This window comes from Streptomyces fulvoviolaceus, assembly GCF_000718165.1.
Lineage (GTDB): Bacteria > Actinomycetota > Actinomycetes > Streptomycetales > Streptomycetaceae > Streptomyces > Streptomyces fulvoviolaceus.
Genome location: NZ_JOEY01000086.1, coordinates 1 through 57,671 on the forward strand (window position 1 = coordinate 1; position 57,671 = coordinate 57,671).

The following is a 57,671-nucleotide window of genomic DNA, read 5'->3' on the forward strand; positions in this document are numbered from 1 at the left end:
GTCGCCGCCCCGGGGTTGAGAACGCCGGGGACCAGTGCGCCCAAGACCGTTCGGGGCGCGCGGCTGAGCGGGCCCTCATGCTCAGTCCACAGGAACGGTGTGGGGAATCTGGTGTGGTGGCCTCAGAGCCTGTAGTTCTTGCTGAAGACCTCAGCGGCTTCAGGGTTGACGTCCAGGAAACCGTTGATGGCGCGTACGGACTCGTATCCGTGGGCTGTGAGGTCGAGGCCGTCCACGTCAGCGAGGAGGTCTTCGATGCGGGCGAAGGTTGTGCGGAACTCTGCGACCAGGTCGGTCAGGTCGCTGACGAACCCACCGCCCTTGCCGGCGGACCCCTCCGAGGTGGGGTCGACCACGGCACTCTGGACCTCTTCGGCCAGGCTGATGTCGTCCACCACCACGCCGGTGGTCTTCACGTGCCGAGTTCGCGCCAGAGGTAGAAGACATGCCGGGGGTGCCGCTGCAGGGCAATCAGGTCGATGAGGCCGTCGGCCTCGTCATCCCGATCCGTGTCGCGTAGCCCGGCGAGCGCCTGGACGTCGCCCTCGGGGGTGACCGCGGGTCCACTCGCCCTCGGGGGCCCGCTTGGCCAGTGTCGCGTTGTCCCCTCCTCCTGCTGCTTCGGTGCAGCTGGAAGGGTGCCGTGGCCGTCTTCCCAACGCTCCAGTTCGTCGGCTGTCGCCTCGGCCATCTGCGCCGCGTGCCGGATGTCTCCTTGCTGGAGCCGCAAGATGGCTCCGGTCTGGGTGACCTGGTCTTCCAGCTCGGCAACCCTGCGCAGCGCACTGTCGCGCTCCGCCTCCAGGCGCCGCACCCGCTCGTCACGGTCGGCCGCGTCGGTCTGCCGGAGCCACTCGATCTCCCGCTCGACCTGCTGCCGGCGGTCCCGCTCGCGTTCCAGCTCGTCCCGCAGCTCGGCCAGGGCCTGGTCGGTCTCCGTCTGCTGCTCGCCCAGCTTCTCCTGGAGCGCGGCTACCTCGCACGCGCGAGCCGACAGCGGCCCCTTGGACTCGGCCGCGGCATACAGCAGCGCTCGGCTTTCTCGCGCCGCTTCCCAGACGGAGGACTCCGCACCTGGTCCAGCCAGCAGCCGGTGCAGATCCGTGAGGAGGGTCGGGGGCGGCAGGCTCTGCCCGGACAGGTAGCGCGAGAGCCGGGTGGCGTCCACCGCGAGTGCCGCGGCCAGGTCGGCGGAGGTCATCCCGGTTTGGTCGCGCAGAGAACGGAGGTGCTCGGCGAAGGCCTTCTCCTTGGTCCCGAGTCCGTCGTCGAGGGGGCCAGCCCGCGGCGCCACGGCCCGCTCCGGTTGCTGCTCAGTCACAGATCCTTCCCCCTGATTGCACGCCTGCAAGATGCCCGGAACGCCGCAAGTTGGTCTTGCTCTCTTGGGCAACAGGTCTGCGGCGCGGTGGAGTTGACCTTAGCCGGACGGCCCGGCGGGAAGGAGATCACGATGTCCACCACTCCCTCGTCGCAGTACCCCCGGCGGTTCGTCGAGCCGGAGCCGCGCCGGCAGCCCCCGCGCGGACGGCGATACCGGCGCCGGCGAAGACGCTGGCCTGGCGTGCAGCGCTCGGTGCCGCATCCGCTATTGGCGCGGGCGTGGTCACGATCGCGGTGCACTGGATTGTGACCACGGTCTGAGTGAGCGTTACAGCACGCCGTGCAGGGCGTTCTCGCGGAAGCCGTCGTCTTCCTCGCGGTAGCGGCGCATCACCTTGGAGCCCTTGGCCCATCCGCCCTGCTTCTCCGCCACGGCGTCCGGGTTGCCGGCGCGGGAGGACTCGGTCACCAGTCCGCGGCGCGGGCTGTGGCCGGTGGGCCGGATGTCGAGTCCGGCGCGGGTGCCCAACCTGGTGAGGACGTCGCCGATCGACTCGTCGTCGAGACCGGACTCCATGACGGTGTGCCAGCGGTTGTGCAGGCGCCGGAAGGCGAAGTTGTCCGGGTCGGCGTCGAGGCCGGCCACCTCCTTCCAGCGGCGTCAGGCGAGCGTCGTCATAGCATCCTCGTCCGGATGCCAGAGCACGATGGTGTCCCGTCGAACAGCCCGGGCCTCTCTGACATGCCCGCGTGGCCGTCGGTGCGGGAGGCCCCCGGCTGGACGGGGGGAGAGGCCAGCCGGGGCGGTGGGTGGTGGTCTGCGGAGGGCGGTCGAGTCTGCCATCCTGGCGGGCTGAGCAGCCATACGGCTTACGGCGCCAGTTGTTGGAAGGCCATGGCGAACGGGGTCAGCCGGGTGGACTCACGGACCAGGTCGCGCAGGAAGACCAGGTGGGTGCGGCGGCGGAAGAGCCGGGAGAGCCATGGTTCGACAGTGGGGATATGGGCGATGGTCTCCGCAGAGACGATCGGGATGCCAAGCTTGACGACCACCTCCTGCCGCTCTCGGCGGGTAAGATCTAGTTCCCGTTCGAGCTCGCGGACGAGAGTGTGCAGCTCCTCCTGCGCGGTGCGGATGGAGACGAGGTCGTTCTGATTGCGGAGCTTGTCATCTATGTCGTAGATCCAATTGCGGAAAGCGGTCGCCTTCGCCGTAGGCCGTATTTCAACTTCGAGCTTCCCCGCAGCTCGCCCCGCAGGGCCGGCTGGACTTCTACCGCTGGCCAACTCATCAGGTCCGTCAGGGTGTTGTCGGTTTCCTGACCTACCATGGCTGCATGAGTGAGCTGACCAGGATCTCCGCCCCCGACGGTGTCGTCCCCGCCAAACAGTTCAGCCACGTGGTGGTGGCCACTGGCCGTTTCGTAGCTGTGGCCGGCCAGCTTGCCCTGGACGAGACCGGGAAGCTAGTCGGCGGGGGAGACCCCGAGGCGCAGGCCCGTCAGGTGTTCGAGAACCTGAGGCGCTGCCTAGCCGCCACCGGGGCAACCTTCGACGACGTCGTTAAACTTACCTATTTCGTCACAGACATGGCCCACATGGCGGCCATCCGCGCCGCACGCTCCGAGTTCATATCCGATCAGCGACCGGCATCGACAGTGGTCCAGGTCGCCGCACTGGCGGGACCGGAGTTCCTCATGGAGATCGATGCGTTCGCAGTGGTGAGCGAGTCGAATTAAGTACTGGCTCGTCAGCAAGGTAGCTCAATGGGCCCTGCTTCACAGAAGACGTCGAGGGGCACGGGCCTGGTTCGCGCAGAGGTAGATCCCTGCCTCAGAAAGATGACCGTCTGAGTTGGAGGTTTCGGTGGCGAAGCCCGTCGCCGAGGGGGCTTTTGCCTACCGCTCAGTGAGGGTGGGGAGGAAGTCGCTCGTCAATGCTGCAGCGGATGGCGGCGTACGCTTCCCATGCCCATCGCGGGAGTTTGCCTTACAGGGGGGGCCGAGGCGATGGGCATGGCGCTTTGACAGCGGGGCTCACATGCCGTGCAGCAGGAAGTCGTACACCGCCTGGCGGCCCAGATCGCTGGTGGCGTGGGTCTGCACTGAATGGGCCGCCCCCGGGACGACCACGACCCGGCCGAGAGGCGCCATCGCCGCCTCTCGGTAGAGCCACTCCACCGGAGTAGACAGGTCTCGATCACCACCCAGCAACAAGACCGGCACGTGGGGAAGTTTCCGGTGTTCCGGTGGAGAGGGCGGAACCTCTTCCTGAGGCCAGGACAGGCAGGCGAGCAAGCTGCCCAGCTGGGTGGCGGTCGCCGGGTCGTACGGCCAGGTCTGATCGCCCGTCAGCTGCTGACGGGCGCGCTCCAGCGCCTCCGCCCGGCCCTGGACCGGTGTGTCGGCGGTGCCCCATGGAAAGTGGCCGTCGGCGCACAGGGTGCTGGCGTGCAGCCCTTGGCTGAGCTGGTCGGCAGGGACCGCGTCGAGCTGATGGGTGCTGTCCATGTAACTCTGCAGCCGCTCGGGGTCACCGGCTGCGGCTTGGTGCAGGGCCTCGGGGATCCCGCCGTAGTCGGGGTCCAGAAACTCATATGTGGTCAGCATGTCCAGCACGGCAGGGCCGTTGTGATACCTGCGCACGGTCTCGGCCAGGTCGGCAGCCGGATCGGTTGTGCAGCCTGTGGCCTTGCAGCCCGCGGTCAGCACCCGAGCGCTGGCCGGCAGAGCAGCGAGGTCGAGCGGGTCGTAACCCTGCTGTGGCACCACCGAGTCCAGCACCAACCTGGCCACGTGTGACGGATGGGCCAGCGCGTACCGCTCGGCCACGAAGGTGCCGTAGGAGACGCCGTCCAAGGTGAGGCGGTACAGGCCCAGAGCCCGCCGCAGCTCATCGAGGTCGGCCACGGTGTCCGCCGTGCTGTAGAAGCGCCGGTTCGGGCCGAGGGCAGTCGCGCAGTCGGCGACTGCCTGCGAAGTGGGCGCCGCCAGGTCCGAGGCGCCCATCTGCTCCTGCAGTTCGGCGCACTGAAGCGCACCTCCGCCGGTGCCCCGCTGGTCGATCATCACCAGCCGGTACTGCTTGAAGAGCGGTGCGAGCTTCGCCACGACATGGTTCACCAGTGGTACGCCCGGCTGCCCGGGCCCACCGGTGAGGAAGACCAGATCGCCCTTGGGCGCGTCAGCGTTATCCGACACCGCGACCTTCAGGTTCAGGGTGCCCGCGGTGGCCCCACTGTGGTCGAGCGGAACGGTGAGGGTGGCGCAGGTGAACCCGTCCAGGCCGGTACAGGACACCTGTCCGGTCAGCGCCCCGGGCGTGCCCGGGCGGCCCTTTGCGGCTGAGGCCGCGTGGGCAGGTCCGGCCGCCGCGGCACCCGCGAACATCGCCAGGGCAGCGAGCAGGGCGCCGAAGCGGCTATGCGTATTCATCATGTTCCTTCTTTCGTCTCTGGCGATCACGTTTGGCCCATCACTGGACGGTGAGGTCAGGCGTCGGCTTCAGCGAGCTCAGATTGGAATGTCGAGCCGTCCGCGCGCACCGAACGAGTCACGCGAGGGTTTGCCAGAGGTCGGAGGCGACACGGGCCTCGTAGCGGGCCCCGGCGGGAAGTGAGACACGGGTCTCGGCCAGCTTCACGGCATTGTGCTCGACGGCCTGCTCCGGCTCCCAGGGCCGGGCACCCAGGGCGAGCGCCCACAAAGGGGTGATGTGGGCACCGCGCAGTACCTTCGCCTCGTAGGCCGAGGTGCCCAGATGGAGGCGACGCAGCCCGGAGCGGTAGGCGTGTTCGATCGGGGCGTAGTAGCCGAGCGTGAAGTATTCGGCGCCGTCGCGGAGTCGCTCGTAGTCGAACCCGACGGCCCTGCCGTAGATCGTGTCGCCGGCTTCGTAGGCCAGGCAGAAACCGACCGTCTCCTCCCCGTCGGCGCAGGCGTACACGAAGCCGGTATTTCCGGTGGCCTCGCTCTGGACCTTCAGCAGGTTGGCCATCGACTGCGGTGTGACCTCGAAGCCGTACCGGTTCTGCGTCTTGCTGAGCAGGTCCCCGGTGATGGAGAGCAGTTCGCTCAGAGGGCGGCGCCGGACCGTGTATCCGGTGCGGTCGAACCGCCGGCGGTCGCGCAGGATCTGCCGTCGTCGTCCGGTGGCTTCGAGGTAGTCGTCGAACGAGTCGCCGGGCAGGTCGATGGCGCAGTCGCCGCGCAGCACCCGGGGAAGGGTCGACGCCCACGGGCGCAGCAACTCCATGTCCGCATCGGCGAAGTAGAGCCACCATGACACGCCGCCGGCATCCTGCTCGGCCATGGTCTGCACCTGTTCGACGAGCAGCCCCATCGCGAGCCTGCGCTGCTGCGCGTCCAGTGTGTCGTCCAGGAGGATGCGGCCCTGGTAGCCCCTGGTGCCGCCGACGAGCAGCACCTGGCTGCCGTCGGGGACGGCACCGGGAAACATCTCGGCCACGTTGTAGTGCTTGTTGGCCGGCCGGGGGGTCAGGAAGGTCGGGACACCCGCGACAAGCCGGTCGTCTTTCCAGAGGGTGATGAACCGGCAGCGTTGTTCCGGGTTCATCTTCTCCTGGAAGCGCAACCACCCTGTCGCCATGTAGAAGGACTTGTGGGAGGCCAGCGCGTCCCAGGCCTGCGCGTCGAGGCTGTCCACGCTCTCATATACATGTATGCGCATCATCGTGCTCCCGAACTGGGCCGCTCGTTGAGTTCGTCCACCGTGGTGGCCAGCGTCGGCCGGATGAACGCCATGGCCCGCACGTCCGAGTGCCACCAGCCAACGTCATTCCGCCCAAGGCCCGGCCGATGTGCTCCAGGGTGTTCTCGGCCTGCTCGCTCACGGCCAGCTTGGCCAGGCGTGCCATTTGTCCGAAGTCCTCGGCGGACTCACCGGTCTCCGTGGCACGGAGGACGCCCTCGAAGGCCTGGTCGACCAGCCAGCCCGCTGCCTGCGCCCATTCCACCGACTCCAGGCTGGACCGCGTTCCGCCCCGGGTTCGCAGGCGTTCGGCGGCGGCGGCCACGGCGGCCCGTACGATGCCGACGAACGGTGCAAGACGGCAGCCGATGGTCGGGCCGGACGACATGCGGTTGAGCAGGTCCTGGCGTCCGGGCCAGGCCACTCGCCGCACGGGGGCACCGTTCAGCACGACGGCGTGGCTTCCCGACGCCGTCATGCCGTGGCCGTCCCAGGTGCGGCTGACGGAGACGCCCGGCAGGTTCTGCCGGTCACGCAGATCGAGGACGAACAGGTCCGGCCGGTCCTCGCCTTCCGGGACGGCGTTGGTCAGCATGAAGGCGACATGGTCCCAACCGCTTCCCGAGGACTTCTCCCTCGAGATCGACCAGTCGCCGTCCGGGCTCTGCTTAGCGCTGTTGCGAATCGCACCGTCCGCTCCGAGAGCAGGACCCCCCACGCGCCGGCGCCGGACGCGAGCAGGCCGACGAACTCCTGACGCTGACACAAGCACGTCGGGTCGGCCTCGTCCGCGTGGAAGTCGGCGAGCCAGCCAGTGACGAACATCGCGACCGGCTCCATGGAAAGGATCAGCGCGAGCGAGCTGGCACCGGCGGCGATCAGGCTGATGGCATGCGCGACCGCCCGGGTCGACCGCGCGGTGGATGCCCACAGCCCGCCCATCGACTCGGGAACCAGCAGCTGGTGGAAGCCGGTCGCGGCCACCGCGGCGAAGTGGTCTGCCGACAGTTCCCTGGCTCCGAAACGCCGCTCCGAAGCCAGGCGGTGCGCCAGGGTCTCGACGTTCTCGAGCACACCGTTGGTGGACAAAGTCATGAGGCCTCCTCGGCCAGGACGAAAGGGAACCGCATCAGGCCAGGCACCAGTCGAGTACGGCCATCGCGCTCGCCAGCTTCATCTGCGCCTGCGCCCACGCGATCGACCGCGGCCCGTCGAGTACGGCGTCAGTGACCTCCTCACCGCGGCGGGCCGGCAGATCGTGCATGAACACGGCCTCGGGCCACCTGGCCATGAGGCGCTCGTCGACGGCGAAAGGCTGGAAGGCCGTGCGCCAGTCCGGGTCGCTCTTGGTGGTGCCGGTGGTCTGCCACTGGGTGGTGTAGACGACGTCCACGCCGTCGCGGATGTCATCGACGTCGTGCACCTCGACGACGTTCCCGCCTGCCTGCTCCGCCGTCTTCCGGGCACGCGCGAGGGCCGTGGGATCCAGCCCGTAGCCGGTGGGCGTGGCCAGGGTCATGGAGGCTCCGGGTATCAGCGCCAGGCCGTACGCCAGGGCCGCGGCCGTGTTGTTGCCCTCCCCGACGTAGGCGAGATGGAGTCCCTGCAGCGACCCGAAGTGGCGGGCGAGCATGGAGATGTCGCTGATGCCCTGGGTGGGGTGTTCCTCGCGTGCCATCGCGTTGACGACCGGGATGGACGCCGACCAGGCGAACTCCCTCAGGTCGTCCTCGCCTACAGCACTCCGCACCACGAGGGCGTCCAGCATGCCGCCCAGAATGCGGCCGGTGTCCGACAGGAGCTCGCCCGTGGCCAATTGGAGGTCGTTCGGGCCGAAGGCGATGACCGTCGCGCCGAGACGTGCGGCGCCACTGGTGAACGCGGTGCGGGTGCGGGTCGAAGTGTGGGTGAACAGTGTGCCCACGACGCGGTCACGCAAGGGCCGCTCCTGGGGCCGCCGGTCCTCGTACCAGGCACACGAACGGCGGACCAGGCCGAGCAGTTCGTCCGTGCTCAAGTCGTACAGGGAGATGAGGCTGCGCGGAGAACGCGTTCTGGGGTCCGGCCGCACCGGCATCGGTTCTGTCATGGTTCCGTCTTCACCTTCCTCGGTGTGCGTCATGTGCCCCGCCGTGCTCACGCGTGGGCCCGGGCGGGGTCGCCCAGGAGGTCGACGACGACCCCGAGGCCGGCCTCGGCTGCCTGGACCGCCACCTCCTGGCAGATCGCCACATCGAGAATCGCCATTCCGAAGGGATTACTCACCACGAATCCGTCCCGTGGCCGGAACGCCTCCGCCCGGCCGAGCAGAACGTCCCCGTACCGCCTGGCCAGGGCGCGTCCCTCGGCGGCCGCGGTTTCGGGGTCGGCCACCACGTCGCCCGCCTGCATCACCGCTCCGAGGATGCGGCGCGGGTTGTCGCGGACGAGGTCGACGTCGTCCACGTAGATCGCCTCCGCCTCGCGGAAGACGGCGGGGAGCACATCGTCGAGCGAGACGTGTGCGACGAAGGCGCCGGACGCAAGCCAGCGCGACGGGATGTACGGCTCCGATGAGACCGTCAGAGTGACGACCACGGGTGACGCCTTCACACAGGACTCCAGGTCCTGGTGCTCCGTCGCCTTCAGTTCCGGGCACTCGGCGCGGATCTGCCGGGCCAGGGCCGCCGTCCGGTTCGGATCGATGTCGAACAGGTGGATCTCGCGGACCGCTGGAAAGTACTGGCGCAGGAGCCTCGCGTGCATGGCCGCGAGGGTTCCGCACCCGATGATGCTCACCGTATCGAAGTGCGCCGGGCCGAGGTTGCGCAGGGTCGACATGGTGTAGGCGGCGGTGCGCAGCGCGCTGACGTGACCGGCTTCGACCAGGGTGACCGGGCGTGCGGTCTCCGGATCGAACAGCACGCTGAAGCCGCCCGCGCGCTCGATGCCCAGGGACGGGTTGGTGACCGAGGCGTTGATCAGCTTCATGCCGTAGGCCGTGCCAGGCCCGTGTCGCACCGCGCCGAGCATGGCGACCGAACGGGTATAGGCACCGGCCGAGTTCTCCCACGCCATGTAACCCTCGGCGGGCAGTTCGGAGTGCCCCTGGGTGTGCGCGCACACAGCGGACTCGACCACCGTGACAGGATCGATCTCGTCCAGGCAGCGCATCACGGTGGCGCGGTCGAGGATCCTGATCTGGTCTGGCTTCACTTGAGCTGTTCCCCTCGCAGGTGTGGGACGGGCAGTGGTGCGCCGACGGCATCCGGCTGCGGGAGGACCGCGTTCAGGAAGGTCAGGCGATCGGCGATCTCGTTGTCCAGCTGGCTCTTGGTCGACCCCACACCGTGGCCGGCGTGCTCCTCCACGCGAAGGAGCACCGGATGAGCCGAGGTCGAGGCGTACCGCAGATGGGCGACGAGCTTCGCCGGCTGGAACGTGGTCACCCGGGGGTCGTGCAGGCCCATGGTGACCAGCACCGGCGGATACGGAGCCGTCGTGACACGGCGGCACACGTCGGACACCAGGAGGGCCGCCAGACCCTCGGGAGTAGTCACGGTTCCGTACTCGGGGATGTTCGGCGGCCCGTTCTCGTGCATCTCGAGCCGCAGCGTGGTGGTGACCGGCACCCGCAGCACCACGGCGGCGAACCGGTCCGGGGAGCGCACCATGGCGCCCGCGGCGGTCAGCCCGCCGGCGCTCGTGCCCTCAGCAGCCAGCCGGTCGGCAGACGTCCAGCCCGCCTCGACGAGATGGTCGGCGCAGTCCAAGAAATCCGCGATGCTGCGCTCCTGCCCGGTTCCGTGACCGGCCCGCGCCCACCGCTCGCCCCCCTCTCCACCGCCGCGGACGTGGGCCACCGCCCACACCCGGCCCGCCGCGACCCACTCGACCACCGCCGGGTTGAACGCCGCCCGGAGTGTGATGCCGAAGAACCCGTAGGCGCTCAACAGAGCGGGCGCCGTGCCGTCCGGCAACTGGTCCACGCGGTGGACCACGGTCATGGGCACCTCGACCCCGTCCGACGCGACGACCGTCACGGTGCTCGTCATCACGTCCTGCCGTTCGACGCCGGAAGGCGGAATCCAGCCCGTGTCTGTGCAGTCCGTCGAGTCGGCGGTCACCCGTAGCAGACGCAGTGACCTCGTCCACGACGAGAGACCGATCAGGCATTCCCCGGTCGCGGGGTCGTGCGCCCATTCGGTGACGCTGCCGAGGTGCGGCAGGCAGACGGTTTCGCGGTCGCCAAGAGGGCGCCGCACCCGGACGACCGTGGAGGAACCCCCTTCGAGACAGCGCAGCAGCAGTGCTCCGTCCACCGCGTAGAAGTCCTCCACGACGGGGCCCTTGTCGAAGACGACGGTGAGCGGTGCGTCGTCGTCGGTCAGGGAACGGGCGACGATGCGTCCCCGGCCGTCCTCGCCCGGATCCAGCACGTAGGCCTCGTCGCCTGCCACGTGCCAGGCGAGGGCCGCGTCGGACACCTGCTGCCACGGTGCCCCGGGCGCGTCCACCGGGCGCACGTGAACCGAGCATGTGCGCTCGCATCCGGGACGTATCCCCACCACGAGCCGCCGGCCGTCGTCGGAGAACGTCACCACGGGGGTGTCGTCGGGACCGGTGGTGAGGTCGCCGATGTCGTCCAGCGGGCGGGTGGTGGCCTTGCCGTTCGCGCTGTCGATCTCACACATCTCGGTCCGCACGTTCTGGTACTTCGCGGTGCCCGAGTCGGCGCCGAGACGCTGGTAGACGAACCGGCGTGAGTCCGGGTGCCAGGAGATGCCGGGATGGCGCAGCCTGGTCATCCGGCCAGGGGCGGCACCCGGCACGGACACGGGGAGCCACGTTCCTCGCACCACGTCGACGACGTACAGCGTGGAGAGTTCGGAGCCGTTGGCGGAGACGCCGTAAGCCACGAAGCGACCGTCCGGGGACGCGCTGTACCAGTCGATCGAGACATGGTGGGCCCCGTCCTCGGCGTGCCGCACGGCGGGATCGACCACGACGCGCTCCTCACCGTCCGGGCGGACCCGGGCGACGAGCCGGTGTGTCGGTGCATCCACGTCGCGCCGGAGCAGGAACACCTGCCCACCGCCGTACTGCACGTTGACGACATGGGCATCCGCCGCGCTGAGACGAGCGCACAGCTGCCTGGCCTCCGCCTGCCCGGGCTGCGCCTTCAGGAAGTGCTCGAAGTGGCGGGACTGTTCCTCCAGCCAGGAGCCGAGTGCGTCGCCGTCCGTCTCCATCCACCGGTAGGGATCCACCACCGTGATCCCGTGATAGGTGTCGGTGACCGGATCCCGGCGCGCGGCCGGCAGCCGGGGAATGTCGGGGCGAAGAAGACCAGTCACCGCTGCACCTCGACCCGGGCGCCGAGCCGCTCGCCGAGCGCGGCGGCGAGGGTCGGCAGATGTTCCGGAGCCCACATGCTGTAGTGATCGCCCGGCACGGTGTCCACGGTCACGTCCAGGCCGGCGCGGAGCCAGGTCAGATGAGAGCTGCCGGCGCCCTCCGGCTGCGTTGCCGCCTGGATGAGCCGCACGGGACCGTCGTACGGGCCACCCCGATAGCGCGCGATGGCGCGGAGGTTGGCGCCGTACAGCGCGCGCAGCCGCTCCCAGCTCTCGAACGAGATTTCCTCGGGAAGGACCCCCCGACGCCGGAGCTCGGTCAGTACCGAGGCGGCGTCCAGGAGCGGTGCGCCGACTTCCGGCTGCCCGGGCTGCCCTGTGAGGTCTCGTATGATCCCGGCCAGTACCTCACGGTCGGAGAGTTCCCTTCCAGCGGTTGCCGGATCAGGCAACTCCGCGTCGATCAAGACCAGTTGGGCGACCTCGGCACCCTGGTCCGCAAGCTGGCGTGCCATCTCGAAGGCGATCAGTCCGCCCATGGACCAACCCCCCAGCAGATAGGGGCCTTCGGGCCGGATCGCCCGCACGGCGGCCAGATAAGTTCGCGCCATGTCCTCGATCGTCCGGAGCGGCTCCTCCCCGTGTCCCAGACCGACGGCCTCGATCCCGTGGAACGGCGTCGACTCCGGCAGCAGGTGGGCGAGTTCGGCGTAACACATGGCGGTTCCGCCCACCGGATGCACGCAGAAGAAGGGCGCGTCGGTGCCGGACTCCTTGATCGTCACCACGGGGGAACGGTGTGTCCGCTCGGTGCCGCCGGCCTCGATCAGCGCGGCCAGGCCACCCGGTGTCGGCCGGGCGAAGAACGACGACAGCGATACCTCGACGCCGAACCGCCGCGAGAGTGCAGTCGTCAGCCGGATGGCCAGGAACGAGTTGCCACCGCACTGGAAGAAGTCGTCGTCCGCCGTGACATCGGTCCGATCGAGCAAGCCCGCGAACAGGGCGCCGATCTCGACCTCCACGCCCGGACGCAGGGACCTGCGTGGCTTCGCCCCGGCCGCCGCGGGTGCCGCCTCGGCTGTGGCCAGCGCCTTGCGGTCGACCTTGCCGTTGTAGGTCAGCGGCAGTGCGGGAACGGTGTGGATCACCGTGGGGACCATGTAAGGCGGAAGAGCCGACTCAAGGCTGCGCCGCAGCGCCTCCAGGTCGATCTCCTCGTGGGCCGGCACCACATGGGCGATGAGCGACTTGCCGCCCGCGCCCGCCGACCGCACGGACGCCACGGCGTCCCGGACCGACGGGTCCTTGCTGAGTGCCGCGTCGATCTCACCCAGTTCGATCCGGAAGCCGTTGATCTTCACTTGGAAGTCGTCCCGGCCGAGGAACTCGATCGTGCTGTCCGGCAGGACGCGGCCTTGGTCACCCGTCAGGTAGAGCCGCTCCCCGGTGGCGGCGTCACGCACGAACCGCTCGGCGGTGCGCTCGGGGTCCCGCCAGTACCCGCGGGCGAGGCCCACTCCGCCGATGGCGATCTCGCCGGTGGCCCAGTGCGGGCGCGGCGCCCCCAGGTGGTCCAGGACGTACATGCGCTGGTTGGTCATCGCCCGGCCATAGGGGATGCTGCGCCATTCCGGGGACACTTCGCCCACGCGGTGCATCACCGACCAGATCGACGCCTCGGTGGCGCCTCCCATACTGATGACGGCCGCGTCCGGCCAGATCCGCCGGATGCGGTCGGGTAGCGTCACCGGAATCCAGTCACCGCTCATCATCACGGCATGCAGCGGAATCTGGGCGGCGGCCGGCGTCAGCTCGGCGTGATCGACGAGGATCTCCATCAGGGCGGGCACGCTGTTCCAGACGGTGACGCCTTCGGACAGTGCCGTCTGCGCCCAGCGAGCAGGATCACGCGACGAGCGGCGGTCGGGCAGCACGAGGGCCGCACCGGCGGAGAGGACCCCGAAGACGTCGTACACGGAGAGGTCGAAGCTCAGGGACGACACACCGAGAACCCGGTCCCCGGGGCCCAGCCCGATCAGATCCGACACATCGCGCACGGTGTTGACCGCGCCCCGGTGGTCCACCTCCACACCCTTCGGCAGGCCCGTGGACCCGGAAGTGAAGATCACGTAGGCGGTGTCCCGAGGGGTCTGCCGCGGCTCGGCCGACGCCGCCACCGCGGTCGGTTCGACTCGGTCCACCAGCAGCTGTGTCACGCCGTCCCAGACGCTCTCCTCGACCCCGGCCCACGACTGGGTGAGGGCCACCTCCTTCGTCGCCTGGCTAAGCAGGTGGCGGATGCGCTGCGCGGGCAGTCCCGCGTCGATGGGAAGGTATGCGGCACCGGCTCGGAGGATGCCGAGCACCGCCGCGATCTGCTCCCACCCCTGGCGGGCGACGACGGGGACGAGGTCGCCCGGGCCGGCCCCGCGTCCGATCAGCCAGTTCGCGATCGTCTCGGCGCGTTCGGCCAGTTGGCCGTAGGTCAGCCGCGTGGGACCGTCGACGAGGGCCGTGCGGTGGGGCGCTTCCGCTGCGCGCGAGAAGAACGGAGTGTGGAGCAGACAGTTCGCGTCCAACGTGAGGCAGGACCGGGCCGCCTCGATCCGCGCGCTGCGCGGCAGGAGGGCTGACGAGGCGAGGGAGGTCTCCCACGACGTCTCCTCGGCCAGCGATTCGAGCAGGCGGTTAAACACGTCGAACGCGGTCCCCAGGAACCCCTCGGGGAAGGCGGCGTCCACGGTGTCCCAGTTGGCGACGAGTGCCCCGCCGTACTCGTACACCTGGTGGTCCAGGTAGACCTGCGGAGTCTGCAGACCGCTGTCGATGACGCGTGCGTCGAAGGGCAGGTCGTCCAGGAAGGACGTGTCTACATCAAGCACACTCGCGAAGACGACCGGGAACACGGCGCGCTGGGACCAGCCCTGAACACGTGCGGCCTCGCGTGCCACGCGTACACCGTCCACATCACCGTGCTGCAGATCCTGCAGCAGGCGGGCTTGGACGGTTCGACAGCGATCGGCGAAGGCCGCCGCGCCCCGGCAGTCCACCTCGAGCGGCAGCGTGCTGCTCAGGTTGCCGACCACGCGCTCGGCACCGGGGACCTCCGGGAGCCGCCAGGACGACAGGACGTTCAGGGTGAACCAGGGCGTCTTGGCCCAGTGCGCCAGAACTTCGGCGAATACGGTGAGCAGGGCGGCGCTGGGCGTCACCCCTGCCTTGGCCGCATGCCGCTTGAACGCGGCCCACTGTGCGGGCTCGAGCCTCGCCACACGGCGGGTGAAACGCCCCGCCCGTGCCGGTATCCGGTTGCTGACAGGTAGTTCGGGAGCCGACGGCAGCTCGCGCAGGCGCTCCTTCCAGTACTCCCAGGAAGCCCGCGCGGACCCCACGCGTCCTTCGAGTATCGCCGTGACGTAGTCGCGGTACGTGAGCTCGCCCTGCTCCGGGGCGGCGGCGGGGTCGCGGTACAGCGCCAGCCAGTCGTCGAGCAGGGCGTGCTCCGAATACCCGTCCGCTGCGAGCAGCCCGAGAGAGAGGTGTACGCGGTGCACCTCGTCGTCCAGCACATGGACCACGACCTCCAGCTGCGGGGCGCGCTCGGGCGACGGGCCCTCGGCGGCCATGCGCCGCGACACCGCCTCGGTGATCCGGTCGATCTCCTCGGCTCCGCGACCGCGCAGGTCCTCGACCGCCAGCGCGGTCCGCCCCGTGGGCAGCACCTTCTGTCGCCCGTCGTTCTCGATCACGAGGCGAAGGACGTCATGACGTTCGATGAGCCGCCGCAACGCCTCCTCGGCTCGGTCCAGATCGAGGCCGGCGCACTCGACCGCGAGGTAGATGTGAGCCCGCACCCCGCCCAGTTCGAACCCGTCGGTGCGCCCCACCCAGTAGGCCTGCTGCAGGGGGGTCAGCTCGAACGCGTCGTTCCGTTCCGCCGTATTCCCGCGTGGCGTGTGCTCCTCGATCCGGACCGGCTCGGCCCGCGCGGCCTGCTCGACGAACTCGGCCAGCCGCCGCACCGTGGGGTGGCGGAACAGGTCGGCCAGTGACACCCGCACGCCGAGACGCCGTTGGACCGCCACGACCAGGCGGGCCGCCAGGACGGAGTGCCCGCCCAGCTCCATGAAAGTCCGCTGCAGAGGGACCCGGGAGAGGCCGAGGTTATCGGCCCAGAGTTCGGCGAGCACGGTTTCCAGTTCGGTCTCGGGCGTCTCGTCGGCGTCACCGCCCACGAGGTCCCGTTCGGTGACCGGCGGCAGGGCCTTGCGGTCGACCTTTCCGCTCGCGCCGACGGGAAGCGCGTCAAGGACCACATAGGCGGTGGGCCTCATGTGCTTTGGAAGACGGGCCTCGGTGTGGTCGCGCAGCGCGCCGAATTCCACCGCGCGGCCGTTGTGGAGCGAGGTGTACGCGGCCAGACGCCTGTCGGTGACGTCGCCGGCATGCGCGTACGCGACGACGACGCAGTCGTGGACATCCGGATGTTCGCGGACGATCCGCTCGATCTCGTCGACCTCAACCCTCAGGCCCCTGACCTTGACGGTCAGGTCGATACGGCCCAGGAACTCCAGCAAGCCGTCCGGACGCCAGCGGACCTTGTCCCCGGTGCGGTACATCGACGCCCCCGCCGTACCGGCCAAGGGGTCCGGCACGAACTTCGCGGCCGTCAGGTCCGGCCGCCCCAGATAGCCCCGCCCGACTCCGATACCGCCGATGTGCAGCTCGCCGGGCACACCCACCGGCATGACCTCGCCGTGCTCGTCGAGGACGTACGCCGAGGTGCCGGGGACGGGACGTCCTATCGGCACGATCGCGGGCAGGTCGGGAGACCACTTGCGGACGACGAGATGGCACTGGTCGTCGCTGCACTCCGTGGATCCGTACGTGTTGAGGATCGGCACGTCGGGGCAGATCTCGAACCAGAGCCGGACCAGGTCCTCGGGCAGGGCGTCTCCGGTCGGAACCATCCAGCGCAGGGCGGGCAGCGGCGCCTCCGCGGCACGGTCTGAGCCCGGCAGGACCGCGACCAGGGACCGCAGCATGGCCGGGACCAACTGGACGACGGTGATGCCGAGACGGTCCAGCGCGTCGACGAGGCCGAGTGGGTCCGTCGCCTCCTCGTCGTCGACGACCTGGACCCGGGCACCCCGCAGCAGCGGGGCGAGACACTGCCACACCACGATGTCGAAACAGGGCGGAGCGGTCTGTGCCACGACGTCGTCGCACCCGATGGCCAAGTCGTTGAGCTTGGCCTCCATGTGCGCGACCATGCCCTGGTTCTCGACCATGGCGCCCTTCGGCTTCCCCGTCGACCCCGAGGTGAACATGAGGTAGGCCAGCGCGTCGCGCGAGCAGCAGGGGCCGGCATGAGCGGCCGTCGGGGAGTCCGTCTCGTCGACGGCCGACGACCGGGCGTCTATCACGGCCGGTGAACCGTCGAGCCGGTTCAGAACGTCGTCGAGGACTGGGGCATGGCGGTCGCAGGAGATCACGGCCACACATCCGGCCTCGCGCATCACCCGCGCGTGGTGCTCGCTCGGCCGAGCGGGATCGAGCAGCACGAAGGCGGCGCCCGCGCGCAGCACGCTCAGCATGGCGACGACGAAGTCGGCACCTCTGTCGAGCAGGACGGCCACGGTACGGTCCCGTCCGGCGCCCGCGGCTCGCAGGGCCGTCGCGATCCGCATCGAACGCGCCTGCACCTGCGCGTAGTCCAGGGTTCCGGTGCGGTCCGTGACCGCCGGGCTGTGAGGTGTGCCGCGCACCTGCTGGTCGAACAGCCGCGTGAAGCACTCCTGCCGGGGCTCCACTCCGCTGCCGAGGCTCCACGTGCGCAGCAGGCGCCCGCGCTGGTCGCCGGTGAGCAACGGGAGGCGGCCGGCGGCCAGACTCGGATCAGCGACGGCGGCCGTCAGCATCACCGTCAGCTCGTCCGCGAGTCCGCGAGCGGTGGCCGACCCCAGGGCGTTCACCACCAGGTCGAGTCGGCACTCGATCGCAGCTCCGTCGGTGAGCACCTCCAGGACGGCCGAGGCGCAGTCGCCGTTCCCTCCGACGGGCCCGGAGTCGCCGTCGCTGTTCCAGCGGAACGCGACCCGTACGCCGTCCGACTGCTCCCGGTCCCCGGCGCTCGTCGTCGCTTCGGCGTCCACTGCGCGCACCAACTCCGCGAACGGGGCGTGCGGCGAGTACGTCGTGCACACGACACGCGCGTTCGTCCCGGTGGTCTCGTCCCGGGTTGTCACGTGCGTGAACACGTCGGGCGCCTCTAGATGGCGGGCGACGAGCGTCGCCCACGCGGCCTGCAGGACGGAACCGGGCCGCGTACCGAGCCGCAGAGCGGTCTCGGACAACGCCTGCACCGTCGACGGTTCCAGGACGAAATGATGACGGTCGCGATCGGTACAACTGGTCATGCGTACTCCCCTGTCATCGGCCGGGCCTGCGGCCGTCCTCCCCGTGTGACCACCTGCAGCGTGTCCGCGCGCCTCTCGTGCACGGCAGGCAGCCGAGCGTCGGGCAGGGACGCGATCGACTGAAGGACCAACGACTGCTCGGTGGATGTGTCCATCGCGGTGTGGGCCGCCCCGCTCGCCATACCTGTGAGTACGAGGACACTGCGGGCGCCGCAGTGTTCGGCCGCGAGAACATCGCTCGTGCTGTCTCCGACGACCACCAGCGAGTGGGGTTCGACGCCGAGCCGACGAGCGGCCAGCACGAGCATGAAGGGATCCGGCTTGCCGATCACGAGAGCCCTTGCACCGGTGGACCGTTCGAGCGCGGCCACTATGGCCCCGGCTCCGGGAGCGGTCTCCTCGTCAGAGGCCGGATAGGCGCTGTCGGCGTTGGTGGCGAGCAGTCGGGCTCCTTGCCGAACGGCGGTGTGGGCCGCCCGCAGCCGGCCGTACGACAGCTCGCGGTCGAGGCCCACGACGACGACGTCGGCCCGCGCGCCCGGCTCGGGTTCGACCACGTCCAGGCCGGGACAGGCCCGGCGCAGCTCCGCTGTGATCGCCTGCGGGCCGAGCACCATGGCCGCCTTCGGCGTATCCGGCTCCATGGCCACCCGGGCAGCGACGGCGAAGGCCGACGTGATCACCTCGTCCTCGCGCGCCGCGAAGCCCATCGAGGACAGTACGGCCGCCCGCTCCGCCCTGGTCAGGGTTGCGTCGTTCGTCACGAAGACGACGCGGTGGCTCTCGGCCCGCAGCCGCGCGACAGCCTCGACGGCCCCGTCGATCGGAACGGACTCGTAGTAGAGCGTGCCGTCCAGGTCCAGCACGAAGTCGGTCACTGGGCCATCTCCGGCACAGAGTCGGCGGCCGAGAGCACCGCCGTGTCCTCCGGTGCCGCCGCCGATCGTGCGTGGCGGGCCCTGAGCTCCTGCTGGTTGTCGAGTGCCAGACGCACCACGGCAGGTCCCAGACGGCGCTGGATCGCCTCGGTCAGTTCCTCGCGTCCGCCCTGGAAACCGGGGTTGAGGTGGTCGAGGGACGACCACTGCGGGTCGATCCCGGCCGCGTGGAGCCGCTCTTCGACGGCTCTGTCCGAAAGCCCTGGGTCGAACGCGGTCAGGAGCGCCCCCGCGCTGGCGACGATCTCGGCGTGCTTGGGGTACGCGTACGTGTGCTCCCAGCCGAGACAGCCGAAGGCGATGCGTACGGTGCAGTCGGTGAAACCGTTCGAGACCCCGGGTGACAGGCAGACCCGCGCCGTGTTGAGGAAGTGCCTGGTCACGTCGGTGCTGTCGGTGATCTCCCGGCCGTCCGGGGTGAGCAGACCGGCCATGCCGTTACCACTCACCAGGACCGAGTGGGCCGCCTTCGGGTGGTGGGCCACCGTCAGGAGCGGCTCGGCGGGAGTGAACCCCAGCGCCGACGCGACGTTCTCGTTGATCTCGTCGAGCAGGCGGGCGACCAGTTCTGCACGGGCCGCGCACTCGGCGATGTTCCCCTCGAGGTATTCCGCCGGAGCTCGCAGCGCCGCCAGGGCCATGGCCTTGGCGATGTGCGGGACGGTGATCGAGGTGGCCATCGTGTAGTAGTTCATGCGTTCGATCAGATAGTGAGGACCGCACCCCCAGCCGATCCGGATGTTGGCCAGCCCATACGCCTTGGAACCGCCGTTGATGGTCACCACGCGCTGACTCATGTTCGGCATGCCGGCGAGATGGGCGGAGCTGCGCCCCGTGAATTCAGTGCCCCGGAATATCGCATCTTCGAGGACCACCAGATCGCGCTGCTCCACGAACTCCGCTATTTCAGCGAGCTCGCTTTCCTCATATACCGCACCTGTGTAACTCGGACTGAAGAGGATGAGCCCCTTCGGGCGGCGCACCTCTCCCGTATCAACGCGCCGGCGGTAGAACTCCTCCAGGTCCCCGCGGGTGAACTTGTAGTCGTTGGACCGCCGCGTCTCGACCGTTTCGAGATATACGGAACTGATGTCCGCCCACATGTTCACGGCCTGGTAGTAACCCTGCGGCACCAGGAATACGTCGCCGGGATCGCCGACCGCGTGGAAGAAGGCGAGGAACAGCCTGGTGTTGCCGCTGTCGATGCACAGGTTCGACGCAGCGTCGTCCGGGATGCCGGCAGCCTGGAAGGTGGCCGTCAGCTCCTCCTCGAAAGCGGGGAAACGCCGCAGGTAGAGGTAGTTGTCCAGCGATGACTCGGTCGTGTCGAGCAGGGCGCGGACACCAGCCGCCACCACGGAGTGGTGCGGCCTGCGCACTCCCTCCCCGTGAGCGAGCGAGATGACGTCGGGATTCATCCACCCGCCGCCGTCCTCCTGGTCGTCGGCGGCGCTGATAGCGTCCCGAGCTCGAATGAAGGAATTGATGGCACGGTGGGACCGGTCCTGCTTTGCCAGCAGGTGCTCTTTAGCAGACGTCGTCACTCGGATCGACTCCTTGAAAATTTGGTACGGAAAGTCGGTCTCGGATCTGCCGCCGCTCTTGACCCTACATGCGGCGCGGTTTTTCGTTCAAGCCTTGTAGAAGGCACTTCGATGCAAATATGGTGGGCGACGCTTTCCGCAGAAAGCACGTACGTGTACCACGCACTCGAAGGGGAACGCGATGACTTCAGCACACAAATGGGAATGCTGGCGGTGTGGGGGTTTTTTCGCCGCGGACGAGGTCCGCTACCTCTGTCCGGCATGCCCGAACGGATCGCCGGTCACCATGGTTCCCGACTACGACGCGGTAGGGCGCGGCCGACCGGTCGGCGAACTCATCGGCGCCGAGTTCTCGATGTGGCGTTACAGGTTTCTCCTGCCCATACCGGATGGCCGGCCGGTGCACCCGCTCGAGAGCGGGTACGGCGTCGGAGGCACTCCCCTGGTCGATGCCCCGCGACTCGCCGCGGAGTTCGGCGTGGGCCGGCTGTGGGTCAAGGACGAGGGGCGCAATCCCACCGCGTCGTTGAAGGACCGGGCCAGTGCGCTGGTGGTCGCGGCCGCCGCGCGCGCCGGCCAGGAGGTGGTGTGCACCGCGTCCTCGGGCAACGCCGCCGCCGCTCTCGCCGGCTGTTGCGCTGCGGCCGGTATCCGGTGCGTGGTGTTCGTCCCCGGTGACACGGCACCGGCCAAGATACGGCAGCTCCTTGCCTATGGCGCACAGGTCTTCGCCGTCCGGGACGGGTACGAGGCGGCCGTTCGGCTGAGCTACCAGGCAGCGGACCACTTCGGCTGGCTGTGCCGCAGCACGGCGTACAACCCGCTGACCGCCGAGGGAAAGAAGACGGCGGCGCTGGAGATCGTCGAACAGCTCGGGTTCCGCGCTCCGTCCGTGGTGCTCGTGCCCGCCGGGGACGGGAACATCCTCACCGGGCTGTACCGCGGATTCGTCGACGCGATGCGTCTGGGCTGGACCCAGGCCGTGCCCCGGTTGGTGGCCGTGCAGTCGGCGCAGTCGCCCGCGCTGCATCGAGCTTGGCGGCTCGGCCTCGACGACGTGGAGCCCCATGACGCCATGAGTATCGCGGAAAGCATCAACGTCGCGGTGCCGCAGGACGGTTTCCGCGCGCTGCGCGTGGTGCGGGAGACCGGCGGAGACGTGCTCAGCGTGCCGGACAGCGCCCTCGGAACCGCCGTACGGCGACTCGCCCAGGGCTCGGGGGTCTTCGCGGAACCTTCGGCGGCCATCACCCTGGCAGGGCTCGGGGAGTTGCGGGAGCGCCGCACGCTGACGGGCGACGACGAGGTCGTGCTCGTCAGTACGGGAAGCGGACTGAAGCACGCCGCTCCCGGAGCACCCGACGACCCGAAAGTGATCATGGTCGACGCGGACCTGGTGGCGGTCGAAAGAGCCATGCGGGTGACAGAGGCCGGCCGCTGAGGTCCATTTCCGTGAGGCGGCGCACCGCAGGGCGGCGGTCACGCGACACCGACCGTGTTGGTGCGTTTGCCCACCTCGGAGGAGAGAGAAGGAAAGAGGCGGTGCGTTACTGACAGGTGGAACTCGCCGCCCAGGCTGAGCCCTGCCGCATTGGCGATCACCCGCATGGGGCCCTCCGGGCCAGGGCCCAGGGCGCTGAGAACGGCTGCGGCCCCGGGGAAGTCCGCGCTGGACGGACATCGGGTCGGGGTCACCACGCAGGTCATCCCCGCCCGCAGCGCCGCCTTCAGACCGACGGCACTGTCCTCAATCACCAGGCAGCAGGAGGGATCGGACCTGACGAGCGCCGCGGCCTGCAGATAGACATCCGGGGCCGGCTTCTTGGCTTCGACGCTGTCTCCGGCCACGATGACGGTCGCGGCCGCCAGTTCGTCGCCGAGCGTGTGCCGGACCACCGATCGGACCGAACGCACCGATCCCGAGGAGGCGACCGCCAGTGCCCAGCCGGACTCGACGGCCTCCTGGGCGAGCCGGCGCACACCGACACGTACGTCCAGTTCTCCGCGCTCGACCATCCCCAGATAGATGTCCGTTTTGAGCGCGTGCCAGGTCCGGACGAGGGCCTGCCACGCACTGTCGCTGGAGGGAAGGTCGACGGCCGCTCGGAAGACGGCGTCGTGCCGCAGGCTGGCCAGACGTTCCTTCCCCCCGGAGATGGCCAGTTTCCTGGCGTAGTCCTCCGGCGTCCACTGCCAGGGAACATCCAGCCGGCGCCACATCGCATTGAACGCCCGCAGATGGCCGGTCTGTTCGGCATCGACCAGGACACCGTCGCAGTCCAGGATCAATGCTCTACGCACGACCGCCCCTTACTGCCGAGCGCCTCGACGAAATCGGCGACAACCGCTTCCGCCTCTTTGGAGAACTGCTGCAGGAGGTCAAGGGGCTCCGCGCCCGGCGCCGGCTCGGCCGCGCCCAGGGAACTACGGAAGGCGGCCTTCAGCGCACTGGAGACGTTGACCTTCGCGATGCCGCAGTCGACGGCCCGCCGCAGCGTCCTGTCGTCGAGCCCACTGCCACCGTGCAGGACCAGGGGGAGCCCGGTGCGCTCCGCGAGCGCGGCGATCCCCTCGAAGTCCAGGGCCACGGGCGCAGCGGAAAGACCGTGCAGTGTGCCCGCCGACGGGCTGAAGCAGCAGACTCCTGTGCGTTCCAGGAAGTCCACCGAGCGGCTGACGTCGACCACTGCAGGCCGGCTGCCGGCGTCCCGCACGGATCCGATCGGATCAATCTCGCCCTCGATGTCGAAGCCATGGTCGGCTCCCCGCGCCACCAGCCGGCGCGTCAGCCGCACAGCAGTCTCGAAGTCCATGGACGACGCGTCGAACAAAGCGGAGTCCCACCCCGCCTCCATGCAGGAGGTGATGAGGTCGGGATCGGTGCAGTGGTCCAGGTGGAGCACCGCCTGAACATGCCGCTGTGCCACCAGGGCCGCGAAGAGCTGCCGCAGCCGGTGCGACCCCCAAGCACGCAGGGTGCGCGTCGAAACCTGCACCACCACGGGCGACGAGAGCCGCTCGCCGGCAGCGAGAACAGCATCCATTCCCACAGCATCGAAAACGTTGCAAGCCGGTACTGCGTAGCCGCCGAGTTTTGCCGAACGTAAAACGGAACCCAACACTAATCTGGACATGCGACCCGAATCCCCCAAAAGCCGAAAGCGGGTACAGGAATATTCAGGGAAGTCGCACCCCAGCGTGCGACACATCCCGGGCAATCCACTGATAGCAATTCCAGAGTTTGCACTGGAGAGTCGTCGCAAATCCACCGACGGAGGGTGTGACGATCATCACACTCACTATCGTATCCCAGGTACGGTAGTGATGCTAATTTGATCGCCACGGGCGGCTGAACTGCAATGTTCCGTGTGACCTCCGCGCCACCCATGGGAACTTCTTGATCATTTTTGACATTCTTTTAATTATTCTTTGGTTTATCACAAGCCTAGAATTTGCTACCGCGATGACCTATATTTGCGTACGCGAATCTATAGATGGGGGAAATCGGATGAAGACAGTCTTCTTCATCGAGAGCAACATGACGGGCTATGGTCCTGAAGGTGTACGACTCACCAGAGAAAAGGGATGTCGAGCCCATTTTGTCGCCCGTGACCCCAGGGCGATTGCAAAGTCTGATGATCTTGGGTCGGTGCTGGTCAGCTGAGTCCGAGGAGGTTCAGTGGCCGCTCGAAGGGACGGAGGGACATCTCGCGGAGGAGTGGCCATGTTCTCCGGTCCGTGTCGCGGACCTTGGAGACGTCCTCGCGAAAGGCGGTGTCCCGCACGAAGTGGAGCCGGTTTTCGATCACCCACTGCGACCTCGCGATCTGCGCGATCCGCTCGGGGGATGCCTGCCTGCTGGTCAGGTCGGTGATGACGTAGACAGTCTCGCGGGTGCGTTTGCCGGTTTTGGCCGACGTGCGGTGCCGCACGATCTTCGCGACTTGTGCGGCGTGCGGGAAGTCGACGCCGAGGTCGGTGACGGTCAGGGCCTGCACCACGCGGGTCTCCAGGCCTCTGTGTCCGGTGGACCGGCAGGGCGGTTGCAAGTTCCGAGGTCGTGCGGCTGGTCGGGGTGTGACCGGTTGGGGCGCATAGCAGAGCAGGCACGGACTTCGTGATCATTGTGGTGTCTAAGCCAGATGATCATGAGGTGGCCCGTGCCTGCTGCTGCATCTTCTCCCATCCCTGCCGTGCTGGTGAAGCTGGGTCCGCTGGATGCCGGCCGGATCGCCGACCTGCGCCCCTACTTCGACTCGGTGCCCGATCCGCGCTCCCGGCGGGGCCGATGGTACTGAGCGTTTTCAGCGTTGCCGCTCAAGGGTGAGGACGGCTGCGGCGATTGACGACATTCGATTCGGTCTGCATCGGGCTTACGGAAGATCCGCCAGGACTTGAGCCGTGCGACGCCGCGCTCGACCGGTGCCCGGGCTGCGGACAGCGCGCGGTTGACGGTTTGCTGGGTTGGTGTGAGGTCGCGGCCTGGCGGACGTCTGAGGGGTGTGGTCACCCATGGGCCGGCTCCCATGTAGGGGCGGTCGGCGAGGACGGGGATGCCCTGGCGTTCACAGATTCGGATGATCCGGTGGGTGCGGGCCGCGGTCAGGTCGTGCGCACGGCCGGGCAGGGCGGGCGAGATCCACAGCAGTCGTCCTGCTGGATCGGTCACCACTGGACGTTCACCCCGTGGCGTCGGTGTTTTTGGGAGAAGTCGGCCCGGCTGTCGCCGATCCGGTCGCACTCTGCGAGGGTGCCGTCCAGCAGGACGTAGTCGGGGTCGGCTTCGCGCAGGGTCCGCAGGAGCCCGGGTGCGCGGTCGGCGAGCAGGTCGATGACGGCTGTCACGTAGGCGTGGGCGGTGCCGACGGAAATACCGAAGCCCGCCGCGAGTTGGGCGAGGGTGTCGTGCCGGCGCAGGTACACCGGGCCGACGAGGGCACGCTGGTGCGGTGGGAGCTTGCAACGGCGGTCACCCTCACGGGTGACGATGAGCATCGTGACCCACTCGACCAAGGCATGAGGCAGGTCGAGTGCGGCAGGATAGACACCTCAGGTGCTCAACGTGTCAAGCTGCGGCGGCGAGTTCGGTCGGGAAGGCAGTGCGTTCGTCGAACGATGCGCGGTGCTGGAGGCAGTGGTAGAGCTGGCCGAGCATGCGATTGAAGAGGTTCCTTTGAGCGGCTGCGTGCCAGTCTCCGTGGCCGTCGCGGCGCCTGCGGTAGTGGGCCTTGGCGCCTGGTGAGGCGGTGATGGCGGAAAAGGCCCAGAGGTAGCCGGCGTGGTTGAGGCGGTCGTTCTTCACCCACCGCCGGGTGATGCTCGACTTCTTGCCGGAGGCTCTGGTGATGGGTGAGGCCCCGGCATACGCCTTCAGGCCGCGGGCGTCGGCGAACCGGTTCCGGTCGTCTCCGATCTCGGCGAGCACCCGGGCACCGAGCTGGATGCCGAGTCCGGGGAAGCTGAGGATGATCTCAGCGTCCGGGTGCTGAGGGAAAGCCTCCTCCACCGCCTCAGCCAGATTGTCGGCGGCGGTGCAGGCTGCCTACAACTGCACCAGGAGCGCGAGCATCTGTTTGCCGAGCGCGCCCTCCACCAGCGATGGTTGCTGCGCCCAGTCGGCGGAAGGTTTCCCGGAGCCGGTCAGCCTCGGCTTCGATGCCCCGTTGGCGGCCGGCGCGCTTGAGTGCGGCCTGCAGCTGCGTGCGCGTCAGCCGCGCGGCCCGCGTTGGTGTCGGAGCCGCCCTGAGGAGTTCGTGCGCCTCCCGGCGGCACAGACCGTTCTTCCAGGACTCGAAGGCCGCCAGCGCGGACGGGTAGTACTCCCGCAGCAGGGAGCGGAGCTGGTTGGAGATCTGCTGCCGGTTCCACGTCGCGTCCTGCTGAGCCCTTGCAAGAACGGCGACCGCGCGGGCCAGGTCGCTGTCCTGCGGCAGCGGCCGGTGGGCGTGCATGTCCGTGCGCAGGATGTTGGCCAGGACCAGGGCGTCTCCGGGGTCGGACTTCTTGCGGGAGACGCAGTGCCGATCGCGGTAGCGGGCGGCGGCCATCGGGTTGATTGCGAATACCTGCCTCTTGCCCGTCCGCAGCACGGCGACAACCAGGCCGCGGGAGGTTTCGATCGCGACCGGGATCGGGTTCTCCTCGGTGTCGCCGTATTCGGCGAGCAGGTCCAGCAGGATCTTGTAGCCGACCGCGTCGTCGGTGATGTGCCGCTTGGCCAGTAACTGACCGCTGTCGTCGACCAGGGCGACGTCGTGCGTGCGTTCGGCCCAGTCGATGCCGCAGTGGATCACGTCTTTCCCCTCCACCGTATGTTTCTGCTGGTCACGAGCTCATCCGGGCCACGCAGCGACCTAATCCCAGGACTCAGACCTTCTGGCCGGTCCGCCACCTCAGCAGCAGTTCGTGGCACCAGCTCGTCCCACAGGCCTCGGTCTCTGCGGGAGCTCGGACGGCTCGGGCTTCACAAAGAGGTCACCATGGAGCGGGCTCGCACCACCAACACCAACGAGCGATCTATCGATGGGTGTTGACGCCCGGGGCACTGGACGGCGACAGGTGCGTGGGCGCCGGCGCCACCGATCTATCCTTGGGCGTTGAGGCCGGGGAACCAATAGGCGTCCGTCCGACGCCCGCGCAGCTGCCGCAACCATGAATACGAGAACGCGCGCCGCTCTATGCGGAGGTCTCAGCGGACCCGGTTCGCCGTAGGCATCGCAGCCCTCTACTCGAACATCCCCAGAAGCTTCCGCTCCATCGGGATGCCGTTAACTACGGATTAGGGAACCAACAAGGCTCCTGTGCCCATGAGTTGAGACGTCGAACACCTCTCCCAACGGCATAGGAGCCTTGTCCGTTGCGGACGCCGACGTCGTCACCCGATCAGTGGCCACGCTGAAAGAGCTCACTCACGGCGATCCTGCTGGTGTGCGCCTGCGCGGCCGTCTCGGGAGCGAGGAGCATCGATGAACTCGCCGAGTGGGGCCAGCGTGCCACGACCGCACTCCTGACAGTGATCGGGATCCGCCGCCATCTGCTCAGATGGCGGCGCACTCCGGCGCCAGCCACGATCGGCCGTGTGCTGGGGGCTGTTGACGGTGACGCCCTGGACCGGACGGTGGACGCCTACCTGGCCGACCGCCACCGCGCCCTCGGCAAACCCGCCCAGGCGCCGTCACCCTCCGCGTCCGAGCGCTCGCGCGTGATCGCTGTCGACGGCAAAGCACTCAAGGGATCAGCCCGTCTCACCGCGACGCGCCGGCATCTGCTCTCCGCGGTCACGCACGGCACCGTCGTGCCCCTCGCCCCACGTGGAGGTCGGCGCGAAGACGAACGAAACCACACACTTCCGCCTGCCGCTGGCACTACCGGACCTGACCGGCACCGGCGTCGCCTTCGACGCCCTGCACTCGGTCAAGGCGAACATCTCCTGGCTGGTCGAGACCAAGAAGGCCCACTACATCGCCGTGATCAAAACCAACCAGCCCACCGCCCACACCCAACTCGCCGCTCTGCCCTGGCAGTCCATCGCAGTCCAGCACACCGCCTCCGGGACCGGACACGGACGCCGCGAGTCCCGCTCGATCAAGACCTGCGATATCGCCGACGAACTCGTCAGAATCGCCTTTCCCCACGCCCGCCTGGCCATCCGCGTCCACCGCCGCCGCAAGCAGACCGACCGACGTGAGACCCGTGAGAGTGTCTACGCCGTCACCAGCCTCGACGCCTACCAGGCCGGCCCCGCCGACCTGGCCGCCGCGATCCGCGGGCACTGGGCAGTGGAAAGCTCCTCGCACCACATCAGGGACGTCACCTTCGCCGAGGACGCCTCCACCGTCCACACCGGGACCGCACCACGGGCCATGGCGACCCTCGCGTTGTTTCAGCATTACCCCCTGTGATCGCCCCAAATCAGTACTTGGCACTTCTCCTTCAATAGAGATCGCCGGAAAGGCGCTCCGGATACTGTTGGCGGCACTTGGGATCATACGGTCGCTTTTCGCGGACAATTCATCTGGCACATATCTGCCGCGCTACCTGAATTACCCCGGAAATCTCCAAAACCTCATTTAGTATGCACTTGCTTGCCGGTGAACGGCTGGCCGGCCACCAGGTCGGACTCGCGTCCGTCGGGACCGACCGGGATGTCGCCGATGACCGTCACCCGATGCAGCCTGCGCTGCACGTCGAGGTGCTGAAAGTCGGTCGGGGCCAGGTGCGCGGTGGCGCGGTTGTCCCAAATGGCCACCGAGCCCGGCTCCCACCGGAACCGCACGATGTACTCCGGCCGAGTGATCTCGGCGTAGAGCAGGTCCAGGATCGCCTTCGATTCGCGCGTGGACATGTCCACGATGTGGCTGGTCAACCCTGGGTTGACGAACAGCCCCTTCTTGCCGGTAACTGGGTGCACCCGGACGACCGGGTGCACCGCGACCAGCCGGTTCTCATCGATCTGCTTGCCCTCCGTGGAGTAGCCGCTGCCTCCGCCGCCGTACCGGTGCTCGGCGCGCAACCCATCCGCGAACGTCTGCAACGCGGGTGATAGTCCCTCGTAGGCAGCCTGCAGGTTGGTCCACTGGGTGTCGCCGCCGATCTGGGGCACCACCTCGGCGCGCAAGATCGCGATGGCCGGCGGGTTCACCGCCGCGGTCACGTCGGTGTGCCAGCCGCTGAAGTAGCTAGACCTCCGGAGGACGGTCTTGTGGTAATCGATGCCGTACCGTTGCTTGTGCAGACGCAGGTCGACGGTGAAGATCTCCGCATACCCTTCCGGCGGTGCCTCGTCGAGCGGGTGCGCGTAGGTCAGCGCGCCGAACTGCCGCCCGAAGGCGATGTGCGAAGCGTGATCTAGATTCTGATCGCGGAAGAAGATGACCTTGTACTCGTGCAGCGCGTCGCGGATCCGCCCGAACACTTCCGGCGATAGCGGCTGCGAGATGTCGACACCGGAGATATCCGCGCCGGTATACCCCGCAACAGGCCGGACGGTGATGGTTGTAGCTTCGTTCAGTGCTGCCATGACATCCATTCCCGTGGTTAGTAAATGGTATTTGAACGTAACATAGCGACCATTGCGTCCGCTAGCGTTCGCATTGACTCGGCAAAGATGTATTCCTGGCATGGATCGCCGGTCGTTGCCGTGAATTGCGGATCCAAGGTCTACGGCTTGGCTACTATCAGGATTGGCTGGGCGTGCGGACCGGGGGCGAGCCGACACTTCGCCCAGATCTCGGAGAGATTATCTACAGCGCCCGGACTATGTTCGACCGGGTGGAGTTGACCACGAACCGTGCACGGCTTAATAGGATTTCTGACGTCGGCGTTCCTTGTGAGGCACTTACAGCGTTGTTGATCGCTGTGCCTGCAGCTGGCGTGCCTATCGGTCTTCCGAAATACCGGCGGAAGCAAAACGAAGCCTGGCGCTACCCCTGCATTACGGTTTCAGTCGCAGATGTCGCGATCAGTCATCGTCGGGACCCTGTGTGATTGGCCGAGCTCGGCCATAGCGGCGACACACGGACCGTCGAGCGGAATGTCTTGCACATGAATAGGTTCGGTTGGCCATCCATTGGCTGCGACGGTAATCCGTGCCGTCCCGTCATCGAGGTACATGGTCACTCTCCGCAGCTCCGCGCTGCCGGCCACACCAACATCGCCGCCGGACTCCGCGAGATGTCCCTCCGTCCCTTCGAGCGGCCACTGAACCTCCTCGGACTCAGCTGAAGCGCGGTAGGCATTAACCGGGTGAACCGCCCGGCATGGAACACCAGTGGGCCTGTCTGTCCCCTTAGCGCACCGGCGGTTACCTCGGCGATCACCAGGTCATGATCCCCCGCCGCGTGGACCTGGGAGATCCGACAGTCCAGCCAAGCCAGCCCATCGTCCGCGAGGGGATGGCCGGAGTGGCTGAGCGCCCAGTCCTGGCCGGAAAACCGGTCGGCGGCGCGTACCGAGAACGTGTGGCACAGCTCCGCCTGCCGCTCGCCGAGGATCGTCACAGCGAAGCCTCCCGAAGCTCGGATGGCGGGCCATGTGGTTGAGGTGTGCGCAGCGCATAGCGCGACCAACGGCGGGTTGAGCGACACGGAGGTGAAGGAGTTGACGGCAAGACCGACGGGACCTTTTGGGGTCTGCGCGGTTATCAGTGCCACTCCCGTGGCGAAATGACCCAGAATGTTTCGGAACGCGCGCTGCTCCAGCATCTGTCGCCCTTCCGTTCTGTTCTTCTGTCTGCATGCGGATGCGACCCGCTCTACGGCTCGCCGCGCGAGAGAGAGGCGAACTCGCGCCAGAGAGTGGACGTGACCCGGTTCTCGTAACGGGGGCCATCAGGGAGTAATGCACTAATCTCAGCCAGTTTTGCGGCATTGTGCTCGATGGCCCCTTCCGACGACCAGGGACGGGCGCCCAGGGCGAGCGCCCACAGAGGAGTGATCGCAGCGCCGCGCAGAATCTTCGCTTCATAGGCGGAAGTACCTAGATGCAGGCGTCGCATACCGCTTCGGTAAGCGTGCTCGATGGGGGCGTAGTAGCCAAGCGTGAAGTATTCGGCGCCGTCACGGAGCCGGTCGTAGTCGAATCCGACGGCTCTGCCGTAGACTGTGTCGCCAGCTTCGTAGGCCAGACAGAAGCCGAGTGTCTCGTCGCCGTCGGCGCACTCGTAGACGACACCAGTATTGCCGGTGGCCTCATTCTGTACCGTCAGCACATTGGTCATCGACTGCGGCGAGACGTCGAAACCGTATCGGTTCTGGGTCTTGCTGAGCAGGTCTCCGGCTACGGAGAGCAGCTCGCTCAGCGGGCGGCGCCGCACGGTGTAGCCAGTCCGGTCGAAGCGTCGACGGTCCCGCATGATCTGCCGGCGTCGGCCGGTGGCCGCGAGATAGTCCTCAAACGAGTGGCCGTGGAGGTCGATGGCGCAGTCACCGCGCAGCACCCTCGGAATGGTTTGCGCCCAGGGCCGCAGCAGTTCCACGTCCTCGTCGGAAAAGTAGAGCCACCACGAGACGCCGTCGGCGTCCTGGTCGGCCATGGCCTGCACCTGGTCGACCAGCAGTCCCACAGCGATGCCACGGTGCTCCGGGGACAATGCGTCGTCATCCAGCAGGATGCGGCTCTGGTAGCCCCGAGTGCCGCCGACCAGCAGGACGTAGGTGTCCTCACTGACCGCCTCGGGAAACATGGCGGCCACGTTGTAGTGCTTGTTGGCCGGACGGGGGGTCAGGAACGTGGGGAGAGCGGCGATGAGCCGGCCGCCATCCGAGACGGTGATGAACCGGCAGCGTTGCTCGGGGTTCATCTTCTCCTGGAAGCGCAGCCAACCCGTTCCCATGTAGAAGGACTTGTGGGCCGCCAGCGTGTCCCAGGCCTGCGTGTCAAGGGAATTCACGCTCTCGTGCACATCAACGCGCATCGTCGTGTTTTCTCGCGAGAGGGGGGACTCGGGCGCGTCTGCGCCGCGGCTGAGTCTCCCCGGCTGGAATGTGTCAGGAGACAAGTCGGCCGCCCAGATGGTCCACAGTCTCGGCGAGGGTCGGCCGGATGAACGCCATGGCCCGCACATCCGTGTGCCACCAGCCGAAAGGCGAACTCTGCGAGTAGGTCAACCCGCCCAGCGCCCCGCTGATGTGCTGCAAGGTGTGCTCGGCCTGCTCACCCACGGCCAGCTTCGCCATGTTCGCCATTCGCACGAAGTCCTTGGAGGACGCACCTACCTCCGTTGTGCGGAGCACGCCCTCGAAAGCCTGCTCCACCAGCCAGCCGGAGGCCTGCGCACGTGCCCACTCCACCGACGCGAGGCTGGACCGGGTGCCTCCCCGAGCCTGCACATGTTCCGTGGCCTCGGCCACGGCAGCCCGGACGATGCCCACGAACGGTGCGAGGCGGGACCCGATGGTCGGGCTGGACGACATCCGGTTGATCAGGCCCTGGCGCCCGGGCCACGCCACACGGTGCGCCAGCGCGTTGTCCAGCACGACTGCGTGGCTTCCCGAAGCCGTCATGCCATGGCCGTCCCAGACACGGTTGACGGTGACCCCGGGCAGCTTCGTCCGATTCTGCAGGTCGAGCACGAACAGCTCCGGCCGGTCCTCTCCCTCCGGAATCGCGTTGGTCAGCATGAACGACACGTGGTCCCAGCCGCTTCCCGAAGATTTCACCCCGGAGATCGACCACTCTCCGTTGGAGTCCTGCTTCGCGGTACTGCGGACTACACCGTCCCGCTCGGAGAGCATGACGCCCCAGGCTCCGGTGCCGGACCCCAAGAGGCCGAGAAACTTCTGGCGCTGACGCAACCACGTCGCATCGGCCTCCTCCTCGCGGAAGTCGGCGAGCCAGCCTGTGACGAACATCGCGACCGGCTCCATGGAAAGGATCAGCGCGAGCGAACTGTCGCCGGCGGCGAGGGAACTGATGGCCTCGGCCACGGCGCGCGTCGACAGGGCGGTGGACGACCACAGTCCACCCATCGACTCCGGGACCAAAAGCTGATGGAAGCCGGTCTCGGCCACTGCGGCGAAGTCGTCGGTCGCCAGCTCCCTGGCCCCGGACCGCTGCCGACGATGAGAGGCGAAGCGTTGCGCGAGACTCTCGACGTCGTGGAGAACACCACTGACGGACAAACTCATAAGACCTCCTCGGCCGAGGGTTTGAGGAACGGGATTTCAGGCTGTCGCTGTGCCACCAGGGCCGCGAAGAGCTGCCGCAGCCGGTACGGCCCCCAAGCACGCAGGGTGCGCGTCGAAACCTGCACCACCACGGGCGACGAGAGTCGCTCGCCGGCAGCGAGAACAGCATCCATTCCCACAGCGTCGAAAACGTTGCAAGCCGGTACTGCGTAGCCGCCAAGTTTTGCCGAATTTAAAACGGAACCCAGCATTAATCTGGACATGCGACCCGAATCCCCCAAAAGCCGAAAGCGGGCACAGGGATACCCAGGGAAGTCGTACCCGAACGTGCGACGCATCCCAGGAAATCCACTGATAGCAATTCCAGAGTTTGCACTGGAGAGTCGTCGCAAATCCACCAACGGAGGGTGTGACGATCATCACACTCACTGTCGTATCCCCGGTACGGTAGTGATGCTAATTTGATCACTACAAGCGGCTGAACTGCGATGCCCCATGCGCTCCCTGCGTCACCCGCAAGGTCTTCTTGATCATTTTTAACATTCCTTTGATTATTCTTTGGTTTATTGCAAGCCTAGTATTTGCTATCGTGACGATCTATTTTCGCGTGCGCAAATCTCCAGATGGGGGAAATCGGATGAAGACAGCCTTCTTCATCGAGAGCAACATGACGGGCTATGGTCCTGAAGGTGTACGACTCACCAGGGAAAAGGGATATCGAGCCCATTTTGTCGCCCGTGACCCATCGGAGTACGAAAAGGTGCATCCGAATCCGGTCACTCTGGCTGATTCCCACAGCGTGGTCGACACATACGACCTGGTGAAACTCATGCACTTCTTCAGCGACCAGGCGCCGGACGCCGTCATCGCGTTCGACGACTACCGGCTGGTGCAGGCCGCCGTGATCGCGGAGCGGCTCGGCCTTCCGCACGCCTCGGCGGACGGCTTGCTGAACTGCCACTTCAAGGACCGCGCACGCAGTCTCACCAAGGGGATCGGGTACTCGGTGGCAGCCGTGCGTGTGCCCCTGGACGATCCGGGGGAGACCTCGGGCGTCGGCTACCCGTGCGTGGTGAAGCCCGTGGACGACAGCGGAAGCACCGGTGTCCGGGTTTGCTGGAACGACGAGGATTACCTCGCGGCACTGCACAGGGTGACCGCACATCCAGTCAACCTCCGCAGCTACCGGTGCGCTCCGTACGCCCTGGTCGAGGAGTTCGTCGACGGTCCGGAGTTCACGGCCGAGCTCATCTGGGACGACGGTGCCGACGGCTGGCGGTTGCTCGGCTTCACCAAGAAGCTCATGGCAGAGCTGCCTTTCCGGGTCGAACTCGGGGCGATGTTCCCGTACCACTTCAACTCGGTGGCGGACGACGAGGGCATCGCGCGCGTCGTAGTCCAGTGGCTCAACGCGGTGGGGCACCGACATGGCGCGGCACACGTGGAGTTCAAGCTCGTCGAGGGTGTTCCGGCGCTGATCGAGATCAATCCACGCCTGGGCGGTGACCAGATCCGGGAGCTGATGCGACTCACCATCGGCCAGGACTCGATCGACCTCTACACGCGCCTCTACCTCGGGCTCCCGCCGGCAGCGGCGTCTCCCGACGCGCGGGGTGGATACGCCACGAGTCTCTATCTGACGCCCCGGCGCACCGGGTTGGTCACCTCCGTGACACCGCCGCCCGAACTTCCTGCCGGAATCATCCGCAGCACGTTCGCCTCGGAGCCCGTGCAGATGAATGGGATCGCCGACAATGACGACCGCCTCGGATACGCCATCTCATGGGCCGATGAATTCGGCACCTCACTGGCAATCGCCGAGGAATATCTTGCCTCCGTCGATGTCCGGTACGCGCAGTAGAAGGTGAATGTACGCGCTCTGGTGCATCGCACGGCAAGGAATCACCTGGGGAGGATTCTTGTTGCTCGACTCCATTTTGGACTGTATCGGCTGTACTCCTATGGTCCATCTGAGCCGCCTCTTTCCGACGGGGCCTCGGGTATACGCCAAGCTTGAGCTGCTAAATCCGGCCGGGAGCGTCAAGGACCGGACTGCCCGGTACATCATCGAGACGGGTCTGCGGGAAGGGGTTCTCTATCCCGGCGCGCATATCGTGGAAAGCACCTCGGGGAATTTTGGCGTCGCCCTCTCCATGATGTCCCGGATATATGGTCTGCGACTCACACTGGTGGTCGACCCACACATCACAAAAAGTAATTATGCGATTCTCAAGAGTTATGGCGCCCAGGTCGAGATGGTGGACGACCCCACGACCGAGGGCGGATATCTCCCGGCCCGTATCGCTCGGGTGAAGGAGATCCTGGCCCGTGACTCCGCCGCGGTGTGGATCAACCAGTACGCCAACGCCCTGGGTCCTGAGGCTCATTACCGGGGAACCGCGGAAGAGATCTCCAGGGACCTGCGGGGGCCGCTCGACTATCTTGTCGTGGCGGTGAGTACCACGGGCACCCTGAACGGGCTCGCGCGTCGGTTGAAGGAGCGTGACAAGCGCCTCGAGGTGATCGCAGTGGACGCGGTCGGATCGGTGGTTTTCGGCAATCCTCCCGGACCCCGACGGCTGCCCGGAATCGGCTCCAGCAGGGTGCCGGAACTGCTCGACAGGAACCTGATTGACCGGGTGGTGGAGGTGACCGACGACGAGTCGATCACGGCCTGTCATGAAATCCTGGACAGGGAGGCAATTTTCGCCGGCGCGTCTTCCGGGTCGGTCATCGCGGCCATCAAGAAAATTCTCCCCGAAATACCTGCCTCATCCTCGGTCGTCACCCTCTTCCCCGACCGGGGAGACCGGTACATCGATGTGGTGTACGGGGCCGAAGCGCCGTCCCCCGTGATGGATTCCGTCGCCACACCTGCCCACGGCGCGGCTCCGTTGATCGGTGCGAGGGCGGGCTCATGAGCGGCGCCGGCCTCAAGGCGCGGACCGACGCCCTCGCCCCGGGCTGCGTCGTGCTCATCGGCGCCAGTCCGTTCGGCAGCCGGGCCATCACCCGGCTCGGCATGTCGTACGTCCTGGTGTGCGACCCCGACGAGGATCCGACTCCCGCGGCCGCCGACGCGGCGGCTGTGCACCGGGTCGCGTACCGGACCGATCCCGCCGCCGTACGTGCGCTGCCCAGGCCGGCCGGCGTCCGGGCCGTCGTCGCCTTCACCGAGCTCGGCCTCCTTCCCGCCGCCGAACTGGCCGAGTTGTGGTCGGTCAACGGGGTTCCCGTGTCGGCCGTCCGCGACTCACGGGACAAACTGCAGATGCGAAGACTGCTGGCCCAATCCGGGCACCCCCTGCCATGCGGGCGCCTGCAGCATGTGAGCGACGTCGACTCCAAGGCGTACCCGGTGATCGTCAAGCCCGTCTCCGGCGTCGCGGGCCTGGGGGTCCACCTGGTGACCAACGCCCGCGACCTGCGAGTGGCACTGCTGGCCACCAATGAGCCCCTGATGTGGGAACGGTATGCCGTGGGCCAGGAGCTTTCGGTCGAGACCATCAGCCAGGGCGGACGTCACCGGGTGCTCGGCATCACCCGAAAAGTGACCACTGGGGCACCCCACTTCGTGGAACACGCCCATCTCACGCCTGCCGCTCTCACCTTGGACGAGGAACGCGCGATCGCGGAGACGGTGATCGACTGCCTGGACGCCGTCGGACTCACCGTCGGACCAGCTCATACGGAAGTCGTGCTGGGTACGGACGGCGTCACGGTCATCGAGACACACACTCGGCCGGGGGGAGGCAGGATCCCCCTGATCACCGAGTTGGTGACCGGACTCGACCAGTACGAACTCGCAGTCCGGGCCGTCTGCGGCCTTTCACTGCCCGAGGTGGTCTCTCCCTCGAAGTCGGCTGGTGTCCGCTTCTTCTCCGGAGAGCCTGGCGTGGTCACGACGGTCACCGGCCTGGACGACGCCCGGCGGCTCCAAGGCGTGGTCGAGGTCGGCCTGGAACTCGCCCGCGGCGAGGCGATCCGCGCCTGGGAGAACAATCTGGACCGCGCCGGGTTCGTGGTCTGCGAGGGCTGTAGCCACGGCGAGGTCGAAGAGCGCCTGGACCGTGCCGTCTCGGCCATCCGTCTCGTCACGCGGTGACAACCGACCTGCACTGAACAGTCAAGAGCCATCACATTTCTGGCCTTTCGTTAGGAGCGCCCGTGAAGGACACCCACCTACTGGTCATCGGTGCCGGCAACGTCGGCACGCACACACTGGATCTGCTGGCACGTCGGCCCGATGCGCCGCGCATTACGCTCGCCGGACGGGACGAGGAGCTCTTGGTCCGGCAGGTGAACCTGTCCCGCATGGTCGCCGCACAGCTGGGTCACACGCCTCGGCTCGATCACGTCGTCATGGACGTCGACGACATCGACCGGACCGCCGCGACCCTCGCCGAGCTGAGCCCCGACATCGTGTTCAGCACGGTCAGCCTGCAGGCGTGGTGGGTGATCAACGAGCTTCCGAAGGATCTACTGACCCGGCTCGACGAGGCGGAGATCGGACCCTGGCTGCCGATGCAGCTCACTCTGATCCACAAGGTGATGCAAGCGGTGAAGGCGAGCGGCATCGACGCACAGGTCGTCAACGCCGCGCTGCCCGACGCCACCCACACCATCCTGGACAAGGTGGGTCTGGCTCCCACGATCGGCATCGGCAACGTCGCCAACATCGTGCCGGCACTCCGCCACGCCGCGGCGGACCAGCTGGGCAAGAGTCCGGCCCAGGTCGACCTGCGGGTGGTGATGGAGGCGTTCGTCAGCCACCGGGTGCCGCGCACCGGCGATGCCGGGGACGCACCGTATCGCATCAGCGTGCTGGAGAACGGCAGTGACGTCACGGAACGGGTCGACATGGAGCGCCTGTTGCAGACAGTGGCGACCCGGTACCGGCGTCTGGGCGGCGTGCGTGGTGCGGTCCTGACCGCCGCGTCAGCGGTGACGGTGATCGAGGCACTGACCTCCACGGAACCCCGCCTGGTCCACGCCCCTGGCCCCGACGCGCTCATCGGCGGCTATCCGGTGGCTGTGTCGGCCAAGGGCCTGGACGTCCAACTGCCCGACGGCCTCTCGTCGACGCAGGCGCTCGACATCAACAAGAAGGCGCTGTGGCACGACGGCATCGCCGAAATCCGTGACGACGGCAGCGTCCGCTACAGCGACCCGCACATGGACATTGTGAAGAGCATGCTCGGCTACGACGTCCGAGAGATGAAGCTCGCGGACTCCCAGGCCTGCGCCCGTGAACTTGCCGCGAAATACAGCGAGTTCAAGGAGAGCCTGGGGGCATGAAGAAGATCCTCATTCTGGGGGGCTCGGTATTCCTGGGGCGGGCCGTCGCGACGGCGGCCCTGAGCCGGGGCCATGAGGTCACCACCTTCAACCGGGGCCTGTCGGGCTCCGACGTCGAGGGCGTCGAGGTGACCCGAGGGGATCGTGACAACGAAGGCGATCTCGAACGCCTCGTCGCCGGCCGGCACTGGGACGCGGTGATCGACACCTGTGGATTCGTGCCTCGTTCCGTCTCCGCGGGCGCCCGGGTGCTGTCCTCGCACGTGGATCACTACGTGTTCGTGTCATCGGTCAGTGCCTTCCGGGACTGGCCCGCCCACCCCATTGACGAAGCGTCACCGCGCTGGAAGTGCCCCTCGGACGCGGACGAGTCGGGCGGCACGTACGGTCCCCTCAAGGCCGGCTGCGAACGCGCCGTGCGCGAACACTTCGACGGCACGGTGAGCGTTGTCAGTCCAGGCATCATCGTGGGCCCCGGCGAGAACGTGGGCCGTCTGCCCTGGTGGCTGCGCCGTGTCGCGGCCGGCGGGGCACTCGCGCCGCACCCGGGCGACCGGGAGATCCAGCTCATGGACGTCCGGGATCTCGCCGAGTTCATCCTTGCCCGGGTCGAGCGGCCGTCCGAGTGTGACCTGCTGGTGACCGCGCCCGCCGGCCAAGCCACGTTCGCGGAGTGGCTCGCGCTGTGCGCGAAGGCGACCGGTGCAGACCCGGCTCTCGTGTGGATGGACGAGGAGTTTCTGCTGGAGCAGCAGGTGACTCCGTGGTCCGAACTGCCGCTGTGGGCACCCTTGCGAGCCGACTGGCGGCACGCGTGGTCCGTGTCGAGCGACGCGGCGGTCGCGATGGGACTGACCTGTCGTCCGCTGGCGGACACGGTCGTCGACACGTGGGAGTGGCTGCGCGGCACGCCCGGGTTCCAGGGGAAACCGAAGATCGGCATGGACTCCGAGAAGGAACGCCGGCTCCTCGCCGCATGGCGTGGAAAAGGATCAGGAAGCGAGGAAGCGGCACGGTGAGCATCGACCTGCTCTACATCGAGGTCAACCTGACCGGATACGGCACCCACGGGATCCAACGGGCTCAGGCACAGGGACTGACGACAGCCCTGGTCTGCCGGGATCCCCGGGAGTACGCACGTCTCGATCCGGACCCGGCCGAACTGGTGGACCGGTTGGAGCGCGTGGACACCTACGACACCTCCCAGCTCATGAGGGCGTGCCTTGGCCTGGAGCCGCGCGCGGTGATCGCGTACGACGACTACCGCCTGTTCCAGGCCGCCGTCGTCGCGAACGGCCTGGGTCTTCCGGGACCCGATCCAGCGGGCATCCTCGCCTGTCGCTACAAGGATCTCACCCGCAAGGCCACGGCCGGTATCGGTCGTGACGTCAAGCATGTCGTGGTCCCCGTTGACGGGACGGTGACCAGCTCTCCGCTCGGCTACCCCTGCGTTGTCAAACCGGTCGACGACGGCGCCAGTGCCGGAGTGCGTGTCTGCCGCTCCGACGAGAACTTCCAGGCAGCGGTGGGCGGAGCGATCGACCACAGCACACACGGCCGTGGCTACCGCTGCCTCGACGCCGTACTGGTCGAGGAGTACGTGGAAGGGCCGGAGTACAGCGCCGAACTCCTCTGGGACAACCAGGCGGGGAGCTGGCGGCTCCTGGGCTTCGCCGAGACGGTGCTGAGTCGGCCGCCGAAGTGCAAGGAACTCGCGCACGTCTTCCCCGCCCGCCTGGACCCCGAGACGGAGCAGGTCGCCGAGAAGACCGTCCTGAAGTGGCTGGAGAGCACGGGGCACCGCGGCACGGCGGCACACGTCGAATTCAAGATCGATCACGAGGGACGCCCCGCCCTCATGGAGATCAACCCCAGGCTCGGCGGCGGCGACATCCGTCTCCTCATCGAAGCGAGCACGGGCCTCGACGTGGTGGACCTCTACCAGCAGCTGTGGCTCGGACGCCCGGTGGCGCTGCCCGACCGCCCCTGGGACGGAGTCGCCCACTCCGTGATTCGTTACCTGACCCCGCCCGGGGACGGTGTGGTACGGCACATCGGCAGACCGGAGACCCTGGACGACGCCGTCATCGCCCACGAGATCCAGGACATCGGTCCCGACGGAGTGACCGCGACCGACACCTCACGCCTCGGCTGGGTCGTCACCCTGCACGAGGACGCCGAGCGGGCCGTCGCCGCGGCGGACGGGTTCCACAGTTCGCTGGTCTTCGAGTGACACACACCCATTCCCATCCCGACCTTCTGGGGAGGTGCCCGCTGGTGCGCCCGACAGACGCAACGAACGCACATCGGCTCGATCGAGTGGGCGAGGCCCGACGGACATGCCGGACGACCTTGGACACGGTGACCGACGACAGCACTCCTGGATGGCCCCGATGAGCCGGGCGGTCCACGCGGCCGTGATCGGCGCGGGGCTGGGCGGGATGCTGACCGCCTTCTGTCTGGCTCGGCGAGGTGTCCGGGTGACCGTCTTCGAACGGGACGACTCGGCGTTGCCCGATACCCCGGCCGCGGCGGGGAACTGGTCGCGTACCGGCGTGCCGCACCTGCACCAGACGCATGGCTTCCTCGGCGCCTTCCACTCGACGCTGCGGGACGAACTTCCCGACCTGCTGGAGCAGTTGCTCGCCTACGGTGTCGAGGTCCGCGACTTCGGGAAGATCGCTGCGGACCACGGCTTCAGTCCCGAAGCCGGCGCCGACGTCGCGGTGCTGCTGGCTCGGCGCAGCACGGTCGAGCAGGTGCTGCGCCGGGCGATGACGAGGGAAAAGGGAATCACGCTGCGCGTCGGCACCGGCGTGGACGAGATCCTCGTCGGGCGAGGAAGAGTCCGGGGTGTGCGCACCTCGGGACACGACCTCGACGCCGACATCGTGATCGACGCCTCCGGCCGGCGCGCGGCACCCTGGGCCTCCTGGTACGACGCCGTGGGCGACAACCGCGGTGAGCTGGCCTACATCACGCGCATGTACCGGCTCGCCGACGGAGCCGAGCCCGGGCCGCTTTCCCGGGTGAGTGGTGCCGGCGTCATCGGCGACGGCTACCACACGGTGATCAATGTCCACGACAACCGTACGTTCTCCGCGGTCCTGGCCTGCTCACCGCATGATCGCGAGCTGTTGCGCGCACGGGACGCCCGGGTCTTCGAACCGCTCATGGAGTGGATACCGAAGACCGGCCCCTGGGTCGGGGAAGGCAGGGCCGTGCCCCTCTCTCCGCCGCGGGTCATGTCGAACATGCGCAACACCGCGCGGCGGATCTCCGGCAAGGCTCCGCAGGGCTTCTTCGCCGTGGGGGACGCACTCGTCACCACGGATCCGAGCCGCGGTTTCGGTGCCTCCATGGCCGCCGTCGGCTCGGTGCGGCTGGCCGAGGCGATCGCCGGCGACCACCGCGACATCGACGCGGCCCGCGAGGCCTATCTCGCGCGGCTCACTCCTTGGGCGCTCGACTGGTACGAGGACACAGTGGCGCACACCGCCACCCGGGCGAAGCGGTGGTCCGCGCTGCTGGACGGGGAACGTGTCCCCGTCACCATCCCTGTCCCCGAGCCGGTGCCCGCCTTCGTCACCTTTCAGCTGCCGTCCGCCGATGAGGAGGAGTGGTGGCACAAGCGGCGCTACAGCCAGCTGCTGGAAACGCCCGCCTCGCTGACGCGGCGATGGGGCGGGAACAGGACAGAAGCCAGGCCGGAAGGGCTCCAGGTCTACATGACGGACGTACCGACCCGGGCGGAAGTCGTCGACCGCATGGAGGAGTTCACGGCAGCACACGGTACGTCGTCCGGGCCGCCGCCGTACGCCGTCAAGGGCAGGCAGGGGGATCCCCGGTGACGCTGGGGCACGTGCGGTCGGTCAACGTCAGCCGCGCCAAGGCGGCGACGTTCAAGGGGCCGCGGTCGACGACCGGCATCGACAAGCGTTCCGTGCTCTCCACCGTCGCGGTGACGCGCAACGGGTTGCACGGCGACGAACAGGCGGACCTGCTGCACCATGGCGGGCACGACCAGGCGGTGTACGCCTACGCCGCGGAGGACCACGACTGGTGGGCGGCCGAGCTGGGCTGCCTGCGCCATGACGGCGCATTCGGCGAGAACCTCACGACGGTCGGCTTCGACGTCAACGCCGCCGTGATCGGTGAGTGCTGGCGTATCGGTGACACCTTGCTTCAGGTCACGTCCCCGCGCATCCCCTGCCGCATGTTCGCCGGCTGGATGGGTGAGGACCACTGGACGAAGCGGTTCGCGCACGCGGCGCGGCCCGGAGCCTACCTACGCGTCGTCGAAGAAGGATCGATCTCGGCGAACGACGGGATCCATCTGGTCGACCGGGCCGCCGAGAGTCTGACGCTGGCCGAGGCGATCAATGCCTACTACGGCGACTGGGAACTGCTGCCCCGGCTCCTCGCCGCTCCCGCGCTCGCCACGCGCTGGCGTGAGATGGCCTTGGAACGCCAACGGTCCGGCAAGCTGCAGCGGCTTCCCGACCGGAAACCGGACGACGAGCACCAGTAACTTTCCATGCCGTGTGCGAGGAAGCGTAATGCGTGTACTGATGATCGGGCTCAACAGTGGCTATCGCCGACTGGTTGACGACAACTCAGACCTCGAACTCTATGTCATAGAAGAAAAGGAGATCATCGAGGCGAATGGCGCCGCCTTCGCGGCTCCGTGGATAAAAGAGGTGCGAGCCGGCGGATATCAGCAGTGCGATGAGGCCACGCAGACGGCACGCAAGTGGCACAGGGACGTCGGGTTCGATGCGGTGGTACCGGGCATGGAATACGCCGTGCCCACGGCATTCGGGCTGGCCCGGGAGTGGGGACTCGGTGAGCCAGGTGCCGTCGCCACTGATGTCTGCACCAACAAACTTCTGCTCCGGCAACTCGCGCATACAGCGGACATCCCGCAGCCCAGATTCGCCGAGGCCACCTGCGCGGATGATGCGAAGAGTTTCTTCAAGGGCCGGCCGATTGTTCTGAAGCCCTCCAACCGTCGCGCCTCGGTGGGGGTGATACGGGTCGACAGGACGGAAGACATCGAGTCCGCCTGGCAGGAGACGACGCTCGCCGGGGAAGGATCCCGCACGGTCGGCAGGGACCTCTCCTGGAGGTTTCAGTGCGAGGAGTACATCGACGGCCCGGAGATCTCCGTGGAAAGCGTCGTCTTCGAGCGTGAGGTCCTTTTCGACAACATCACGGCGAAGCAGACCGTGGGCGGGCGCTACTTCACCGAGGTCGGACACGTCGCCCCGGCCCGGGTGGACGACCAGGAGCGCCGCCCGATCCTTGCGCAGGTGCACCGACTGCTGACCGCCATGGACGCGGTTTCCGGCGTCTTCCATTCGGAGTGGCGTGTCAACCGGGGCGTCCCGCACCTGGTCGAGTGCGCGGCCCGGCCTCCGGGAGACCTCATCCCCGAACTGATCAGGCGGAGCCAGGGGGTTGACCTCTACGACGCCTTCGTCGGGGTCCTCGCCGGCCGCCGCCCGAATCTCCGCCCCGTGCCGGCGTCGGTGGCATCAGTGCAGTTCTTCCGCCCGCCGGCCGGGAGATTCGTGCGGCTGCAGGGGGAGGACGCGCTGGCTGCCTCCCCGTGGGTCTTCGACCATGAGGTGAATCTCCGCGTGGGGCAGGAGACCCCCAGCTTCGCCAATTCCTGGCAACGGGCCGGTTATTACGCGCTGGAGTGCCCGGACCACGCTGCCCTGGAACGAGAGACGCGCGCACTGGAACAGCATCTGGAGTTCATCGTCGAATAACACGGAATCGGAATCAGTGAACCTTTTTGTTGTGTACCGACTAGTGAAGGGAGAGCCCGGCATGGATAGTTCAGTCCGGAAACGGACCGACGGGGGCGAGACGATTCCTCGCCCCAGCCGACCTCAACAGATACTGCTGTTCGCGCTCCTCATCAACGCGACCGGCAGTGGCCTGTATGTGGCTAGCGCGCCGGTATACCTCACCCGCGAGGCGGGATTGAGCGACTATCAGGCCGGCCTGGGTTTCACCATCGGCTCCGGAATAGCGTTGGCACTGATGGCCCACTTCGGATACATCTGCGACCGCGTCGGCGCCAAGCGGACGTACGTCCTCTCGTGCCTCTTCTACGCCGTCGCCATGGTGGCGTTCGCCAACATCCACGGAATGCTGGAATTCACGCTGGTCGCGACGGCCACCGGGATCACCTCAGGCACCAGTTCAGTAGCCCGGCCAGCGCTCGTGCGCCAAATGTCGGAAGGCAACCTCCGGTGGTTCGGCTTGCGCAACCGCGTCGTGAACAATTTCGGTATGGGGTTGGGAGCCATCGGTGCAATCGCAGCGCTGAAGGTAGGTAGCCTATTCGCCTTCCAGGTGATCTACCTGGCGAACGCGGCCTCTTTCGTCATATGCGCTGCGATCGTCATGTTGGCAGTCAAGGCGGCAAACACGATGGTCGTTGCCCGACCGGTGTCCCGCAAGTGGGTGGCAATCCGAGACCGACAATTCATCCGCGGCACAGTACTAAACGGCATCATCGCCCTGCAGTATCCGCTCTTGACCTTCGCAATGCCACTTTGGGCAATCAACACCATCGGTGCGCCGATGTGGGTCTCGTCCGGCTACGTCTTGCTGAATACGGCCTGCATCGTTGTGATCCAGAGCAGGCTCAGCCGGAGCATCAGTTCTCTCCTCTCGGCCGGGAAGGCGATGCGCCGAAGCGGCCTGATCTTTACCGTCAACGTGATCCTGGTGGGGATGGCGCCACTGCTGCCATCCGTGGTAGCAGCAGTAATCCTTGTCCTGGCGGTCATTGTGCACAGTATTGGCGAGTCCCTCCACGCCGGTGCATCGCAAGAGGTCTACTACGGCATGGCGACAAACGAATCGCAGGCCGAGTACGCAGGCGTGTTCTGGATCGGACAGGGTCTAGCGCTCACGATCGGGCCGACCTTGCTCGCATTCACGTGCCTCGGGATGGGGACTCCCGGATGGCTGCTCCTGGCAGCCGTCTTCCTCCTCACCGGGATCCTGTCTCCCCGAATCCTCATGGCAGGCGCCGGCAGGCCCGTCGAGGCAGACGACTCGGGCAACTCCGCCGGGGAACCTGCAGCTGACACCTCCGTAACCACCAAAGCCAAGACTCTATTCGACACCGCACCGGAAGGGATAAATCCATGACCTCTCGTCAACTCCCCCTGCTCATTGGGGTTGATCGATATGTCCTACGGGCGTGCGGAAAGCGCGGTATCCCCGCCGTTCTCGTGTACGGCTCGAAATGGCGTGACATCGGACTCCCGGATCTCCCGGACTGTGTCACACCTGTCTTCGCGGAGGACGAGTGCAGTCCAGAGGCGGTGCTGTCGGCGCTTACTCGTGCGGGACTCGCCGGAAAACGATTTTCATCCGTGACAACTACGAACGAATTTGCCATTGTCAACGCCGCTCTTCTCGCCCAAGCGCTGGGCTGTGCGGGTCTCCCGCCAGCCGTGGCGGTCCGGTTCCGTGACAAGTTCATCCAGAAGCACATCGTGCGCACACGCGGCATTCCCACCGCTCGATCCGTGATCATTGAAGACGTCCAGGATGACGCCGGCATCGAGCTTTCATTCGATGCCGGCGTCATAAAACCGGTAACCGGTGCCGCGACGCGGCAGGCCGCTACCGTGCGCAGCACAGAGGATCTACGTGAAGCTGTCCGCCGTTTCCGGTCCGAGGGCGGCCCGGCTCGCACCTTTGTGTTGGAGGAGTTCCAACAGGGGGACGAATGGTTGGTCGACGGCGTTCTGCACGACGGCGAGATCCTCTTCTCCTCCGTCGCCGAGTACACCCAGCCCTGTCTGACGACTGTCGAGTCGCAAGCGCCGCTGCAGATACGCCGGTTCGACCCCACTACCGAAGCATGGACGTATCGCCTGGCGGAACCCGTTGTCCGTGCGGCATTGAAGGCGCTCGGCTTGACCGACGGCATCTTCCACATGGAGCTGTTCCATCAGGATGGCGAAGTCGTCTTCAGCGAGTGCGCTGCGCGGAGAGGCGGCGCACTCGTGCACGAGGAGATCGAGTGCAAGTTCGGCGTTGACCTTGGCGAGGCCGCACTGTCGCTGGCGATAGGTGAGCAGCCGGACGCGGCAGTCAGGCAACGCCCGGGATTCGTGGGCACCACGTTCATCACCTCACCGCCGGGCATTCTGTTCGACGCGCCGTCGTACGAGGAGGTCATGAGCCTTCCCGACATCGAGTACGTCATGCTCGCCCATTCGGTGGGTGCTTCCCTGCCCTCCTCGATCTCCGACACGACCAAGCGTGTTGGTCAGGTCATGATCAGGACGGAGACGCTCGATCAGTTCTACAAGCGTTCGGAAGAGGTCCTGGCCTGGTTCGCCGACCACATCACGGTCGTACCGGCCGGCTTGAAGATCAGAGAGCTGAGGGCAATGCAGCCCGCTCTTGGACATGACACGAGACTCCTCGCGAGCTACCGGAGAAGTAACAGATAGCGACGGCGGAGCCCTTCCGGCTGCCACCCGTCATGCAGAGGAGCGTGGGCTCGCATTTTCGACGATGGGTGTAGCTCTCGGCTCAGTCAAGATTTTCGGACGCTGTTGGTGATCTTCGCTCGGTGGGGTGAAACTCGTCGTCGTTGTCCCTGTTGATCTCGTTGTGGTGGTCCGCTGAGGGTAGCGGGGTGGATCGAGCGGTCGGAGGGGTGACCGCGGTGGCAATGGGTTCGGGCACGGGGCGGGGGATTCATCCGTTGACGGTGTGGATGGCCAGGGCGAGCAACCCGCGGGGCACCACGGCGATGTGGATGCGGGACCGGCTGGAGGAGTTGTTCACGGACGACGACTTCGCCGACTGGTATCCGGCAGGCGGGCGCCGGGCCTGTCGCCGGCCCGGCTGGCCATGGTGTCGGTCCTGCAGTATGCGGAGAACCTGACCGACCGCCAGGCCGCCGAAGCGGTGCGTTGCAGGCTGGACTGGAAGTACTGCCTGGGCCTTGCCCTGGATGATCCCGGCTTCGACCACTCCGTCCTGTGCGAGTTCCGCGAGCGGATGGCCCGGGACGACCGTGCGGACCGGTTGCTCGCCTTGATGGTCGACCGCTTGGCCGCGGCGGGCCTGGTCAAGCGGCATGGGCGGATGCGGGTGATGCGGATCTCTTCGGCGGTTTGGTGGAACTCCTCCAGCTGTGCGGAGAGCTCCGCGATCCGCTCCTTGGCTGCCTCGGTCTGCGCGGCGATCTGCTGTTCCCGTTCATCCAGCCGTGCCAGCACCGCACCGAGGGTGAGCTGGTCGCCGGTCATGCGGTGTGCCAGGACGGCGCGGTTGCCCCGGTCAGCCGGCGCAGTATCACCGCGGTCATCGCCCAGTACACCCGCGATTCGGAGCTGCGGTGCTGGTGCTCGTAGTCGCGCACCAACCGGCGGTGCAGTATCAAGATCCCGTAGACGCGCTCCACGATCCACCGCTGGGGGATCGGAACGAACCCGGTCTGCGCGGGGTTGCGCTCCACGATCTCCACCTTGATGCCCACCTTCTGCCCGTGCGCGACGACGGCGTTCTTGAAGCCCTGGTCGACCAGGGCTTTCTCGACGGTGTCGGTGTCGGCGGCGACCTTGTCCAGCAGCGTGATGCCGACGGTGTTCTCATGCGCCGACGCGGCCACCACGACCACCGCGATCACCAGATCCAGGACGTCAACGGCCAGGCCGCGCTTGCGGCCCGGGACTTTTTTGCCGCATCACGCCCCGTCGAGTGTGCGGGCACCCCGGCCGCGGCGTGCACGCTCTGGGTGTCGAGCACCACCAGGCTCGGGTCCGCCTTCCGGCGCGCCTTCTCCCGCACCTGTCAGCGCGGCAGGTCGGGGATGGTCTGGTCGGTGCCGTCGTCGCGCCAGGTGTAGAAGTAGTACTTCACCGCGCCGGACGGCGGGAAGTCGTGCGGGAGCAGGTCCCACTGGCAGCCGGCGCGGCCCTGGTAGAGCAGCGCGTTGACGATCTCCCGCATCGCGTACCGGCCCTGATGGCCGCTGACCGAGGGATGCGCGGCCGGGCAGCACCTACATCACGTCGCCCCCGGGTGTGCTGTTAGCCGTGCCGTCCCATGCCGAGGTCATGAGCCTTCCCGACGTCGAATACGCCGTGCTGTCCCATTCCGTCAGTGCCTCTCTGCCCGTGTCGATCTCCGACGTCACGAAGCGCATCGGGCAGGTCATGCTCAGGACGGCGACGCTTGAGGAGTTCCACAAGCGGTCCGAAGAGACCCTGAGCTGGTTCGGCGAGCGAATCACAGTGGTGCCCTCCGGGCTGGGGGTCGGCGAGCTGAGGGCGATGCAGCCTGCCTTGGGCAGCGACAAGGCGCTCCTGGCGGACTACCGCAGGGACGACCGTTAGCCGGTGGGAACGACCGCCGCGCGGCGTTCACACGGTGGCCCGAGGCACGCGCGAGGTGACAGGGCCGGGCATGTCCTGGCCTCACTCCACGGAGTCGGCGGATGCCCTGGCATCCGTTGTCTCCAGGGCTGGCCGAGTCCTGCGGGTGTCGACGGCACGGGCGACCGCCGGCTGGAGGAACGCGAGGGCCAGACAGACGCCTGCCATGGTGGCCCACAGGGCGGTGACACCGGCTCGCTGAAGGAGTTCGGTGCCGGCGATCGGCGCGACGACCGCCGCAACGCCCCAGCTGAGGCCGTAGACCGCCATGTAGCGGCCGGAATGGTGCTCGGGGGCCAGCTCCGCCACGATGGCGTAGGCGCGTCCGACGAGCACGAGGTCACCGGCGCTCCACACGATCGTCGAGACGACATAGGCCGGCAGACCGTGCGCACAGGCGTATCCGATCAGGCCGAGGGTCATGAGGCCGTATCCCACGGCGAACGCCACTGACATCGGCAGCATGGCCACTCTGGCCGCGCGGACCAGCGGCTGACCGGCCACCAGGGTGACCGCCGACGCGGTGGAGAGGAGTCCGGCGTCGGCTGCCTGCAGGCCGCGGTCCACCAGGGCCAGCGGGAGCAGCATCATCACCTGCAGACAGACGACGGCCATGAGTGTTCCGCAGCCGAGCATGAGCAGCAGAGCGGGGTCACGCCAGGGAGAGACGCTCCGCTGCGGCCCCTGCGCCGTCCGAGCCGGCGTCGGCCGGTTGGCCGGCAGCGTCAGATGTACGACCGCTGCGCAGATCGAACAGGTCAGTGCGTCCACGACGAACATCCAGCGGAGGTCCCATCGCCCCAGCGCCGCGGCGAGCAGGCCGGCCGCCATGCCGGCGGCGGCGAGGGCGGCGTTCAGCAGACTGTAGGCCCGCACGCGTTCGTCGGCTGCCACAAGGTCTGCGATCATCGCCTGACTCGGGGGCTCGTACAGCTCGAATGCCAGTCCCAGCAGAATGGCGAACACCGTGACGACGACCAGGCTGTCGGCCGCTGCGATCCCCAGCTGTGCCAGGGCACACGCGGTCAGTCCCACAACGATGGTCCGGCGCCGCCCCAGACGGTCTGCGAGGCGTCCGCCGACAAGCCGGGAGGGAATGGTGGCCAGGCCGAACGCCGCGGAGATGACGCCCGCGGTGGTGGCGTTCGCTCCGAAGCGGGTCGTGATCAGGACGGTGAGGAAGCTCAGGGAGAAGGCTCCCAGCCGGTTGACCGCGCGTGCGGCGACGAGGAGACGCACCTCGCGGGGCAGCGGCTGTCGGGTCTGCCAGATCGGCATACGAATCCCGTCTGTGACTGGTGAATAAGATAATGCAAGTGACGAGAAACTAGAACTCAAGGGGTGACTGGTCAAGTGATGTTCGACAGTCACGTGGCGACGCTGCTCAGTGTGACAGTGGCGCTCGTGAACGATTTGACGGACGGATCCCGCGGGGGCAAGCCGTATGTCGCGCCCGGGGACGAGCAGCTGATTTCCGCGGTCGCCCGGGTGCTGCCGTCCGTCTCGGATCCGCAGGAGATCGACCATGTGCAGGCCCTCAGTCTGGCGGCCGCGGCCCAGCAGATGCGGCTCGTGTTCGTTGGGGTGGACGACGAGCGCCTCGACGACGCGGCCGAGGCCGTGAACGCACTGCTGCGCGCAACGGGCACCCGCCCGCAGCTGGACCGTGTTCCAGGGGAGCCGTGGCAGGTGCATTTTCACGGTTACGACGACTCCGACGCGGTGGGATGGAGCGCAGGGTGTGCCGCCGCTCTGGCCCTGGCCATCGGCAGTGATCTCGCCGGCCGCCTCGGGGTGTGCGGTGCGTCGCGGTGCGACCGGGTATACGTCGACGGATCGCGGAACTCCGCACGCCAGTTCTGCTCCCTGGCATGTCAGAACCGCGTCAAGGCCGCGGCGTATCGTGCGCGCGGATCTCATTGACGACGGACGTCCGCCATCCCACCCAGGGGTCTGGGATGCCGTCCCCGCCCCTCTTCAGGTGCTGCCCCGAACACATTCCGCGCATTCGTTGTCGGCGTGTGCCGTGCCACCAGGCCCGTGATGCCCACGTCGCACGGCTCACTACTCGACATCCCGGGGGCTCCGCCCCCTCGCCCGCCATGCCCGAAAGGTAGCCACCTCATGACCGCGTCCACTTCCGCCCCCCTTGACAAGCAGACCCTCCGGACCGGAGTCGTGGCGATTGCTGCACAAGTGGACGGCGAGCTTGATCTGCTTTGACGGACATCTGAGATCAGGGGTTCTGCCCCGGGAGGATGTCCATCATGGAGAGCATGGGGAAGAAGAGGCCTCGGCCTCGCCGTTCGTTCACGCCGGAGTTCAAGGCCGAGATCGTCGAGCTGTGCCGTCGTGGTGACCGCTCGGTCGGCCAGGTCGCCAAGGACTTCGATCTGACCGAGACCGCGGTGCGGCTGTGGATCAGCCAGGCCGAGGTCGATGCGGGCGAGCGCGACGGGCTGACCAGAAGCGAACGCGAGGAACTGGCCGCGCTGCGACGGGAGAACCGCCGGCTGCGAGAGGACGTGGAGGTCCTCAAGCGGGCCACGGCTTTCTTCGCAAAGGAGACCCGGTGACGGTCCACCCGTTCATCGAGGCGGAAAAGCATGGCGGTCACAACGTCAAGCGCGCGTGTGAACTGCTACAGGTCTCCCGAACCGCCTTCTACGCCCGCCGCAGTGGCGGGCCCGGTCCGCGGGCGGTCCGCGATGCCGAGCTCGCCGAGAAGATCACGCAAGTCCACGAGAAATCCCGCGGGACCTACGGGGCCCCGCGCATTCACGCCGTCCTGCAACGGCAGGGTGAGGACTGCGGACGGCGCCGGATCGCCAGACTGATGCGCACCGCCGGACTGCAGGGCCGGCACCGCAGACGACGGCACCTGACGACGATCCCCGACCCGCGGGCCGCCGCCCGGCCTGACCTCGTCGTCCGCAACTTCGCTCCCGACCCGGACGGTCTCGACACCCGATGGTGCGGCGACATCACCTACATCCCGACCGAGGAAGGCTGGCTCTATCTGGCCACCGTCATCGACATCGCCTCCCGCCGCGTGGTCGGCTGGTCCACCGCCGACCACCTGCGGACCGAACTGGTCGCCGACGCTCTCCAGTCCGCCTGCCGTGAGCGTCGTCCCACCCGGCCGGTGATCTTTCACTCGGATCGCGGCTGTCAGTACACCAGTCAGCAATTCGCCTCCCTGGCAACGGAGTTGGGCGTCCGTCTGTCCGTCGGCCGCACCGGGCAGTGCTGGGACAACGCGCTCGCCGAGTCGTTCTTCGCCACCATCAAACGGGAGTTGCTCGACACCACCGCCTGGCCCAGCCGGGCCGCCGCCCGCACCGCGATCTTCGACTTCATCGAGGGCTGGTACAACTTGCACCGGCTGCACAGCAGCCTCGGCTATCGCAGTCCTGTCGAATACGAGACCGCACTCGCAGCCTGACCACCACACCGATGGTGTCCGACAAAGCGAAACAAGCTCAGTGGGAGGTGGCGCTGGGGGCGGTGGAGCAGGCCTGGGTGGTGGAGTCGGACTACAGTGCAGGCGTTTTGGGGGACAGTCGGTAAGGCCGTGCCCCGACCGCATCGCCGAGGAGGCCGTCCGATGGGACCCGTCACGCTGATCACCGGGGGCTCGACCGGCATTGGTGCCGCCACCGCCCGAGCCCTGCTCAAGGAGGGCCACCGGGTGGCTATCACTGGACGGGACGCGGACAAGCTGGCCGCCTTCGCCGCCACGGCCGGAGCGGGCGAGCGGCTGCTGACGATCACCGGGGACACCAGCGACGAGCACGATGTCGCCGCCGCCGTGCGCCGCGTGGTGGACACCTGGGGCCGGCTGGACAACGTCATTGCCAACGCCGGGTTCTCGCTGCCCGGGAATCTGGAGAGCCACGCCCCCGAGGACATGCGGGCCATGGTCCTCACCAACGTCCTGGGCCCGGCGCTGCTGGTGCGGGAGACCCTGCCGCAGCTCAGGGAGTCCAAGGGCCGGATCGTGCTGATGGGTTCGGTCGCGGGAGTGCGCCACACGCCCGGCAACCTGTACTCGGTCACCAAATGGGCCGTGCACGCGCTGGCCGAGAACACACGGCTGCTGGTCGGCCAGGACGGGGTCGGCGTGACCGTCGTCGCTCCCGGGGTGGTGGACACCCCGTTCTGGGACGAGCGCGGCGGCAGCCCCGAGACGGCGCTGACCGCAGAGCAGATCGCGAACACGATCGTCTTCGCCCTCAACCAGCCTGCGGGCGTGGACATCAACCACATCACCATGCGGCCGACCGGGCAGCTCGGCTGAGCAGGCTGTTAGAAGCGATTCCCAATCCGAAGGTAGGGTCAAGTTTTCCCAGGTCAGGTGTCTGTCTGTCCCTCGGCAGGCATGCTCGAACCGTTGTGTCGGCGCGGGACTGGCCCCACAGTGTCCTGGCACCCGAGTTGTGCGGGAGGCCCCACTTCCGTGCCCAGCCGACCAGAGGATCACCCGACCGAGTCGTCAGACTCGAACTCACGATCACCAAGCTCGATTGAACAACGGCTACTCACGTCATTGCGCAGAGGGCTGCTCTTGCGCAGGTGGACGCTCTGGCTGTCGTGGTGTTTGGGCTGCGTGGTCGGGAGCGGTCCGAGGGGCCAGGTCCGGTTGCGCAGGACTCGTGCCTGATTTCGCAGCCCTTGCTCGTCTTGGGATGCGGGTGTGCGCAGCGAGCTGCGCAGCAGGAGCACGGTGGCTGCGCACGTGCGTGGTTGGTGCGACCATGAGCCCGACCATGAGCCCGACCATGAGCCCGACCATGAGCCCGACCATGAGCCCGACCATGAGCCCGACCATGAGCCCGACCATGAGGTAGGTGCGTAGTCGGGGTGTGGTGGTGAGTCCACGGTTCGAGGGGGGTTGGGGTGTGGGTCATTGAGTCGGTACAGGATGCGGTGGTACGGGGCTCACCGCGGTCGTGTGGCTCGGCGTCTGGTTCTCAACTTTCCTACCGGCCTGCCCGGTTGGCTGGCCATCGTCCTTGTATGAGGTGGTGGCAGGCGGCTCTTTGGGGCCTGGCCGGCGGGGGAGCGGCCTCGGTGCTGTCCCTTGCGACGGCCGTGGTGTCGTGCGGGTATCACTGGCCCTGGAGCAAGAAGAACAGGCGCGGGAGAGGGGAGTTGGGGCCGCGTTTGCTCGTCCTGGCCGCTGGTGCCGTGCTGGGCGCCGCGGTGGCGGCCGCCGCGCATGATCAGATCAGTGGTCCCTGGTCGGCTTTCCTCTTCGGTGTCGGCGCTCCCGCCACCATCCGCGGCCTGCTCTCCGGCGTCGAGGTCGCCCCCCCGCACCCATCCCGCGCCTGTGCCCAGGTCCGCGCCGCGCAAGCCCCTGCCCGCCCCCGGCTCGGGAGAGGTCCGTGAAGACGCACCCTGACACCCCGCTCGGCCGCCTCGCGCTGGCCGCCCATCCCTCCCGGCCGTGGCTGCACATCCAGGCCTCCCCCTGGTGGCGCCGTGTCCTGCTTGCGGCTGGTGCCCGGCAAGCGTCCTGGGCAGGAAGGGCGCTGCGCGGTGCGGACCTGTATCAAGCGAACCTGATCCGCGCGGACCTGACCGGCACGTGTCTGGCCGATGCGGACCTGGACGGCGCGGACCTGAGCGGCGCATTCCGGGATGCAGCGGATCTGAGCGGCGCGCACCTGGATGGAGTGGATCTGACCCGTGCGCGCCTGACCAATGCGCGTTTGAGCGAGGCGAATCTGGGTGGCGCGGACCTGGTCGAAGCGATCCTGTACGGCGCGGACCTGACCGGGGCAAACCTGACCGGGGCGGACCTGTGCCGCGCGGACATGATCGGCACGTACCTGACCTGTGTGAACTTGGACGGCGCGGACCTGAGCGGCGCGTATCTCGTGAATGTGACTTGGTCAGAACAAGCAGTGTGGCCTGATGAGCTTGCCGTGCAGATGCGGGCGCGCTCGGTTCCGCTCGGGCGCGGCAAGTGGCGTGTGGAAGGGTCCGGCAACAGCGGGGCCGATGTGGAAGTACCGCTCGTGCCCGCGCACTGACGACAGGCCCCCGCCGGGCAGCCTGCGATGCAGAACTTTGACCCGAGATCGCCGGGGTTGCGGCCCAGACACTCTTTCAGTGAAGCCTCACCACAAGTTGGCGCGGAGTGGCGGGTTATGCCCGCTACAACCTCACCACAGTGTCGCTTTCGGTGGGCGTGTACGAGTCACCGGTCGTCGTGAACGCGGGCCCGGGGTGCGGGAGCAGGCGCGGGGCGACGGTGGAAGAGCGCGCTGTGGTCAGCCGCTGGGGCAAGGCGCCGTGTCCGTGGAGCAGTCGTACGGCGAGTGCCTTGGGGTGCCGGGCTGTGCCGGGTTGTGCTGGTCAAGGTGTGGCTGTGTCCGTGAGAAGCGACAGCGCCTGTCGGTCAGTGACGACACCACCCGGTCTCATCGGGGGAGCGGTATCGACTCCTTCCGCCTCGCCCAGACCCGAGCCAGGGCCGAACAGGCCGTGGGCTGACGATCACAACGGGCCCTTCCTCTGTTCGTTTCTGCGCGCCGTTCCTCTACGCTCGAGGAGGTCATCAACTACCGCATGACATCTGCCCGGTGACGGAGTCGGCGTGGGGTGCGCGTCCCCGCTCCACGCCACCACTGGATGGCTTCAGGCGCAGCCACGGGTCGGCACATCCGGACGCCGACGACCCCGTTGGCGCGTCCCGCCGGGCGGCGAAAGGGATGCGCCGTGCCTTCGGCGTCGGCGAACTACCGTACCCTGCTGCGCACTTCGGGTGCCGCGGCCTTCTTCCTTCCCGCCGCTCTCGGGCGTCTGGGCATCGCCATGACGGGGATCGGCATCGTCTGGCTGGTGCACGCACGCACCGGGTCGTATGCCGCCGCGGGTCTCGTTACCGGCGGGTTCGCTGTCGCGGACGCCGTCGCCGGGCCGCAACTCGGGCGCCTTGTCGACCGGTTCGGGCAGGCGCGGGTGCTCCCTTGCGCGCTGGGCGCACATGCCGGGGCCGTGGCGCTGTTGCTCGCCGACGCCGTTCCGGACCTCGTCGCCGGGGTGCTCGTCGGGGCAACGCTGCCCCAGCTCGGTGCCCTGTCCGCCGCTCGCTGGTCTGCCCTGTTGTCCGGCGAACGGGCTGCCGCGCTGCCCACCGCCTTCGCCCTGGAGGCCCTCGCCAACGGCGTGTCCTACATGGCCGGCCCCGCCCTGGTGAGCGTCCTCGGTGCGGCAGGCCGCCCGGGCGCCGGGGTGCTGCTCGCCGCCGCGCTCGTCGTCGGCGGCGGGCTCGCCCTCGCCGCCCAGCGCCGCACCATGCCGCCCCTCACCGGCCACGCCGAACGCAGGCACGCCGGACGCGCCCTGCTCCGCTCCGCATTCCTGCGGCAGGTCGCGCTCGGCCTCACGCTCGGGGTGTTCTTCGGCGCGATGCAGGTGTCCGTCGCCGCGTATGCCGTCGGACGCGGCACGCCGGACGCGGCAGCGCTGCTCTATTTCGCCTCCAACTGCACCAATCTGGTGGGTGGCTGGGCCTACGGAGCATGGCGTCACGGCGGCTCACCCCGGCGCCGCCAGGCCGCGGCCGCCGCCTGCCTCACCCTCGCGAGCCTTCCGCTGACCTTCCTCGACGCGCCCCTCGCGGTCGGCGCCACCCTTGCCCTGACCGGACTCGCCGTGCCGGTCCTGCTGATCCTCTCCTCCGTGCTCACAGAGTCGTCGGTCCCGCGCGCCGTCCTCACCCAGGCGTTCACCTGGGGCAACTCCGCAAGCGCGGCAGGAATAGCGGGCGCCGCGGCGGTCGCGGGGCGGGTGGTGGACGCGGGCGGTGCGCACGGCGGCTTCGGTGTGGTGGCGGGGGCCGCGGTGGCGATGACGGTGCTGGCGCTCGGCGGTCTGCGGGACTCATCAGCAGCCGAGGACGAACGGCCTTGATACGGGCCGGAGGACGGCCACCATCAGGACACCGAGGAAGGAGCCGAGCACCCCCAAGCGGTGTCAAAACTCACCGACATTCTCCGCCTCACGGAATAGGAACCGCTGCCAGGACTCATCGTGATGCGGCGTTCTGTCTCATCGACAAGGCCAACCTGGTGATCGCACGTTCCGTGTCCCAGCGTCGGTTGCTGTTACAGCCGCTGATCGTTCACGACCTGCACCTGACCGTGGTGCAGCAGCTGTTGCCTCTTACCATGAACGAGGTGGTGCGCGCGGTTATGCGTTGCTCGCCGACTCGCCTGTGGCTGTGGTGGTGTGTCGTGGTGGAGTGTGTCGAGGGCTGCCGTATGTACCGTGTTGTGCGCGTACAGGCCGCCGGCGAAGCCGTGGATGGTGCTGTCGCCGTGCACGAGGGCCTCGTGTCCCGGGTGCGCGGGGGCGGGTGGCTGGGCGCGTACCACGCGGGCGTGGACGAACGGCACCTGCTGCTCGGCGAGTTCGAGTGCCCGGGCGCTGACTGTGGTGGGCACGTCCGCCTCCTCCCCGACCCCCTGCTGCCTGTCCCCGATGCTTGCTCTGGCCGGTGGTGCCGGCCTGCCCTCGCCCCCTCGCTTCCTCCCCGAACCCCTGCTGCCTGTCCGGGAATCTTGTCCCCGGGTCTTGCCCGGGTGGGTGGTGTCGGGGTGTCCTGCGCCGCTTTCCGTGCTTTCTGCGCCTTCTGCGCCTTCTGCGCTTTCTGCGCCTTTCGAGTCCTGGTTGTGTGTTCTGGGGACGCGGTTCAGATGGGTGGTGTGGGTGTGCCTTGCATGGCTTCCCAGACTCGGGAGGGGGTGAGGGGCATGTCTGCGTGGCGGATGCCGAAGGGTTCGAGGGCGTCGATGATGGCGTTGACGAGGGCGGGGGGTGAGCCGACGGTTGCGGATTCGCCGATGCCTTTGGCGCCGATGGGGTGGTGTGGGGAGGGGGTGATGGTGTGGCCGGTTTCCCAGTCGGGGACTTCCAGGGCGGTGGGGATGAGGTAGTCCATGAGGGAGCCGCTGAGGCAGTTGCCGTCTTCGTCGAAGGCGATCATTTCCATCAGGGCCATGCCGACGCCGTCGGTGAGTCCGCCGTGG

46 protein-coding genes and 5 pseudogenes (1 of these 51 running past the window's edge) are annotated in these 57,671 nt (G+C 67.6%); 23 read left to right on the plus strand and 28 right to left on the minus strand.

Annotation, left to right across the window (positions count from 1 at the left end; all coding sequences use genetic code 11):
- Positions 1-122: 122 nt before the first annotated feature.
- The 4 genes from IG08_RS0149705 to IG08_RS0149720 form a co-directional block, all read right to left on the minus strand.
- A complete protein-coding gene (locus tag IG08_RS0149705) occupies positions 123-416 on the minus strand; it encodes a hypothetical protein (RefSeq protein WP_030620385.1) in 294 nt (97 codons plus the stop codon).
- Entirely contained in the window at positions 413-1,321 is a 909-nt protein-coding gene (locus IG08_RS0149710; protein WP_030620387.1) for a helix-turn-helix domain-containing protein, read from the minus strand. Before IG08_RS0149710 ends, IG08_RS0149705 begins: the two co-directional genes overlap by 4 nt.
- Before the next feature lie 330 nt (positions 1,322-1,651).
- Positions 1,652-1,969: a site-specific integrase gene (locus IG08_RS0149715; RefSeq protein WP_030620389.1), complete on the minus strand. Its 318-nt coding sequence runs from the start codon at positions 1,967-1,969 to the stop codon at positions 1,652-1,654.
- A gap of 224 nt (positions 1,970-2,193) precedes the next feature.
- A complete protein-coding gene (locus IG08_RS0149720; RefSeq protein ID WP_030620391.1) occupies positions 2,194-2,610 on the minus strand; it encodes a hypothetical protein in 417 nt (138 codons plus the stop codon).
- A gap of 50 nt (positions 2,611-2,660) precedes the next feature.
- Here IG08_RS0149720 and IG08_RS0149725 point away from each other — a divergent pair, with 50 nt between their 5' ends.
- Entirely contained in the window at positions 2,661-3,062 is a 402-nt protein-coding gene (locus IG08_RS0149725) for a RidA family protein (RefSeq protein WP_030620392.1), read from the plus strand.
- A 297-nt stretch (positions 3,063-3,359) separates the two neighbouring features.
- On the opposite strand, the gene IG08_RS0149730 is transcribed toward IG08_RS0149725, so the two are convergent.
- The 10 genes from IG08_RS0149730 to IG08_RS0149775 all read right to left on the minus strand — a co-directional run bounded on the left by IG08_RS0149730 (position 3,360) and on the right by IG08_RS0149775 (position 20,147).
- Positions 3,360-4,760, minus strand: coding sequence for an alpha/beta fold hydrolase (locus IG08_RS0149730; RefSeq protein WP_063757856.1), 1,401 nt, complete (start codon positions 4,758-4,760; stop codon positions 3,360-3,362).
- A gap of 115 nt (positions 4,761-4,875) precedes the next feature.
- A complete protein-coding gene (locus IG08_RS55270) occupies positions 4,876-6,012 on the minus strand; it encodes a GNAT family N-acetyltransferase (RefSeq protein ID WP_158812384.1) in 1,137 nt (378 codons plus the stop codon).
- Positions 5,993-6,628, minus strand: coding sequence for an acyl-CoA/acyl-ACP dehydrogenase (locus IG08_RS0149740; protein ID WP_030620397.1), 636 nt, complete (start codon positions 6,626-6,628; stop codon positions 5,993-5,995). Before IG08_RS0149740 ends, IG08_RS55270 begins: the two co-directional genes overlap by 20 nt.
- Positions 6,622-7,128: an acyl-CoA dehydrogenase family protein gene (locus IG08_RS0149745; protein WP_030620399.1), complete on the minus strand. Its 507-nt coding sequence runs from the start codon at positions 7,126-7,128 to the stop codon at positions 6,622-6,624. The genes IG08_RS0149740 and IG08_RS0149745 overlap by 7 nt, the downstream gene beginning before the upstream one ends.
- A 34-nt stretch (positions 7,129-7,162) precedes the next feature.
- Complete coding sequence (locus IG08_RS0149750) at positions 7,163-8,122, minus strand: ornithine carbamoyltransferase (RefSeq protein WP_199821122.1); 960 nt, start codon at positions 8,120-8,122, stop codon at positions 7,163-7,165.
- A gap of 47 nt (positions 8,123-8,169) precedes the next feature.
- Positions 8,170-9,228, minus strand: a complete 1,059-nt coding sequence (locus IG08_RS0149755) for an ornithine cyclodeaminase family protein (protein ID WP_030620402.1) — start codon at positions 9,226-9,228, stop codon at positions 8,170-8,172.
- Positions 9,225-11,369 (minus strand): prolyl oligopeptidase family serine peptidase, encoded by a 2,145-nt coding sequence (locus tag IG08_RS0149760; protein ID WP_030620403.1) that lies wholly within the window; start codon positions 11,367-11,369, stop codon positions 9,225-9,227. The genes IG08_RS0149755 and IG08_RS0149760 overlap by 4 nt, the downstream gene beginning before the upstream one ends.
- Positions 11,366-17,791 (minus strand): amino acid adenylation domain-containing protein, encoded by a 6,426-nt coding sequence (locus IG08_RS0149765; RefSeq protein ID WP_052425260.1) that lies wholly within the window; start codon positions 17,789-17,791, stop codon positions 11,366-11,368. Before IG08_RS0149765 ends, IG08_RS0149760 begins: the two co-directional genes overlap by 4 nt.
- Positions 17,788-18,669 (minus strand): HAD-IIA family hydrolase, encoded by an 882-nt coding sequence (locus tag IG08_RS0149770; protein WP_052425261.1) that lies wholly within the window; start codon positions 18,667-18,669, stop codon positions 17,788-17,790. The genes IG08_RS0149765 and IG08_RS0149770 overlap by 4 nt, the downstream gene beginning before the upstream one ends.
- Positions 18,666-20,147 carry an aminotransferase class I/II-fold pyridoxal phosphate-dependent enzyme gene (locus IG08_RS0149775; RefSeq protein ID WP_030620414.1) on the minus strand — a complete coding sequence of 494 codons (1,482 nt, stop codon included), beginning with the start codon at positions 20,145-20,147 and terminating at the stop codon, positions 18,666-18,668. The genes IG08_RS0149770 and IG08_RS0149775 overlap by 4 nt, the downstream gene beginning before the upstream one ends.
- A gap of 412 nt (positions 20,148-20,559) precedes the next feature.
- On the opposite strand from IG08_RS0149775, the gene thrC reads away from it, so the two are divergent.
- A complete protein-coding gene (thrC, locus tag IG08_RS0149780; protein ID WP_052425262.1) occupies positions 20,560-21,714 on the plus strand; it encodes a threonine synthase in 1,155 nt (384 codons plus the stop codon).
- Positions 21,715-21,752: 38 nt separating this feature from the next.
- On the opposite strand, the gene IG08_RS0149785 is transcribed toward thrC, so the two are convergent.
- From IG08_RS0149785 to IG08_RS55280, 5 genes and pseudogenes are all read right to left on the minus strand, one after another.
- Positions 21,753-22,574 carry an HAD-IA family hydrolase gene (locus IG08_RS0149785; protein ID WP_078656070.1) on the minus strand — a complete coding sequence of 274 codons (822 nt, stop codon included), beginning with the start codon at positions 22,572-22,574 and terminating at the stop codon, positions 21,753-21,755.
- Positions 22,559-23,407 carry a class II fructose-bisphosphate aldolase gene (locus IG08_RS0149790; protein ID WP_158812385.1) on the minus strand — a complete coding sequence of 283 codons (849 nt, stop codon included), beginning with the start codon at positions 23,405-23,407 and terminating at the stop codon, positions 22,559-22,561. Before IG08_RS0149790 ends, IG08_RS0149785 begins: the two co-directional genes overlap by 16 nt.
- 522 nt (positions 23,408-23,929) lie before the next feature.
- Positions 23,930-24,274, minus strand: coding sequence for a transposase (locus IG08_RS59680; protein WP_052425264.1), 345 nt, complete (start codon positions 24,272-24,274; stop codon positions 23,930-23,932).
- Positions 24,275-24,577: 303 nt separating this feature from the next.
- A pseudogene (locus IG08_RS55275) lies at positions 24,578-25,268 on the minus strand (transposase).
- A gap of 70 nt (positions 25,269-25,338) precedes the next feature.
- A pseudogene (locus IG08_RS55280) lies at positions 25,339-26,566 on the minus strand (IS110 family RNA-guided transposase).
- Between the two features lie 668 nt (positions 26,567-27,234).
- On the opposite strand from IG08_RS55280, the pseudogene IG08_RS62075 reads away from it, so the two are divergent.
- Together IG08_RS62075 and IG08_RS62080 are read left to right on the plus strand one after the other, a co-directional pair.
- Positions 27,235-27,336 (plus strand): annotated as a pseudogene (locus IG08_RS62075) (hypothetical protein); the annotation flags it as partial.
- A gap of 247 nt (positions 27,337-27,583) precedes the next feature.
- Positions 27,584-28,174, plus strand: coding sequence for an ISAs1 family transposase (locus IG08_RS62080; protein ID WP_234343192.1), 591 nt, complete (start codon positions 27,584-27,586; stop codon positions 28,172-28,174).
- 164 nt (positions 28,175-28,338) lie between these two features.
- Here IG08_RS62080 and IG08_RS0149820 read toward each other — a convergent pair whose 3' ends face one another.
- The 5 genes from IG08_RS0149820 to IG08_RS58315 all read right to left on the minus strand — a co-directional run bounded on the left by IG08_RS0149820 (position 28,339) and on the right by IG08_RS58315 (position 33,237).
- On the minus strand, positions 28,339-29,292 hold the full coding sequence (locus tag IG08_RS0149820; protein WP_030620430.1) for a TauD/TfdA dioxygenase family protein: 954 nt from the start codon (positions 29,290-29,292) through the stop codon (positions 28,339-28,341).
- Positions 29,293-29,887: 595 nt separating this feature from the next.
- The gene (locus IG08_RS56535) at positions 29,888-30,475 is read right to left on the minus strand and encodes a flavin reductase family protein (protein WP_078656073.1); all 588 of its coding nucleotides are present in this window, start codon (positions 30,473-30,475) and stop codon (positions 29,888-29,890) included.
- Between the two features lie 50 nt (positions 30,476-30,525).
- On the minus strand, positions 30,526-31,686 hold the full coding sequence (locus IG08_RS56270; protein ID WP_158812386.1) for a GNAT family N-acetyltransferase: 1,161 nt from the start codon (positions 31,684-31,686) through the stop codon (positions 30,526-30,528).
- Positions 31,687-31,759: 73 nt separating this feature from the next.
- Positions 31,760-32,782, minus strand: coding sequence for an acyl-CoA dehydrogenase family protein (locus IG08_RS0149835; RefSeq protein ID WP_158812387.1), 1,023 nt, complete (start codon positions 32,780-32,782; stop codon positions 31,760-31,762).
- 113 nt (positions 32,783-32,895) lie between these two features.
- Positions 32,896-33,237 (minus strand): class II fructose-bisphosphate aldolase, encoded by a 342-nt coding sequence (locus IG08_RS58315; RefSeq protein ID WP_078656075.1) that lies wholly within the window; start codon positions 33,235-33,237, stop codon positions 32,896-32,898.
- A gap of 188 nt (positions 33,238-33,425) precedes the next feature.
- Between IG08_RS58315 and IG08_RS0149845 the strand changes: the two genes are divergently transcribed.
- The 12 genes and pseudogenes from IG08_RS0149845 to IG08_RS63290 all read left to right on the plus strand — a co-directional run.
- Positions 33,426-34,760, plus strand: coding sequence for an ATP-grasp domain-containing protein (locus IG08_RS0149845; protein WP_158812389.1), 1,335 nt, complete (start codon positions 33,426-33,428; stop codon positions 34,758-34,760).
- Between the two features lie 58 nt (positions 34,761-34,818).
- A complete protein-coding gene (gene sbnA, locus IG08_RS0149850) occupies positions 34,819-35,820 on the plus strand; it encodes a 2,3-diaminopropionate biosynthesis protein SbnA (RefSeq protein ID WP_052425269.1) in 1,002 nt (333 codons plus the stop codon).
- Positions 35,817-37,004 carry an ATP-grasp domain-containing protein gene (locus IG08_RS56275; protein WP_052425266.1) on the plus strand — a complete coding sequence of 396 codons (1,188 nt, stop codon included), beginning with the start codon at positions 35,817-35,819 and terminating at the stop codon, positions 37,002-37,004. Before sbnA ends, IG08_RS56275 begins: the two co-directional genes overlap by 4 nt.
- Before the next feature lie 62 nt (positions 37,005-37,066).
- On the plus strand, positions 37,067-38,197 hold the full coding sequence (locus tag IG08_RS0149860; RefSeq protein WP_030620453.1) for a saccharopine dehydrogenase NADP-binding domain-containing protein: 1,131 nt from the start codon (positions 37,067-37,069) through the stop codon (positions 38,195-38,197).
- A complete protein-coding gene (locus IG08_RS0149865; RefSeq protein WP_030620455.1) occupies positions 38,194-39,216 on the plus strand; it encodes an NAD-dependent epimerase/dehydratase family protein in 1,023 nt (340 codons plus the stop codon). Before IG08_RS0149860 ends, IG08_RS0149865 begins: the two co-directional genes overlap by 4 nt.
- Entirely contained in the window at positions 39,213-40,430 is a 1,218-nt protein-coding gene (locus tag IG08_RS0149870) for an ATP-grasp domain-containing protein (protein ID WP_030620458.1), read from the plus strand. The genes IG08_RS0149865 and IG08_RS0149870 overlap by 4 nt, the downstream gene beginning before the upstream one ends.
- Before the next feature lie 160 nt (positions 40,431-40,590).
- A complete protein-coding gene (locus IG08_RS0149875; protein WP_030620463.1) occupies positions 40,591-42,048 on the plus strand; it encodes an FAD-dependent oxidoreductase in 1,458 nt (485 codons plus the stop codon).
- The gene (locus tag IG08_RS0149880; RefSeq protein ID WP_199821125.1) at positions 42,045-42,728 is read left to right on the plus strand and encodes an MOSC domain-containing protein; all 684 of its coding nucleotides are present in this window, start codon (positions 42,045-42,047) and stop codon (positions 42,726-42,728) included. Before IG08_RS0149875 ends, IG08_RS0149880 begins: the two co-directional genes overlap by 4 nt.
- A gap of 28 nt (positions 42,729-42,756) precedes the next feature.
- Positions 42,757-43,974 (plus strand): ATP-grasp domain-containing protein, encoded by a 1,218-nt coding sequence (locus IG08_RS0149885; protein WP_030620469.1) that lies wholly within the window; start codon positions 42,757-42,759, stop codon positions 43,972-43,974.
- Between the two features lie 61 nt (positions 43,975-44,035).
- Positions 44,036-45,373 (plus strand): MFS transporter, encoded by a 1,338-nt coding sequence (locus tag IG08_RS0149890; protein WP_030620470.1) that lies wholly within the window; start codon positions 44,036-44,038, stop codon positions 45,371-45,373.
- 227 nt (positions 45,374-45,600) lie between these two features.
- Positions 45,601-46,692, plus strand: coding sequence for an ATP-grasp domain-containing protein (locus tag IG08_RS0149895; protein WP_030620472.1), 1,092 nt, complete (start codon positions 45,601-45,603; stop codon positions 46,690-46,692).
- Positions 46,693-47,098: 406 nt separating this feature from the next.
- Positions 47,099-47,188: pseudogene (locus tag IG08_RS63290) on the plus strand (transposase); the annotation flags it as partial.
- Positions 47,189-47,495: 307 nt separating this feature from the next.
- On the opposite strand, the pseudogene IG08_RS59690 reads toward IG08_RS63290, so the two are convergent.
- Positions 47,496-48,238: pseudogene (locus IG08_RS59690) on the minus strand (IS5 family transposase); the annotation flags it as partial.
- Positions 48,239-48,309: 71 nt separating this feature from the next.
- Between IG08_RS59690 and IG08_RS0149920 the strand changes: the two are divergent.
- A complete protein-coding gene (locus tag IG08_RS0149920; protein WP_030620482.1) occupies positions 48,310-48,588 on the plus strand; it encodes a hypothetical protein in 279 nt (92 codons plus the stop codon).
- An 81-nt stretch (positions 48,589-48,669) separates the two neighbouring features.
- On the opposite strand, the gene IG08_RS0149925 is transcribed toward IG08_RS0149920, so the two are convergent.
- Positions 48,670-49,905, minus strand: a complete 1,236-nt coding sequence (locus IG08_RS0149925) for an MFS transporter (protein ID WP_030620487.1) — start codon at positions 49,903-49,905, stop codon at positions 48,670-48,672.
- 78 nt (positions 49,906-49,983) lie between these two features.
- Here IG08_RS0149925 and IG08_RS0149930 point away from each other — a divergent pair, with 78 nt between their 5' ends.
- From IG08_RS0149930 to IG08_RS0149970, 6 genes are all read left to right on the plus strand, one after another.
- Positions 49,984-50,550, plus strand: a complete 567-nt coding sequence (locus IG08_RS0149930; RefSeq protein WP_030620490.1) for a CGNR zinc finger domain-containing protein — start codon at positions 49,984-49,986, stop codon at positions 50,548-50,550.
- A gap of 353 nt (positions 50,551-50,903) precedes the next feature.
- Positions 50,904-51,203 carry a transposase gene (locus IG08_RS0149935; RefSeq protein ID WP_158812390.1) on the plus strand — a complete coding sequence of 100 codons (300 nt, stop codon included), beginning with the start codon at positions 50,904-50,906 and terminating at the stop codon, positions 51,201-51,203.
- The gene (locus IG08_RS59695) at positions 51,200-52,072 is read left to right on the plus strand and encodes an IS3 family transposase (protein ID WP_030620494.1); all 873 of its coding nucleotides are present in this window, start codon (positions 51,200-51,202) and stop codon (positions 52,070-52,072) included. The genes IG08_RS0149935 and IG08_RS59695 overlap by 4 nt, the downstream gene beginning before the upstream one ends.
- 162 nt (positions 52,073-52,234) lie before the next feature.
- Positions 52,235-52,927, plus strand: a complete 693-nt coding sequence (locus IG08_RS0149950) for an SDR family oxidoreductase (RefSeq protein WP_030620498.1) — start codon at positions 52,235-52,237, stop codon at positions 52,925-52,927.
- A gap of 1,090 nt (positions 52,928-54,017) precedes the next feature.
- Positions 54,018-54,668 carry a pentapeptide repeat-containing protein gene (locus IG08_RS0149965; protein WP_052425267.1) on the plus strand — a complete coding sequence of 217 codons (651 nt, stop codon included), beginning with the start codon at positions 54,018-54,020 and terminating at the stop codon, positions 54,666-54,668.
- 688 nt (positions 54,669-55,356) lie between these two features.
- Complete coding sequence (locus tag IG08_RS0149970) at positions 55,357-56,553, plus strand: MFS transporter (protein ID WP_043457319.1); 1,197 nt, start codon at positions 55,357-55,359, stop codon at positions 56,551-56,553.
- Between the two features lie 194 nt (positions 56,554-56,747).
- Here IG08_RS0149970 and IG08_RS60970 read toward each other — a convergent pair whose 3' ends face one another.
- Together IG08_RS60970 and IG08_RS0149980 are read right to left on the minus strand one after the other, a co-directional pair.
- The gene (locus IG08_RS60970; RefSeq protein WP_030620508.1) at positions 56,748-57,086 is read right to left on the minus strand and encodes an XdhC family protein; all 339 of its coding nucleotides are present in this window, start codon (positions 57,084-57,086) and stop codon (positions 56,748-56,750) included.
- A gap of 248 nt (positions 57,087-57,334) precedes the next feature.
- Positions 57,335-57,671 carry the final stretch of an aerobic carbon-monoxide dehydrogenase large subunit gene (locus tag IG08_RS0149980; protein ID WP_030620511.1) on the minus strand. The gene runs 2,072 nt beyond the window's last position, so only the last 337 of its 2,409 coding nucleotides appear in the window; the start codon falls outside the window, past its right edge; its stop codon occupies positions 57,335-57,337.

What these genes read in the sequence shown, in the direction of transcription:
- IG08_RS0149725 (WP_030620392.1), top strand. Translation starts at nt 2,661, where the DNA reads ATGAGTGAGCTGACCAGGATCTCCGCCCCCGACGGTGTCGTCCCCGCC.
- IG08_RS0149730 (WP_063757856.1), bottom strand. Translation starts at nt 4,760, where the DNA reads ATGATGAATACGCATAGCCGCTTCGGCGCCCTGCTCGCTGCCCTGGCG.
- IG08_RS55270 (WP_158812384.1), bottom strand. Translation starts at nt 6,012, where the DNA reads ATGCGCATACATGTATATGAGAGCGTGGACAGCCTCGACGCGCAGGCC.
- IG08_RS0149740 (WP_030620397.1), bottom strand. Translation starts at nt 6,628, where the DNA reads ATGCTGACCAACGCCGTCCCGGAAGGCGAGGACCGGCCGGACCTGTTC.
- IG08_RS0149745 (WP_030620399.1), bottom strand. Translation starts at nt 7,128, where the DNA reads ATGACTTTGTCCACCAACGGTGTGCTCGAGAACGTCGAGACCCTGGCG.
- IG08_RS0149750 (WP_199821122.1), bottom strand. Translation starts at nt 8,122, where the DNA reads ATGACAGAACCGATGCCGGTGCGGCCGGACCCCAGAACGCGTTCTCCG.
- IG08_RS0149765 (WP_052425260.1), bottom strand. Translation starts at nt 17,791, where the DNA reads ATGACCAGTTGTACCGATCGCGACCGTCATCATTTCGTCCTGGAACCG.
- IG08_RS0149775 (WP_030620414.1), bottom strand. Translation starts at nt 20,147, where the DNA reads ATGAATCCCGACGTCATCTCGCTCGCTCACGGGGAGGGAGTGCGCAGG.
- thrC (WP_052425262.1), top strand. Translation starts at nt 20,560, where the DNA reads ATGGTTCCCGACTACGACGCGGTAGGGCGCGGCCGACCGGTCGGCGAA.
- IG08_RS0149790 (WP_158812385.1), bottom strand. Translation starts at nt 23,407, where the DNA reads ATGTCCAGATTAGTGTTGGGTTCCGTTTTACGTTCGGCAAAACTCGGC.
- IG08_RS0149820 (WP_030620430.1), bottom strand. Translation starts at nt 29,292, where the DNA reads ATGGCAGCACTGAACGAAGCTACAACCATCACCGTCCGGCCTGTTGCG.
- IG08_RS56535 (WP_078656073.1), bottom strand. Translation starts at nt 30,475, where the DNA reads ATGCTGGAGCAGCGCGCGTTCCGAAACATTCTGGGTCATTTCGCCACG.
- IG08_RS56270 (WP_158812386.1), bottom strand. Translation starts at nt 31,686, where the DNA reads ATGCGCGTTGATGTGCACGAGAGCGTGAATTCCCTTGACACGCAGGCC.
- IG08_RS58315 (WP_078656075.1), bottom strand. Translation starts at nt 33,237, where the DNA reads ATGCGTCGCACGTTCGGGTACGACTTCCCTGGGTATCCCTGTGCCCGC.
- IG08_RS56275 (WP_052425266.1), top strand. Translation starts at nt 35,817, where the DNA reads ATGAGCGGCGCCGGCCTCAAGGCGCGGACCGACGCCCTCGCCCCGGGC.
- IG08_RS0149865 (WP_030620455.1), top strand. Translation starts at nt 38,194, where the DNA reads ATGAAGAAGATCCTCATTCTGGGGGGCTCGGTATTCCTGGGGCGGGCC.
- IG08_RS0149875 (WP_030620463.1), top strand. Translation starts at nt 40,591, where the DNA reads ATGAGCCGGGCGGTCCACGCGGCCGTGATCGGCGCGGGGCTGGGCGGG.
- IG08_RS0149885 (WP_030620469.1), top strand. Translation starts at nt 42,757, where the DNA reads ATGCGTGTACTGATGATCGGGCTCAACAGTGGCTATCGCCGACTGGTT.
- IG08_RS0149890 (WP_030620470.1), top strand. Translation starts at nt 44,036, where the DNA reads ATGGATAGTTCAGTCCGGAAACGGACCGACGGGGGCGAGACGATTCCT.
- IG08_RS0149920 (WP_030620482.1), top strand. Translation starts at nt 48,310, where the DNA reads ATGAGCCTTCCCGACGTCGAATACGCCGTGCTGTCCCATTCCGTCAGT.
- IG08_RS0149925 (WP_030620487.1), bottom strand. Translation starts at nt 49,905, where the DNA reads ATGCCGATCTGGCAGACCCGACAGCCGCTGCCCCGCGAGGTGCGTCTC.
- IG08_RS0149930 (WP_030620490.1), top strand. Translation starts at nt 49,984, where the DNA reads ATGTTCGACAGTCACGTGGCGACGCTGCTCAGTGTGACAGTGGCGCTC.
- IG08_RS0149935 (WP_158812390.1), top strand. Translation starts at nt 50,904, where the DNA reads ATGGGGAAGAAGAGGCCTCGGCCTCGCCGTTCGTTCACGCCGGAGTTC.
- IG08_RS0149950 (WP_030620498.1), top strand. Translation starts at nt 52,235, where the DNA reads ATGGGACCCGTCACGCTGATCACCGGGGGCTCGACCGGCATTGGTGCC.